The organism is Stenotrophomonas sp. 169, from assembly GCF_014621775.1.
In the GTDB taxonomy this organism is placed as follows: domain Bacteria; phylum Pseudomonadota; class Gammaproteobacteria; order Xanthomonadales; family Xanthomonadaceae; genus Stenotrophomonas.
In genome coordinates, this window is sequence record NZ_CP061204.1 from 2,975,757 (window position 1) to 3,033,427 (window position 57,671).

Genomic DNA, 57,671 nt, shown 5'->3' on the forward strand with positions numbered 1-57,671 from the left:
AGGCAAATACATCGAACCAGGCATTGTCGCGGCCGGCGACAGCGAACTCGCTCAGGTCCAGCGCGGGCTGGTTGAACGGAATGAAACTGGTGTCCTTGCCGCTGCCTGCCACCAGGACGTGGCTGGCATCCAGGGTGTAATCCAGCAGCGCATTGCCGTTGCCGTCGGTGCTGCCGCGCAGAACGACCTCGCCCTTGCCATCGAGCACGCGCACGTCGACCTTCTTCAGCGGCGAACCGTCCTTCAACGAGGCGGTATGGACGAACAGCTTGTCCTTGTAGGCCCGCGTATGCAGGCCGATGTCACTGACGCTGAAGAACGCCGTGTCGAACTCGCCATCGAAGGCACCGGTGCGCTTGAGCACGGCGAAATACAGCCCTGGCTCCTGCAGCTCTTTGATGTCCTGCGTCGGCAGGTAGGTCAGCACGCGTTCGTTCTGCTTGCCACCCAGGATGAAACGGTTGACGTACACCGGCTCGGCCAGACGGCTGATCGGGGTGCGCTCGCTGTAATCACTGTCCAGCTCCCAGCTGCCACGGCGGCCGCCGCGCTGGTACTGACTGAAGAACGTGGGCAGCTCCTTTTCGCGGACCCGCAGGAACTCAACGTCCACTTCCGGCACGTTGACCGACACCACGGGCAAGCCGCGGCTGTCACGGGCCGGCAGAACACTGCCCTGCGAAGCGAAGCCGGCGACCGCCTTCAGCTCACCGCTGAAGACCTTCTGCCGCAGCTCCTTGCCAAGCCGGCTGCCATCGGCGGCCAGCAGGTCCTCGGATACCACCAGCGAATATTCCTTCGCCGCTTCGACGAACGGATAGCGCAGCGTCCTGCCGTCGTCGGACAGGGTCCAGCTGCTGTCTTCGGTGCCGACCTTTTCTTCGAAGCGCACCAGCGCGTCGAAATCCTGCGTACCGACCAGCGGCCGCGAAAACTCCAGTGCCAGCGACAGACCGTCGTTCTTCTGGTCGGGGTAAGCGCGCAGCAGGACGAACTCGGTCACCTGCTCGGCCTTGGCGGTGATCGCCTCGCCGCTGGCGGCAGGCAGCTGACCGCTTTCATTGCGGTTGCAGCCGACCAGTCCCGCCAGCAGGCTTCCTCCCAGCAGGGCCGTCGCCCACCCCCATTTCCGAAGCCGCGCAGGACCGGTCATGTCGTCACTCCTTGAACAAGGAGGGCATTATGCCCCTCCCTGCACCGGTAGTGACGGCTGCTGGCCGTCATCCGTCATCCGACAGGGTAGTGAGAGCCGCTGGCCGGCACTACCGCTTCAAAGCGTGTCGGCCGGCACCCGCACCGTGCCTTCCATCAACACCCGTGCGGTGCGGCTCATGATGGCCTTGGTCACTACCCACTGGCCGTCGACCTGCGACGCCTGGGCCCCCACCCGCAACGTGCCGGACGGATGGCCGAAGGTGATGGCCTCGCGCGTGCCGCCGCCTGCCGCCAGGTTGACCAGCGTGCCAGGAATGGCCGCGGCCGTGCCGATCGCCACTGCGGCCGTTCCCATCATCGCGTGGTGCAGCTTGCCCATCGACAGCGCGCGCGCATGCAGGTCGATGGCGGTGGCCGCAATGGTCTTGCCGCTGGACGAAACGAAGTCCTGCGCCGGGGCCACGAACGCCACCTTGGGCGTGTGCTGTCGCGTTGCGGCCTGTGACACGTCTCCGATCAGGCCCATGCGCACGGCACCCTGGGCGCGGATCGCCTCGAATTTCTCCAGCGCTGCGCGGTCCTCGTTGATTGCCGGCTGCAGTTCCGTCCCCGTGTAGCCAAGGTCTGCCGCGTTGAGGAAGATGGTGGGGATGCCCGCCGTGATCATCGTGACCTTGAACGTGCCGACACCGGGCACCTCCAGGTCATCCACCACATTACCGGTCGGGAACAGGGCCGCGCCTTCGTCACCATCGGACGGGTCCAGGAACTCCAGCTGGATCTCCGCCGCCGGGAAGGTCACGCCGTCCAGCTCGAAGTCGCCCATTTCCTGCACCTCGCCATTGCGCATCGGCACATGGGCGATGATCGTCCTGCCGATGTTGGCCTGCCAGATGCGCACCGTGCACACGCCGTCACGCGGCACGCGCGACGGATCGATGAAGCCATTGCTGATGGCGAAAGGACCGACGGCGGTGCTCAGGTTGCCGCAGTTGCCACTCCAATCCACGAATGCGGTGTCGATGGAGACCTGGCCGTAAAGGTAGTCGACATCATGGTCCGGCACGCTGGCGCTGGAGATGATCACGCACTTGCTGGTGCTGGACGTCGCCCCGCCCATGCCGTCGGTGTGCTTGCCATACGGATCCGGCGAGCCGATCACCCGCATCAGCAGCGCATCGCGCCCCGGGCCGGGAAGCTGCGCGGCGAACGGCAGGTCCTGCAGGCGGAAGAACACCCCCTTGCTGGTGCCGCCACGCAGGTACGTGGCGGGAATGCGGCGCTGCGGGAGATCATTCATGAGACAGGATCCTGGAGGAATGAAGGCATCAGGCGACCTGGGTCGCCTCGAGGAAATCCTGCGCAAAGCGCTGCAGCACCCCACCGGCCTCGTAGATGGACACCTCTTCGGCGGTATCCAGGCGGCAGGTCACCGGCACCATCACCTGGCCCCCGTCGCGGCGATGGATCACCAGCGTCAGCTCGGCCCGTGGCACGCGCTCGCCGACCACATCGAACGTCTCGGTGCCATCGATGCCCAAGGTCAGGCGGGTAACACCCGGCTTGAACTCGAGCGGCAGCACGCCCATGCCGATCAGGTTGGTGCGGTGGATGCGCTCGAAGCCCTCTGCCGCGATCGCCTCCACGCCGGCGAGTCGTACGCCCTTTGCCGCCCAGTCACGCGAACTGCCCTGCCCATAATCGGCACCCGCGATGATGATCAGCGGCTGCTTGCGCTGCATGTAGGTCTCGATCGCTTCCCACATGCGCAGTACCTGGCCTTCCGGCTCCACGCGCGCCAGCGAGCCCTGCTTCACCACGCCGTCCACCACCGCCATCTCGTTGATCAGCTTCGGGTTGGCAAAGGTGGCACGTTGGGCGGTCAGGTGATCGCCGCGATGGGTCGCATAGGAATTGAAGTCCTCCTCGGGCAGGCCCATCTTCGCCAGGTACTCACCGGCTGCGCTGCTGGCCAGGATCGCATTGGACGGCGAAAGATGATCGGTGGTGATGTTGTCACCGAGCACCGCCAGCGGCCGCATGCCCGTCAGGCTGCGCTCGCCCGCCAGCGCACCTTCCCAGTACGGCGGTCGGCGGATGTAGGTGCTCTGCGGCCGCCAGTCGTACAACGGACTGATCGGCGCACCGTGCTCCACCTTGAAGGTGAACATCGGCTCGTACACCTTGCGGAACTGTTCCGGCTTGACGCTGGCCTTGACCACCGCATCGATCTCTTCGTCGCTCGGCCAAAGGTCCTTCAAGGTGATCGGGTTGCCCAACGCATCCGTGCCCAGTGCATCTTTCTCGATGTCAAAGCGCACCGTACCGGCGATGGCGTAGGCCACGACCAGCGCCGGCGACGCAAGGAAGGCCTGCTTGGCGTAAGGATGGATGCGGCCATCGAAGTTCCGGTTGCCCGACAGCACCGCCGTGGCATACAGGTCGCGGTCGATGATTTCCTGCTGGATCACCGGATCCAGCGCGCCGCTCATGCCGTTGCAGGTGGTGCAGGCGAATCCCACGATGCCAAAACCCAGCTGCTCCAGCTCGACCAGCAGATCGGCCTCTTCCAGGTACAGTTGCACGGCCTTGGAACCGGGGGCCAGCGAGCTCTTCACCCAGGGCTTGCGCGTCAGGCCGGCACGGTTCGCGTTGCGCGCAAGCAGCGCCGCGCCGATCACATTGCGCGGATTGCTGGTATTGGTGCAGCTGGTGATCGCGGCGATGATGACCGCGCCGTCAGGCATCAGGCCGTCGGCCTGCTCGACCCTGCCGGACGCCAGCTTGGCCTCGTCGGAAATACCGCGTGCGGCCAGCTCGCTGGTGGCGACGCGCTTGTGCGGGTTGGACGGTCCCGCCATGTTGCGCACCACGCTGGACAGGTCGAACTGCAGCACACGCTCGTACCGCACCTGCCCCAGGTCGTCGGACCAGAGGCCGGTCGCCTTCGCATAGGTCTCCACCAGTTCGATCTGGGCCTCTTCGCGTCCGGTCAGGCGCAGGTAGTCCAGCGTCTGCTGGTCGATGGAGAACATCGCAGCGGTCGCGCCGAACTCCGGCGTCATGTTGGATATCGTCGCGCGGTCGCCGATGCTGAGCGCGCTCGCACCCGCGCCGAAGAACTCGATCCATGCACCCACCACGCGCGACGCGCGCAGGAACTCGGTCAGCGCCAGCACGATGTCGGTGCAGGTGATGCCCGGCTGCGGTCGACCCGTCAATTCCACCCCGATGATATCCGGCAGGCGCATCCACGAAGCACGACCGAGCATCACACTCTCTGCTTCCAGGCCACCGACACCGATGGCGATCACCCCCAGTGCGTCCACGTGCGGGGTGTGGCTGTCGGTGCCGACGCAGGTATCCGGGAACGCGACGCCATCGCGTATCTGGATCACCGGCGACATCTTTTCCAGGTTGATCTGATGCATGATCCCGTTGCCCGGCGGAATCACGTCAACGTTCTCGAAGGCCTTCTTGGTCCAGTTGATGAAGTGGAACCGGTCTTCGTTGCGGCGGTCCTCGACGGCGCGATTACGCGCGAACGCGGCCTTGTCGAAGCCGGGATACTCCACGGCCAGCGAGTGGTCGACGATCAGCTGGGTGGGCACCACCGGATTGATCCGGGCCGGGTCACCGCCCGCATCGGCGATGGCATCACGCAGCCCGGCCAGGTCCACCAGGGCGGTCTGGCCGAGGATGTCATGGCACACCACGCGCGCGGGGAACCACGGGAAGTCGAGGTCCTGGCGGCGCTCGATCAGCTGCCGCAGGGACGGCTCCAACATGGCCGGGTCACAACGGCGCACCAGGTTTTCAGCCAGCACGCGCGACGTATAAGGCAGCGCGGCATAGGCACCGGGCTGGATCGCGTCGATCGCAGCACGGGTATCGAAATAGTCCAGCGTCGTGCCGGCGAGGGGCTTGCGGTATTCGGTGTTCAAAACGGGGCTGTTCATGGCTGGCTCTTGATCGTTGGCGGGCCGGGTGTCGCATCGCCGGCAAACAGGGCGCTGCGACGCCAGAACGAAGCCGGGACGGCCAGGCCGTCCCGCTCCGCAGTGCACCCTTTACGCGGGTGCACATCATGCATCAGGCGCGCTTGTCGATCGGCACGAACGCCTGGTCTTCCGGACCGGTGTAGTTGGCACTCGGACGGATGATCTTTCCATCGATGCGTTGCTCGATGACATGCGCACTCCAACCGGAGGTGCGTGCGATGACGAACAACGGGGTGAACATCGCCGTCGGCACGCCCATCATGTGGTAACTGACCGCACTGAACCAGTCCAGGTTGGGGAACATCTTCTTGATGTCCCACATCACCGTCTCGAGACGTTCGGCGATGTCGTACATCTTCGTGCTGGACTGTTCTTCGGACAGCTCGCGGGCCACGTCCTTGATCACCTTGTTGCGTGGATCGGACACCGTGTACACCGGATGGCCGAAACCGATCACCACTTCCTTGCGCTCCACGCGTGCCTTGATGTCGGCCTCCGCCTCATCGGCCGTGTCGTAACGCTTCTGCACTTCGAACGCCACTTCATTGGCGCCGCCGTGCTTCGGGCCGCGCAAAGCGCCGATGCCGCCCGCGATGGCGCTGAACATGTCGCTGCCCGTACCGGCGATCACGCGGCACGCGAACGTGGACGCATTGAACTCGTGCTCGGCGTAAAGAATGAGCGACGTATGCATTGCCTTCACCCACGAATCCTGCGGCTTCTCGCCGTGCAGCAGGTGCAGGAAATGGCCACCGATGGAGTCATCGTCGGTTTCCACATCGATGGCGCGACCGTTGTGGCTCCAGTGGTACCAGTACAGCAGCATCGAACCGAGGCAGGCCATCAGCTTGTCGGCGATGTCACGCGCGCCCGGATGATTATGGTCGTCCTTCTCCGGCGATACGCAGCCGAGCACGGACACGCCCGTGCGCATCACGTCCATCGGGTGGGCCGACGGCGGCAGCTCTTCCAGCGCGGCCTTGACCGACGCCGGGATGCCGCGCAGTGCCTTCAGCTTGGCCTTGTAAGCGACCAGCTCGGCCCGGGTGGGCAGCTTGCCGTGCACCAGCAGGTGGGCGATTTCCTCGAACTCGCTGGTCGTGGCCAGGTCCAGGATGTCGTAGCCCCGGTAGTGCAGATCATTGCCACTGCGGCCTACAGTGCACAGGGCGGTGTTGCCGGCGGCGGTGCCGGACAGCGCGACGGACTTCTTCGGCTTGAAGGTCGGGGTAGCGGTGGTTTCGTTCATGGTTTTCCTCCCGGAAATCGTGAGAGCAGGTTACTTCCTGGCGGCGAACAGCGCATCAAGCTGCTGCTCGAACGCGTGGTAGCCAATGCGGTCATAGAGTTCATTGCGCGTCTGCATGGCGTCGACCACGCTGCGCTGGTGGCCGTCGCGGCGCACCGCTTCGTACACGTTCTCGGCGGCCTTGTTGGCGGCGCGGAAGGCGGACAGCGGGAACAGCTGGATGGCCACACCCGCAGATGCCAGCTCATCGCGACTGAACAACGGCGTAGCGCCGAACTCGGTGATGTTGGCAAGCACCGGCACCTTCACCGCATCGACGAAACGACGATAGGTCTCCAGATCATAGGCCGCCTCGGCGAAGATGCCGTCGGCACCCGCTTCGACACAGGCGATGGCGCGCTCGATCGCGGCGTCGACGCCATCCACCTGGATCGCATCGGTGCGCGCGATCAGGAAGAACGCCGGATCCGTCTTGGCATCGGCTGCGGCTTTCACGCGGTCCACCATTTCCTCCTGCGACACGATCTCCTTGCCGGGACGATGACCGCAGCGCTTTGCGCCGACCTGATCCTCGATATGGCAGGCGGCGGCGCCGGCCTTGATCAGCGACTTGACCGTGCGCGCGATGTTGAACGCGCTTGGCCCGAAGCCCGTATCGATGTCCACCATCAACGGCAGGTCACAGACATCGGTGATGCGGCGGACATCGATCAGCACGTCTTCAAGCGTATTGATGCCCAGGTCCGGCAGGCCCAACGATCCGGCCGCGACGCCGCCACCGGACAGGTAGATGGCACGGTAGCCGGCGCGCTTGGCCAGCAGCGCGTGGTTGGCGTTGATAGCGCCAATCACCTGCAGCGGAGATTCGGCCGCGAGCGCGTCGCGGAATCGGGTGCCAGCGGATACGGGAGAGGCAGTCATGAAGCGATCCTTTCAGTGGTCAGGGTAACAAGCGCAAACTCCGTGCCAACTGCCAAGCCATTGATTTGAATGACAACATACCTGCTAGGCAATGGAACATATGAAACACTGAAACACCTGTATCATGAAACGCCTCTCTCGATGAGCCGGTCGTGATGCATCTGCCACGCCTCCCCTTCGTTGCCGCCGAGGCCGATCCCTCCCGACCGGTCATCTGGACCGTGAGCGTGTCTCGCCTGACGGGATTGCTCGGCGATGTGATCCCGGAGTTCGACCGCCGCGCGCGCATCGAACAGATCAACCTCGGCTTCGAAGAAGCCGTGGCCGTGATCAACCAGCGCCTGCGCCAGGAGCACTGCGATGTAGTGATCGCCGGCGGCTCCAACGCCGCTTGGCTGCGCAGCCGGCTGGATGTGCCGCTGGTGCCGATCCAGGCCAACGGCTTCGACCTGATGGAGGCGCTCGCACGGGCACGACGCATCGCACCTCGCATCGGGCTGGTCACCCACGCCAGTGACGTGCCCACGTTCGGCAGCTTCCAGGACAGCTTCGGCCTGCAGATCGAACACCGCCGCTTCGTGACCCGGGAAGATGCGCGCGATTGCATCGCGGACCTGCGCGCCAACGGGATCGAGGTCATCGTCGGCACCGGCATGGCAATCGATCACGCCGAAGCCGCCGGTCTGCAGGGCGTACTGCTGTATTCGGCTGATTCGGTGCGACAAGCGTTCGAGCATGCCCTGGAACTGACGCATACCCTGGCGCGCTCCGTGACCCGCACCGCGCGCATTCCCCGGCGCAGCAGCCCGCCGGGCCACGGGCAGGTGCTGCTCGGCGACAGCCGGGTGATGCAGGACGTTCGCAAGCAGATTGCCCTGTATGCCCCACACGACAGCACGGTACTGGTCAGCGGCGAGACCGGCACCGGCAAGGAGCTGGTAGCCCGTCAGTTGCATGCGGACAGCGTTCGTCGCGGACGTTTCGTCGCACTCAACTGCGGTGCCATCAGCGAGTCGCTGCTGGAATCCGAACTGTTCGGCTACAGCGACGGTGCCTTCACCGGCGCCCGCCGCGGCGGACGTATCGGCCTGGTGGAAGCTGCGGATGGCGGCACCTTGTTCCTGGATGAAATCGGCGAACTGCCGCTTCCGCTGCAGACGCGGCTGTTGCGGGTCCTGGAAGAGCGCGAGGTGTTGCGGGTGGGCTCGACCGAACCGACGCCGGTCAACCTGCGGGTAGTTGCGGCGACGCTGCAATCGCTGGAGCAGCGGGTGCAGATGGGCCTGTTCCGTCGCGATCTGTATTACCGGCTGGCGACACTGCGCATCGCCCTGCCCGCCCTGCGCGTGCGGCGCGACGATATCCCCTTGCTGGCACGCGCGTTCTTCCAGCAACTGCGAGGCCTGGACGCTCCCCTGGATGAGGATGCCATGGTGGCGCTCGCCGCCGCCGACTGGCCCGGCAACGTGCGCGAACTACGCAATCTGATGGACCGCCTGCGGATTCACTGGCAGCCCAGCGACGGTCCCGTCAGCCGTGCACGGCTGCTGGAGCTCGCCCCCGAACTGGGCGACGCAGCGGCCGCCGGCGCCATCGTGCCGGGGCGTCCCTCGCCGGCCCACCTGCAGCAGTTGCTTGCCACCCATCGCCATGATCGCGAAGGCATGGCCCAAGCACTGGGCATCTCGCGCACCACCCTGTGGCGCTGGCTGCGGGCGGCAGGATTGGCGTAACCCCCCGCCTCCGATAGAGCCGACTTCAGTCGGCTGCCCGTCGCGTAACGCCTAGCCTCCGGTAGAGCCGACTTCAGTCGGCTGCCCTTCGCGTAACGCCCAGCCGACTGAAGTCGGCTCTACCCTTCTGCGCTGCCCTTCGCGTAATGCCCAGCCGACTGAAGTCGGCTCTACCCACGCGCGGATGCGGCGCAACGTGGGGCAATCAGGGATACAGCTGTCGCTTGCTCCACGTGTCATCGGCTGCGCGCTCGTAGCACCAGCGCTCGTGCAGCCGGAACTGCGCGCCGTACCAGAACTCGAACCGGTCCGGCACCACGCGCAGGCCGCTCCAGCCCGCCGGCCGTGGCACGTCCTGGCCTTCGAAGCGCGCCTCGACCTCGGCGACCCGCGCGTCGAACTCGTCCCGCGAGGCCAGGGTCTGCGATTGACTCGATGCCCATGCCCCGATCTGGCTCAACCGCGGCCGTGATGCGAAATAGGCATCGGCCTCGGCATCGTCCACCTGCTCGACGCGCCCTTCGATGCGCACCTGGATGCCCGCCTCGCGCAGGCTGCGCCACAGGAACAACAGCGCAGCCTGCGGATTGGCCTGGAGCTCCTGGCCCTTGTGGCTGTCCAGATGCGTATAGAACACGAAACCGCGCGCGTCGAACGCCTTCAGCAGCACGGTGCGTGCCGATGGACGGCCGCTGCGATCGGCGGTCGCCACCGTCATCGCGTTGGGCTCCAGTTCGCTGCTCTTGCGTGCCTCGTCAAACAACGTGGCAAACGTGGAAAGCGCTTCGGCGTGCAGATTGCTCATGACAACGGGTTCCCTACTTGGATTGGGCTATTGTGGCGGCATGAAGGCTGCCGCGTACACGCCCCCGTCGAAAGGTTTCCCCGATGCCCTGGTCGAGCAGGCGCTCGATGATGCGATGGCGAGCGCCACCCGGGTTCCGGTATTGGCCATCAGCGGCCTGCAGGGCAGTGGCAAATCGACACTGGCCGCGCAGGTCGTGGCGCGCGCGCAGGCGCGGGGCCTGCGAGCCGCCGCGCTCTCCATCGACGATGTCTACCTCACCCGTACCCAGCGCCAACGGCTGGCGCGCGATGTGCATCCGTTGTTGCTGACCCGGGGGCCACCCGGAACCCATGACCTCGCCTTGGCGCACAGCGTGCTGGATGACGCTGCGGCGGGAACGCTGCGCGCACTGCCACGATTCGACAAACTGGCCGATGAACGCCTGCCGCAGGCGGAGTGGCTTCATCTGGCGGCGCCTCTGGACCTGCTTGTGTTCGAGGGCTGGTTCCTCGGCACGCCCGCTGAAGCGGCCGACACGCTGGACGCCCCCCTCAACGCATTGGAGCGCGAGGCCGATGCGGACGGACGCTGGCGGCACTGGTGCAACGCGGCGCTGGAAACCGAGTACCCCGCACTATGGCAACGCTGCGATCGCCTGTGGTTCCTGCAGCCGCCTGATTTCTCCGTCATACCGCGCTGGCGTTGGCAGCAGGAGCAGCATCTGCAGGCCGCGCAGCCCGGACGCAGCGGGATGACGCGACCGCAGCTGGAACGTTTCGTGCAGTACTACGAGCGGGTGAGTCGCCATGCCCTGCGTACGCTGCCCGGCATCGCCGACCGCACGATCGCACTGGATGCCGAGCGCGCCATCGTCAGCGTACGCTGACGGGCTGACGACCATTGCGGCGGCACCGTGACGCACCCGGCGCCCCCCGTCCCCCCTCTCCATGGGGACGTGCGATTCGCACGCGCATTACCTGCTTGCAGAAACCCTGCCTGCACGCCCTCATGCCGCGAGGGCATCTGCATATGCACAGAAATGCGCGCACACCGGCAGGGTCGGTTGGCTAGGGTTTTGGCTTACCGCATCCCAACCTGACCGGACCCCCACCGTGCTCCTTGCTGCTGGTAGTGCCGCCACGCTGCAGACCTTCAACGCTGTTGCGAAGGGCGCGCGCATCCTGACGCGCAGCCTGCTTTCCTGCGTGCGCAACGCCCCCTCGTGGTCGACGCCTTCCCTGCGGAGGCCCACGCCTTTCCCGGACGCCGATGCCGTATGTCCGGACACGATCGGCGGGATGATCCGCGACTTGGGTGCGGCGCTCGAACGCGCCGACGCACATCGCGCGACGTCGCTGGCGCTCATCGCCCACCGTGCACGCGCGCCCGTGCTGGACGCCGCTGCGCTGGTGGCATTACGCAAGGCGTGCAAGGTTGAAATCGAAGCGCAGAACGGCGGGCGAATGCCAGAGATCCAGCGCATGCGCCTGCAGGCACTGCATGACCACGCACGACTTGGTCTGCAGCCGGTGCGGATAGCGCAGTCGCACCGGCGCTGGTGTGTGCGCCTCAAGCCCATGAGCGCGCCAGGGGCACAACGCACCACTTCCTTCGGGTGTTCGGCCCGCGCCGGCGTAGGCCTGACCATGGCCGGTACAGGGGCCACCGCCGGACTCTCGGTAGGCGCACAGTCCGGCAGCAAGAGCAGTTGTTTCGAGACGCTGGAGTACGCGCGCGGTCGGCACCACGTCATCAGTGCCGAGGTATCGGCCGATGCGCAGTTGGCACCCGGTACCGCGGCCGGCGCCGGTCTGACGGCAAGCGTGGAGTACACCCGTTACGACGGCGCGGCATCGATCCACGACTATGCCGCTTTCCGGGCGCGGCGCTCCGTCGCCACGCCACGGCGCAGCCGAGCGGCCCAGCGGCTGCTCAGCGTCGTCTCGCTGGGCCGCGCCACGCCCCACGACCGCGTGGCCCACGCCGCACGTGCCGCGCTGCGCTGGGCTCCCTTGATGCCCACCCTGGTGTCCTGCGGCGGCGACAACAGCCCGCCCTTTGCAGCGCTGACGCAGGATGCACTGGTGCCCTCCCCTGCCCCCTTGCTCGACGTCGGCATCCGCACACGCACGATCTCGATGCAGGCCGCCGCCGACGCGGCCGTCGCCAACGCGGGCATCTCCGCTGCGCGCAGCCGGCTGCGCGTGGATATCGATGTGCCCCTGTGGTTGTGCGACCTGGATCTGGACCCTGTGCAGCGCGGAGCGCTGGCCTGGCAGCTTCGGGAGCGGATCACTGCCGGTCTCGGCTCACACGCCAAACGCTTCAGCGCCTTGCAGGTCGATGATGCGCACGCGGGCGCGGCTCGGGAAGAGGCGCTGCAACGCGTACAGACGGAGTTCCAGTGCCTGCAGTCCCTGCTGCTGGAGCAGCAGCGTGGCATCGACAAACGACAGCTCAAGCACGTGTTGGCACGAACCTGCGCGGACTGGAACTGCCGCACGCCGCAGCAGGCACTGGCGCGCATGCTGGAGCTGGTGAACTGGCTCTGGCTGGTGATGCCCGCCGATCAGCGCAGCGCCGCGCAGGCACTGGCCGCCACAGTGCGTGATTCGCCTGTCCTGCGACAGGACGCCGCCTCGCTGTGCCCCCTTTACGCGCACCAGGCCCTGCAACAGTTCATCCGCACAGACACCATGGCGGTCCATGGCGGCGCGTCACGGCCCATGGCGGGCGCGGGCACGACGGACGTCACCATCAGCGTCAGCCGGAGCCATCAGCGCAACTACAATGCCCTGCGCGATGGCCGCTATGTCGAGGCCAGGATCACGCTGACCGGGGCGACCAGCACCGACACCATCCTGACGTTGCTGCAGCAGCGGCTGCCCGATGCCAGTCTGGCGGCGGACGCCCGCCATGAACTCAAGCGCGTACTGGGTGATGCAGGCGCGCTGAGCCTGGCAGGCACGACCGCGGTGACCGTGGGCGTCAGGTTCTTCAGGCCATCGTTCCAGGACGATGTGCGCTTTCCCGCTGCCGCCCGTGGCCTGCACCTGCAGCAGATCACCGTGCGCGGGGCATCCACCTTCAGCGTGGACGGCCGACTCCCCATTACCGGTGTCCCGCTGGCCTCGCTCGGGCTGGGGGCGCGCCTTCAGCATGCACGCCACACAGCGCTGCATGCGGACGTGTTCTGCAGCGCCACCTTGACCGCCTCGCTGTTGCGCTATCAGTGCCTGATCGGCCAGCGGATGGCACCGGCGCAGGCATGGAAGAAGATGCTCGATGCCCATGGCAGCAGTCTGACCCGCCTTGCCCGCAGGATGGCGGACAAGACGTCCAGTGCCAGGGCGGAGGCGCATCACTGGCTGCCGCTTCCTCCTCTGGCCGCGGGCCACGACGCCGATGGCCTGATCACCACGGCCGGCACGCTGGAGCCCGGGCTGACCGGACTGCATGCCTTGTTCGATGCCCTGCTGCCGCCTCTGGCCGAAGCACAGCGCTTGTCTCCGCTGTGCCACCCCATCGCGCTGGGCGGCACGCAGCTGCGCAGCACCCGGCTGTAGAGGGTGAAGTGGTAGGATTCACGGCGATGAATCCTGCTCCGAACCTGATCCTGATCGGCCCGATGGGAGCCGGCAAAACCTGCATCGGCCGCCGCCTCGCCGAGCGTTTCACGCTGGAATTCGTTGACCTGGACCAGGTCATCGTGGAGGCGGCAGGTGCCAGCATCCCGACCCTGTTCGATCTGGTCGGCGAAGCCGGTTTCCGCCGGCATGAGCAGCAGGCACTGCAGCGCGTGCTCGGCGGGCACGGGCAGTTGGTGTCTACCGGCGGAGGTGCCGTGCTGCATGCCGACAACCGTGCCGCCATCGCCGGCCATGGTTTCGTGGTCTACCTGCGGGTCAGCGTCGCGGCGCAACTGGAACGACTGGCGCGGGACAAGGCGCGGCCGCTGCTGCAGCGCCCGGACCGTGAGCAGGTGCTGCAGGACCTGGCCTATCACCGCGACCCGCTGTACCAGCAGCTGGCCGATCTCACCCTGGATACCGACCTTTACACCGCTGCCGAAGCCACGTCCCAGCTTGTGGTCAAGCTGGCCGCGCACTGGCAGCGACAGGACCCGATCGCATGACCGCACCCTCCCCCCTGCACGTCGCCGTCGCTGGCGACCATCCTTATTCGATCACCATCGGCCCGGGCCAGCTGTCCGATGGCCACGCGCTGGCGCAGCATGTCCGCGGCCGGCACGTGCTGCTGGTCAGCGATAGCGATGTGGCCCCGCTTTATCTCGCCGGCGTGCGTGCCGCGCTGATGCAGGCACGCCCGGACCTGTTGGTGGCCGAGCACGTGTTGCCGGCCGGTGAAGCGTCCAAGACGCTGGCCGGGTTCGGCCGGGCCATCGACGCTTTGGCCGCGCTGGGCGCCACGCGGGATGCCTGCATCTTTGCGCTGGGCGGCGGTGTGGTGGGCGACCTGTCCGGTTTCGCCGCGGCCTGCTGGATGCGCGGGGTGGACTGCGTTCAACTGCCGACCACGCTGTTGGCCATGGTCGATTCGTCGGTCGGTGGCAAGACGGCGGTGGACATCCCGGCCGGCAAGAATCTGGTGGGCGCCTTCCATCCGCCGCGGGCGGTGATCGCCGACACCCACGTGCTGGCGACCCTGCCGGTGCGCGAGCTGCGCGCAGGGCTGGCGGAGGTGGTGAAGTACGGTGCACTGGGCGATCCGGACTTCTTCGACTGGCTGCAGCAGCATGCCGATGGCCTTTCTGCCGGCGATGCCACGCTGCTCGCTGAAGCCATCGCGCGCAGTTGCAGGCACAAGGCGGCCATTGTCGAACGCGACCCCTTGGAGAAGGGCGAGCGGGCCCTGCTCAACCTGGGCCATACCTTCGGCCATGCCATCGAAACCGAACAGGGCTATTCGGCGCCAGGACGCGATGCCCTGAACCATGGCGAAGCCGTAGCGGTCGGCATGGTGCTGGCCGCCCGTCTGTCGACCGCGATGGGCAGGGCACCGGCGGCGGACGAGCAGCGTCTTTCTGCGTTGCTGACATCGCTGAACTTGCCGACCGCCATTCCCACGGGACTACAGCCTGCCGCGCTGCTGGCACGCATGCGGCTGGACAAGAAGAACGTGGCCGGGCGGCTGCGCCTGGTGCTGTGGCGCGGCATCGGCCAGGCCGATGTGGTGGCCGATGTGGAAGAAGCCGCCGTGCTTGCGGTGCTGGCTGGCTGATCCTGTCGCGGGTCCGCCCTGCACGGGGTGGTTTCTCCGCCTAGGACCGCTCGACGCTGCAGGCACCGTGCGTCTCCGCCGTTCATGGGGCAGCGCTACAATTGCCCCATGCATGCCCACCTGCAACAACCGGCCATCGGTACCGAGACGCCGCGCTTCCTGCGCCTGACCCTGGCCGCCGACCTGTTCGGCGGTTGGGAACTGCTGCGCGAATCCGGCCGCGCCGGGGGCCGCTCGCAGCTCCGGCGCGAACTGTACCTGAAGGAAGCCGACGCCCGCGCCGCCTTTGCCAAGGCACGCGATGCCGAGCTTCACCGCGGCTTCAAGCTGGCCTCGCACGGCGAGTGAGCATGCCCCCCCCTTCTTCCCACACGGCGTTGCATGCAGCGCCCGCACAAGGATCGCCTTCCGTGACCAGCCCTCTTCGCAACGATCGTCTGCTGCGCGCCCTGCGCCGCGAGCCGGTGGATTACACCCCCATCTGGCTGATGCGCCAGGCCGGTCGTTACCTGCCGGAGTACCGTGCGACCCGCGCGAAAGCAGGCAGTTTCCTGGCGATGGCGAAGAACCCGGATCTCGCCTGCGAAGTCACCCTGCAGCCGCTGCGCCGCTTCCCGCTGGATGCGGCTATCCTGTTTTCGGACATCCTGACCATCCCCGATGCGATGGGCCTGGAGCTGTATTTCGTCGAAGGTGAAGGTCCCAAGTTCCGGCACCCGATACGCGATACCGCCGCCATCGCCAAGCTGGCGGTGCCGGACATGGAACAGGAACTGCGCTATGTGATGGATGCCGTGCGGGTGATCCGCCGCGAGCTGGATGGACAGGTGCCGCTGATCGGCTTTTCCGGCAGCCCGTGGACGCTGGCCTGCTACATGGTGGAAGGCGGCGGCAGCAAGGATTTCGCCCGCATCAAGGCGATGGCGCTGAACCACCCGCAGGAACTGCACCGCCTGCTGGAGGTCGTGACCGATGCGGTGGTCGCCTACCTCGGTGCGCAGCGCGCGGCCGGCGCGCAGGCACTGCAGGTGTTCGATACCTGGGGCGGCGTGCTGTCGCCGGCGATGTACCGCGAATTCTCGCTGCGCTACCTGCAGCGCATCTCCGCCGAGCTGGAGCGCGGTGAAGGCAGCGCCCGCACGCCGCTGATCCTGTTCGGCAAGGGCACGGGCCTGCATCTGGAGGCGCTGTCCCATACCGGTGCCGATGCGCTGGGACTGGACTGGACCCTGGACCTGGACGACGCGGTGCGCCGCACAGGGGGGCGCGTCGCGCTGCAGGGCAACCTGGATCCCACCACCCTGTACGCCAGTCCCGAGGCGATCAGCGCGGCGGCGGGCCGGGTGCTCGATACGTATGCGGCCGGCAACGGCGGCTCGCGCGAGGGCCATGTGTTCAACCTGGGCCACGGCATGTCGCCTGACATGGATCCGGCCAGTGTGCAGGTTCTGGTCGAGGCGGTGCACCGGCTCAGCGCACGCTGATGCTTTACCCGGCATGGCGGTACGGCGCTTCCTGATCGCGCCGTTACCGCGGTTGGTCCATCATGTCGCCTCCCGGTCGCGCGGATCCAAGCCCGATGACGTCAAGCTACGCCTCCATCCGCCCCTTGTTGTGGCTGGTATCGCTGGCGATCTTCATGCAGATGCTGGACTCCACCATCGTCAATACGGCGTTGCCGGCGATGGCGCGAAGTCTGGGCGAAAGTCCGCTGCAGATGCAGTCTGTCGTTTTCAGCTACGCACTGGCCGTAGCCACCTTCATCCCGGCGTCGGGCTGGATCGCCGACCGCTTCGGCACGCGGCGTACCTTCCTGGTCGCCATCATCCTGTTCACCCTTGGCTCGCTGGCCTGCGCGTTGGCGCAGACCCTGCATCAGCTGGTCGCAGCGCGCGTGCTGCAGGGCATCGGTGGCGCGATGCTGCTGCCCGTCGGTCGCTTGGCCGTGATGCGTTCGGTACCGCGCGAGGACTTCCTGCGCGCGATGAGCTTCATCGCCATCCCGGCATTGATCGGCCCGCTGATCGGCCCGACGCTGGGTGGCTGGCTGGTCGAAGTCGCGTCGTGGCACTGGGTGTTCCTGATCAATCTGCCGATCGGCGTGATCGGTTATCTGGTCGCGATGAAGGTGATGCCCGACCACTATGCCGCCCATCGAAGCCGCTTCGATCTGCGCGGTTACGCGATGCTGGCCTTCGGCATGGTGGTGCTGTCGCTGGCATTGGACGGCATCTCGGGAATGGGCACGCCGCACGCGCTGGTGATGCTGATGACCGTCGCCGGGCTGGCCGCGCTGGCGGGCTACTGGCTGCACGCCGCCAATTCGACCGCGCCGCTGTTTTCGCTCGCGTTGTTCCGGGTGCCGAGCTACCGCATCGGCATCCTCGGCAACCTGTTCTCACGCATCGGCAGCAGCGCCATGCCGCTGCTGATCCCCCTTCTGCTGCAGGTGGGCATGGGCATGAGCCCGATGAATGCCGGCCTGATGATGATTCCCGTCGCTGCCGCCGGCATGGTGTCCAAGCGGCTGGCAGTGAAACTGGTGGAGCGCTTCGGCTACCGCCGCGTGCTGATGGTCAACACCGTGCTGGTGGGCATCGCCATGGCCAGCTTCGCGCTGATGGGGCCGGGCCAGCACCTGGGCTGGCGGCTGCTGCAACTGGCGTTGTTCGGCGCGGTGAACTCGCTGCAGTTCACGGTAATGAACACGGTGACGCTGCGCGACCTGGATCGGGAGTTCGCCAGTTCCGGCAACAGCCTGTTGTCGATGGTGATGATGCTGGCGGCAGGGTTCGGCGCCGCAGCGGCGGGCAGCCTGCTGGCGGCCTTCGCACCGCTGGAATCGCACGGCGCCACGGCCGCCCTGCACGCGACCTTCCTGTGTGTCGGCGCGATCACGCTGACGTCCACGCTGATCTTCTGGCAGCTGCCGGATACAGGCCCGGACCCGAAGCAGATCGAGGAAGTCGCGGAGTGATGATGCGGGGCTTGGGCGGCGGGTTGGGCTAACGGGTTGGGCCTCTTGGTAGAGCCGACTTCAGTCGGCTGCTCCACCAATGCAGCCGACTGAAGTCGGCTCTACCAGAAGGCAAGTGCAGCCGACTGAAGTCGGCTCTACCGGGAGGCAGGAGCGGTCGGCGGCGCTAGCGGGCGGTCAGCGCGCGGGCGATGGCTTCGGCCAGCAGCTCGCCGGTCACCGGCTTGCGCAGGAACCCCTGCATGTCCGCCGCCGCCACCTGCTCGGCGAGATCCGGATCGGTGCGCGCGGTGACCGCCAGCAGGGGCAGGTCGTGGGCTTGGTTGCGCAGGTGCAACGCCAGGTCGAAGCCACTCAGGCCGGGCAGATCGAGATCCAGCAGACCGATGTCGAAGCGGTCGCCGGCCATTTCGCGCAAGGCCGCGAGCGCATGCTCGGCATGCACCACCTGGTGCCCGCGGGCCGCCAGCAGGCCGGCGATGACCTCGGCCACGGTGGGATCGTCTTCCACCAGCAGGATGCGCAGCGGCGCCGCCGGTACGACCACCGCGTGCGGCCCCTCACCATCGGCGTGCCCGCTGCCATCCTGAAGCGGCAGGGGCAGCACCACGCTGAAGCACGTCCCGTTGCCCAGCTGGCTGCGTACGGCAATGTCACCGCCCATCGCTACCGCAAGCTCGCGACTGATCGCCAGCCCCAGGCCGCTGCCGCCGTACTGCGCTGCGGTGCGTGCACCGTCGGCCTGCTCGTAGCGGCGGAACAACCGTTTCTGCAGTTCGCTGCTGATGCCCGGCCCGGTATCGCTCACGTCGAAACGCAGGCCCTGCGCGTCGGTGTCGCTGCGTGCGCGCAGGGTGATGCTGCCGCGCTGGGTGAACTTGACCGCGTTGCCGAGCAGATTGAGCAGGATCTGCCGCACCCGCAGCGGATCGCCCTGCGCGCACAGCCCGATGGCAAGCTCATTCTGCAGCGTGAACTGCACGCCCTTCTGCCGAGCCAGCGGCGCGGTGAGCGCCTGGACATCGGCAAGCAGCAGGTTCAGATCGAATACCTGCGACTGCAGCTCCAACCGCCCCGACTCGATCCGCGCCAGGTCCAGCGCATCGTTCACCAGCAACAGCAGGTGCTCGCCCGCACTGCGGATGGACTCGGCATGATTGCGCTGGCGCGTGTCCAGCGGCGAAGACAGCAGCAGTTCGGTCATGCCAAGCACACCCGTCATCGGCGTGCGGACTTCATGGCCCAGGTTCGCCAGGAAGCGCGTCTTGGCCGCCGAGGCCTGCTCGGCAACCTCCTGCTTGTGCACCGCCATCTGGTAGGCATGCCGGCGTTGCAGACGTCGCCGGTACAGCCAGGCGAATCCGCTCAGCAACAGCAGGCCCAGTGCCATCAGCATCAACACACCGGTCACGCTGCGCCACCACGGCGGCAAGACGTCGAACTCCAGCGTCTGCACCTTGGACCATACGTGGTCGGCCGAGCGCGCCTGCACCTCGAGCGCGTAATGACCGGGGGGCAGGCGTGAAAAAACACGCTCGCCACCCGCACCGGCATCCACCCAGTCCGGATCGTAGCCGCCCAACCGATACCGGTACACGTTGGACGCCGCATCGCTGAACGACAGCAGGCGCGCGACGATGTGCAGGTCGCGGTCACCATCTTCGATGACCATCGGCGTGGCGTGGGTCAGCTCGACCTTCCGGTCGCCACGGCTGACTTCGACACGCTCGATCACCAGCGGTGCCTGCCGGGTCGGCGGCCCCACTTTGAGTGGATCGAACAGCACCACGCCTGCCGGCGTGCCTGCCAGCAACTGGCCACTGCGGCTGGCCACCAGGGTGTTCTCGCGGAACTCCTGGCTGGGCAATCCATCATGCACGCCATACAGGCGCACGCTGGGCACGCGCGGATCCACCCGCAGCATGCCGCGTGGGCTGCTCGCCCAGACGATGCCCGTTTCGTCCACGGCCAACCCGTTGGCGGCGAGCGCCGGATACCCCTGCACTGCGCCGATCACCCGGTGCCGCTGCAGCGCGCTGCCGGTCCATCGGTGCTGGACCAGGCGCCCATCCTGCGAAAGCCAGACCTGGTCCCCACTGGCAAAGGCCATCGCATGGACCGCCCCGGCAGGACCACCGTCGACCAGGGCGAACACATGCAGGTGCGGATCCCATTCCTGCAGCCCTTGGCTGCCGGCCAGCCAGGGTTGCCCGCGCGGCCCACACTCCAGGCTGATGTTCAGCTGCCCCGCGCGCAGGCCACCCTCACCCAGCGGCACGCCCACCTGCACGCGCCCCTGCAGATCACGTGCCTGCACACCGGTCGGCGACATCGTCCACACCAGCCCGCCACATACCGCGATATCTTGGACATTGCCTTCCATCACCGCGTCGGCTCCGTCATCGCGGCCCCAGCGGCGCACGCGCCGGCTGCCAGGTTCATAGCGCGCCAGTGCGTCCATGGAGCCTGTCCACACGTTGCCCTGATCATCCTCGGCGACAGACATCAGCCAGTGGTTGCCATTCACCCAGGTCAGGTGCTGTTCCACCTTGCCCGTGGCCGGGTCCAGCTTGTCCAGTGCACCGTGGCCACCCACCGTCCAGACACCGCCGTCCGCCGCAGCGGCGGTGCCGAGCACGAAGGCGTTGCGCAACGAGGCCGGATCATCTTCAAGGCGGGACAGCACCGAGAACTGCCACCAGCGCGGCAGCAGGTGCCACAAGCCGGCGTTGAGGCTGGCCAGCCAGATGCCGCCTTCGCGGTCCTGGAAGGCGCCGCTCCAGTTCGGACGCACCCGTCCCCGTGCCAGCGCGCTGTACAACGGAACCTGCTGGAAGCGCCCTGCCACCCCCCGTCCGAGACCCGACCGGGTATCCAGCCAATAGCCGCCCTGCTCATCGTGCAGCATCATGCCCAGCACCTGGTCGCCAGCGGGCACCGGCCACGGCGCCGGCTCGAAGCGGCCATCGGCGTGACGCACGATCACGCTGCCCAGCGTGTTGATCCACAGACTGCCATCGGCATCAGCGGTCATGCCGTTGATCATCGCATCGCCCAGCACGCTGTCCGGCGCGCGTTCGAAATCGTGTCCCGTCCATCTCGCCAGGCCGCGCTTGGTGCCCACCCACAGACTGCCGTCGGGCAGTGTCGCCAGGAAGGGCACGCTGTTGGACGGCAGGCTGCGGTCGTTGCCCTCTTCCGGCAGGAAACGCTGCAGGGTGTCGTCGGCATCGATGCGGTACAGGCCGCCTTCGTAGGTGCCGAACCAGATCGCCCCGTCCGGCGTGGCCGCCACGCTCCACACGGTGTTGCTGGCCAGCAGCGGCTGGCTGTCACGGTCATAGAAACGCATGACCCGCCGATCAGCGGACAGCCGCACCAGACCTGCGTTTTCAGTCCCTATCCAGAGCTGGTTGCGTGCATCGGCAAGCACCGTCCAGATGCGGTTGTCGCGCAGCCCGTCTTCGGCCCGCCAGATCCGGTAGCTGCGGCCATCGAAGCGGGCGAGCCCGTCATTCGTGGCGATCCACAGATAGCCCAGACGGTCTTCCGCCATCCGGTTGACGGTGTTGGACGGCAGGCCATCGAACACGGTCAGCTGCCGCGGCGTCGGCGGAACCGGCTGCGCGCTCGCCGGCAACAGGGCCAGCCATGCCGACAGCAATAGTGCCAACGTCCTACGCAAACGCATTGCCCCTGCCTGCTCCCCGTTGCCACTGCCCCCTGCGCAGCAGGGATGGACACCTCATGCCTGCGGTGCCCGCGACGGCTGATGGCTTGGATGGCATGGTAAACCGAAGGTGACGGTCTTCACGACGTGAAACCGCCGAAGCGTGAACTACGTGCCACCTGCGTCATGGGAGGGCGCGACGCAGGCGCGCGCGGGCAATCGCCCCGACCAGCAGGTCGCCCGTCACCGGCTTGCGCAGGAAGCCATCGAATCCGGCGTCCAGCACCTCCGCTTCGGCGTAACTGTCCGAACGGGCGGTCACCGCGATCAACGGGAACCGATGACCCATCGCCCGCAGCTGACGTGCCAGCCCCAGCCCGTCAAGGGCCGGCAGGTCCAGGTCGAGCAACCCGACTTCGAAGGACGAGGTCGCCGCCGCCGACAGCGCCGCCAGTCCGTGCAGCGCGTGTTCGACCTCATGCCCACGTGCCCTCAGCAGACCTTGGATCACACTAGCGACCGTCGGGTCGTCTTCGACCAGCAGGATCCGCAGGGACGGCAGCACGTCGGGCGAGGGCTGCGCCTCGGCCACGGGCGCCACGTCTTCGGCATGCCAAGGCAGCGGCAGCAGCACGCTGAAACGCGCCCCGTGTCCCGGCAGGCTGTCCACGTCGATGGTGCCGCCCATCGCCACGGCAAGCTCCTGGCTGATCGCCAGACCCAGGCCGGATCCCCCGTAGCGCGACGCCGTCCGCGGACCGTCGGCCTGTTCGAATCGCTGGAACAAGCGCGCCTGCTGCTCGACGGCAATGCCCGGGCCGGAGTCCTCCACCTCGAACCGAAGGCCCACGCCGTCGCCGCCGGGACGGACGGATACCCCGACGTGGCCGCGCTCGGTGAACTTGATCGCATTGCCGAGCAGGTTCATCAGCACCTGCCGCACCCGCATCTCATCGCCGCTGACCGATATCGGACCGGTAAACGCCATCTCGCGGCGGAAGGCCAGCCCACGCTGGCGCGCGATGGGCTCCATCAAGGCCTGCACCTGGTCGAACAAGGCATCCAGCGCGAACGGGCGGATGTCCAGTTCCAGCCGACCGGCCTCGATCCGCGCCATGTCCAGCGCATCGTTGACCAGCCGCAGCAGATGGGTGCCGGCCTGGTGGATGGCGCCGGCGTAGCTGCGCTGCTGGTCATCCAGCCCGGTGTCCAGCAACAGCTCGCTCATGCCCAGCACGCCGGTCATCGGCGTGCGGACCTCGTGCCCCAGCGTTGCCAGGAAATGGCTCTTCGCCTGCGAGGCCTGCTCGGCCAGATGTTGCTTGTGCAGGCTCAGCTGCCATTGCTGTCGCCGGCGCAGGCGCAGGCGGACGTACCACGCCACGCCAGCGACCAGCAGGGTCCCACCCACGCCGTAGGCCAGCAGGGCGACACCGCTGCGCCACCAGGGCGGCAGCACCTGCACCTGCAGTGCCTGCACCGGCGTCCAGTCGCCGCCCGCGTGTCGCGCCTGGATCTCGATCTGGAACGCGCCGGACGGCAGCCGCGAGAGCGTGCGCTCGCCATCGGCGGCGGTGACCCAGTTGAGGTCATAGCCCTGCACGCGGAATCGATAGGCATTGCTGCGCGGATTGGCGAAGGACAGCAGCCGCGCATTGATCTGCAGATCACGGTCGTCCGGCCCCAGCGTAATGGGCGAGCGGGCGGTGACCTCCTGCCAGCCCTCGCCATCGTCGCGGCGCACGCGCACCGAGGCGATGACCAGCTGCGAAGAGGGCAGCGGCGCGTCGGCCGTATCCGGATCAAACCCGACCAGACCGGTCTGCGACACCGCCAGCACGCGGCCGGCAGCGTCCTGTGCCGGCGGGCGGCCGGTGAACTCCGCGTCCGGCAGGCCATCGCGCTCACTGTAGATGCGCAGCTGGCGCTTGCCGGTATCCCAGCGCATCAGTCCGCGCGGGCTGGTCGCCCACAGCTGCCCCGCCGCACCGATCACCAGGCCGCCGATGGACACCGGCAGCACGCCTTCTGCTGCGCCGACCTGCTCACGCAACGTCAGGCTCTTTCCATCCCACTCGTAGCGTTCAAACGCCCCCTGGCGCGCCAGCCACAGGCTACGCGGGCCGGCCCAGGCCAAGTCGAAGATGGTGCCGCGCGAGACGCCCGGGATGGCGATGAAGCGGTCGTTCTGGAAGCGCAGCACGCCCATGTCGCCCACCACCCACAGCTGACCCTGCGGGTCGAAACGCAACTGCTCCACCGGCGCCTGACTGCGGCCGGGCAACGTCGCGCGAGGGAAATCGCGCAGCACGCGTCCCTGCGCGTCGCGCTGCTGCAGGCCGTGATTCATCACCGACAACCACACCGTGCCATCCGGTGCCTGCCGCATCAGGTCAATCCGCTGGCGCAGATCGGCACCGCCCTGGATCAGCCAATCGCGATGCGTCCGGCGCTTGGGATCGAACACGGTGATCCGGCCAGCCCGCCCCAGCCACAACGATCCGTCCGGTCGCGGCAGCAGTGACCATATCGCGCCACTGCCGATCTGCTCATCGCTCACCAGCAACGACAGCGTGCCCCCGGCATCGAGCCGATACACCCCGTGCGCGGCGCCCACGAAGAAGTCGGTGCCGTCGCTGGCCACACTGAGCAGGTACTGGCTGTCCAGCGGCTTGCCGTCCAGCTGGAACCAGGTCGAGAAGCGCTTCCAGTCCGGCGGAAGATAGGCCAGGCCCTGCGTCAGCAATCCCACCCAGATGCCGCCTTCATGATCCTGCAGCATGTCCAGCACGCCGCTGTGCGCGGTCAGGAAGCCGCTGCCACTGTCGTGCTCGAGCCGCCGCAGCTGCCGGTCATCACCGCGCAGCAGCCCTTCGGAGCTGCCGACCCAGTAACCGCCCTGGCGATCGTGCAGCATCAGCGCCGCGCGCAGCGTGGCGGCCTGTGACCAGCCGGGTCGCTGCGCCCGGTCGTCGGCGCCGATCACGAACGCACCATCGCCCTGGGTACCCACCAGGACGCTGCCGGCTTCACCGCGGCTGAGCCGCACCACCGACACATCGCCCAGCACATCCGCGCCGACACGATCAAACCCGCTGCCATTCCAACGCGCTACGCCCTGCTCGGTCCCCAACCACAGACGTCCGCGCTCGTCGACCACGCTGGAAAAGATCGTGTCGCTCGGCAGACTGTGCGGGTCGGCCGGATCATGCCGGAACCGGCGCAGCTGCCCCGTTTCGTCGCGGCGGCACAGGCCGAAGGCACTGGTACCCACCCACAGCGCATTCTCGGCATCGGCCAGCGTCCAGAACTGACCTTCGCAGGCCGCACTGATGTCGTTGATGACCTCGAAGGCTTGCCGCTCAGGCCCCATGCGGACCAGGCCCACCCCGTTGATCCCCAGCCACAGGCGATCACGGCCGTCGACCAGCATCGTCTCGATCTCATTGCCGGGCAACGACCCTTCCTGCAGCGGGTCGTTCCGCCAGGTCTGCAAGGAAACCCCGTCATAGCGGGCCAGCCCACCGTCGGTCGCGGCCCACAGATAACCCTGCGCATCCTCGGCCAGCGCCGTCACCATCCGCGACGGGAGCCCTTCGGCCGTACCGATGCGACGCAGGCGGGGCGTCTCCGCGCCGGCGGGCGCCGCCTGCGCTGCTGGCAGCAGCAGGCTGGTGAGCAGCACCAGCAGCAACAGCACCACCCTCTGTCCTTGACGCATGCCCTTCGCCATTCCACTTCCCTGGATACAACGATTGTCACACAGCCTTGACGAAGCGGCGTGCGGCAGGCTGCTCCGCAGGCCAGCGACGACACGCGCTGGCAGGCACGGTGCCATCCGCACCATGAACTGTTGCAGCCATGTGGCTGCTCGCGAAGCCAGCGGGGTGGGTATGATCGCTGCGTCCCCTGCAGGAGCTGCACGCGTGCTGCTACGTCTTACCCTCAGCCTGTTGTTGTCCGCCCTGCCCGGCCTGGCTGTGGCAGCCGATACGCTCTATCGCCTCGATCCGGTCCACACCCGGGTGCTGTTCGCCATCAAGCACGCAGGCTTTTCGAATGCCTTGGGTACCGTGTCCGGCAGCGAGGGCGAACTGTATTTCAGCCCGGACGACTGGGCCGCCGCGCGGTTGGACGTGCGCGTTCCCATCGCGCACCTGGACCTGGGCGACAGCAAGTGGAACCAGGCCGCCCTGGCGCGCAACCTGCTTGATGGCGAGCGTTTCCCGGAAGCCCGCTTCGTGTCGACCTCCGTACAGCCCATCGACGAAACGCACGCCCGCGTGTTGGGGGATCTGACCCTGCGCGGCGTGACGCGTCCCGTTACGCTGGACGTCACCCTCAATGCGCTCAAGCGCCACCCGCTGCCGCCCTTCCGCCGCACTGCCGGCTTTTCCGCCACCGCCACGCTGAGCCGCCGTGACTTCGGCATCACCGCGTGGTCGAGCGTGATCGGCGATGACGTGCAGCTCCGCCTGGAAGTGGAAGCCGTGCGCGACCGCAAGGGAGACGATGACGCCCCCGACACGGCACCGCCGTCCGGGTCCAAACCCCCGATCGACGCCACGCCGGCGCCCAGGAACCTGCCATGAGCCGTCCCAATACCCAGCGCTGGGGTGGCGTCAGCCAGACCCTGCACTGGCTGATCGCACTGCTGATCCTCACCCTGGGCATCGTCGGCCTGACCATGGGCGAACTGCCGAAGACGCCGAAGTACTTCTGGGTGTACACCGCCCACAAGTCACTGGGCATCACCGTGCTGACGATGGTCGTGCTGCGCTTGGGCTGGCGTCTGTATGCCGGTGCGCCGCCCGCGGTGCCTGGCACGCCGACCTGGCAGGAGCGCATCGCGAGCGTGACCCACGCCTTGCTCTACGTGCTGATGTTCGGCATCCCGCTGTCCGGCTGGATCTACGACTCGGCCAGTGGCCTGCGGCCGTTCCGCTGGTTTGGTCTGGTCGACGTACCCAAGCTGGTCGCGCCGGATCCGCAGACCGTGGCCATTTCCCATGCGATCCACGAATACGGCTTCTGGCTGCTGGTGGCCGTCGTCGCCGCGCATGCCGGTGCCGCGCTCTACCACCATGTTTTCCAGCGTGATGCCACCTTGGTGCGGATGCTTCCGCGCGGCTGGATCTCCTCTCCCCAGAAGGATTGAACGATGACCATCAAACTGACCTCCCCGACAGCCGTTGCTGCCGCCCTGGCGGGCCTGCTTGCCGCCTCCCCGGCCATCGCCGCCGACTACGTGCAGGCACCCGGTTCCACCCTTGCCTTCGCGACCAAGTACGACGGCGAAGTCTTCGCCGGCACCTTCCCGGGCTTCACCACGCAGCTCAGCTTCGACCCGGCCAATCTGGCTGCCGGCAAGCTGGATGTGACGATCCCGCTGGCAGGCGCGAAGAGCGGCAACGCCGACCGCGACTCCACGCTGCAGGGAGCGGATTTCTTCGATGTGGGCAAGTTCGCCACCGCGCATTACCGCGCCAGCGGCTTCCGTGCACTGGGCAACGACAAATACGCTGCGGACGGCACGCTGGAACTGCGCGGCGTCAGCAAGCCGGTCACCCTGACGTTCACCTGGACGCCGGGCACACAGCCGGTCCTGAAGGGTCAGGCGAGCGTCAAGCGACTGGAATTCGGCGTCGGCGGCGGTGACTGGGCCGATACCAAGACAATCCCGGATGAGACCGCGATCAGCACCGTGGTCAACTTCAAGGCCAAGTGACACCCTGCCATCAGGCTGCGGGCGTCCGGACATCCGGCGTCCGCCGCGCATGGCGCGGCACTAGCTACCCGGCCCGCAGCCATCCAGCGAGTGTGGCCGCATCGAACGGCCAGTCCAGCTCGCGTCTGCCGGCGCTGTCCCGCAGCACAGGCACCCGCGCACCATAGCGTGTTTCAAGTTCGGGATCTGCCTCGACGAATACCGACTCGAGCCGGGGCACCCGTGCCTGCGCCAGCACGGCCAGCGCCAGATCACACAGATGGCAGTCGTCGCGCTGGTAGAGGATGAACACCGGGCCCGCTCCGTATGGGTTTGCTGCGCCGCAGCCAAGGAACCGCCGCGTCAACCGCTAGAATAGCGGCTTTCCCGGTACCTGCAGCACGGCATCCATGGCAGTCAGCACGTTCGACGTATTCAAGATCGGCATTGGCCCGAGCTCTTCGCACACCGTAGGGCCCATGAAGGCGGCCGAACGGTTCGTGCATCGCTGGCTGCTGGATCCGGGCAGACTGCAGGATGTGGTGCGCATCCGTGCGGACGTCTACGGATCACTCGCGCTGACCGGGCGCGGCCACGGCACGGACAAAGCCGTGCTGCTGGGACTGGAAGGACAGCGCCCCAACCTGATCGATCCGGACATCATCCCGGCGACGCTGGAGCGTATCCGCACCAGCAAGCGGCTCAACCTGATGGGTCAGCACGAGATCGTGTTCGATGAGAAACGCGATCTGGGACTGAACAAGCGGCAGAAGCTGCCCTATCACACCAACGGCATGCGCTTCACCGCCTTCGATGCGAACGACGAGGTGATCGCCACGCGCGATTATTATTCCGTCGGCGGCGGCTTCGTGGTCAACCAGGACGATGCCGCCGATGATCGCATCGTGCCCGATGAGACCCCGCTGCCCTACCCCTTCAAGAGCGGCGACGAACTGTTGGCGCAGACCGCGCGCAGTGGGCTGAGCATCGCCCAGTTGATGTTCGAGAATGAGAAATCCTGGCGCAGCGAGGACGAGATCCGCGAACTGTTGCGCGAGATCTGGTCGGCCATGCAGGCATGCGTGGCACGCGGCATCCGCCAGGAGGGCGTGCTGCCGGGGGGACTGAAGGTAGGCCGACGCGCACCGGCGCTGTATCGCGAGCTGTCATCGAAACCCGAAGCGGCGATGCGTGACCCGCTGACCACGCTGGACTGGGTGAATCTGTACGCCTTGGCGGTGAACGAAGAGAACGCTGCGGGCGGTCGCGTGGTCACGGCACCGACCAATGGCGCGGCGGGTGTCCTGCCGTCCGTGCTGCATTACTTCGATCGCTTCTGCCCAGGCGCCAATGAACAGCGCATCTTCGATTTCCTGCTGACGTCGGCGGCGATCGGCATCCTGTACAAGGAAAACGCCTCGATCTCCGGCGCCGAAGTGGGTTGCCAGGGGGAAGTCGGGGTGGCGTGCTCGATGGCGGCCGGCGGGCTGGTCGCGGCGTTGGGCGGCAGTCCCAGCCAGATCGAAAATGCCGCGGAAATCGGCATGGAGCACAACCTCGGGTTGACCTGTGACCCGATTGGCGGACTGGTTCAGATCCCCTGCATCGAACGCAATGCGATGGGGGCAGTGAAGGCGATCAACGCCTCACGCATGGCGATGCGCGGCGACGGCAAGCACAAGGTGTCGTTGGACAAGGTCATCAAGACCATGCGCGATACCGGCCGCGACATGCAGGACAAGTACAAGGAAACCAGCCGCGGCGGCTTGGCGGTCAACGTCATCGAGTGCTGACGGCGGGTGGTGCCGAGCGCGGCTCGGCGCTACCGGATGGATGCGATGGTTCGACAGGGTGATGTTTGGCGCTGCGGTATGCTCGGTCTCCCCTTCCATGGAGACCGCCATGCGCCTGCTGGCCGCCGCCCTGATCGCTTGCTGTCCTGTCGCTGTTACTGCCGCGGATGTCTACGGCCCCCGCCTGGAGGGGTTTGATTACCCCTACCCGGTAAAGACGTTCGCACTGGAATCGCAGCGCCAGCCGCTGGAGATGGCTTATCTGGACGTCGCTCCAGCGCGGTCACCGATTGGCACCGTGGTGCTGCTGCATGGGAAAAACTTCTGTGCCGCCACGTGGCAGGAGACCATCAAGCCGTTGCTTGATGCCGGATACCGGGTCATCGCACCGGACCAGATCGGCTTCTGCCGGTCCAGCAAGCCTGCCGGCTACCAGTACTCGTTCGGCCAATTGGCCGCCAACACCCACGCCCTGCTTGAGCAGCTGGGCGTGCAGCGGGCGCATATCGTCGGCCATTCGATGGGCGGCATGCTGGCCGCGCGCTATGCGTTGCTGTATCCGCAGGCCACCCAGTCGCTGTCACTGGTCAATCCGATCGGACTGGAAGACTGGAAAGCCCTCGGCGTGCCGTGGCGCAGTGTCGATGCGTGGTATTCCAACGAGTTGAAGACAACCTTCGATTCCATCAAGAAGTACCAGCTGGACGTTTACTACAGCGGCGACTGGCAACCCTCGTTCGAGCACTGGGCGCGCATGCAGGCCGGCATGTACGCCGGCGCAGGCAAAGAGGCGGTGGCCTGGAGCCAGGCGCTGACCTCGGACATGGTGTTCAACCAGCCGGTGGTGTACGAACTGAAGAACATCCGCGTGCCGACCACGCTGTACATCGGCCAGAAGGATCGCACCGCGATCGGTCGCGACCAGGCGCCCCCTGCGCTCAAGGCCAAGCTGGGCAATTACCCGCTATTGGGCAAGGCCGCCGCAGCGGCCATACCCGGTGCACAGCTGGTGGAATTCGCCGACCTGGGGCATTCGCCACAGGTGCAGGATCCGGCGCGGTTCAATGCTGCGCTGTTGCGGTCGCTGGAAGCGAACCGGTAATCCCAGCAGCGGGCACGCGCTCGGCGTGCCCGCACGCATCGGGAACGCTCAGCGCGCAATCGCCGTCACGCCAACCCCGGTGAAGTCCACCTCTCCGACCACCTTCAGGTACCACGTGCCAGCGCGCGGTGCGCTGACGATGATCACCTCCGCATTGCCTGCCCGGCGCGAGCGGTATTGGGCGTCATCGACGGTGGGTTCCACGCCGGCCGAGGCATACAGACTGACATCCCCTCGCCCCCCAGCGTGCGCAGGTTGATGCTGCGGGTACCTGCGGGCACATCGAAGCGGTAGCTGACCGAATCGCCGGCAGCACCGTTAATCGCAACGCTGGTCACGCCATTCTGCAGACTGGGCAGGGGCAATGGGTTGCCCAGTGCCAGCTGTACGGCGCGCCCCGCGTCGGCCAGGCCTGCGCCGATCGGGCGGGCCGCTGGTGGCGCGACCGGGAACACGCGGGCCGAATCAACCAGCATCTGCCGCACCTGCGCCGGCGTCAGCGCGGGCCTGCCGGCGCCCACCGCCGCGGACTGCATCAACGCTACGATCCCCGCCACATGAGGTGACGCCATCGACGTACCCATCATTCCGACCAAGGCGTCATCGCCGGGAACGGTGGTGCCTGCGTTGCTGGTCGACCAGACGGCACCTTTCGCTATCCCACCGCTGTTGTCGGTGTCACCGCCCGGTGCGGCGAGCGTGACCGTGGCGCCAAAATTGCTGTAGCTTGCAATCCGCCCACCGACGCCGGTCGCCCCCACCGAAATGACGTTACGGCAACTGGCCGGGCTGAACCCGGCGGCATCGGCACCTTGATTGCCGGCCGCGACCACCACCGTGGTCCCTTGCGCGACAGCGAAGTCGATAGCCTCCTGCGTAGCCGGGTCCTCCGTGCAGGCGCCGCTGCCTCCCAGGCTCATGTTGATGACGTCGGCCGGCGTCGGGTTGGCGGGGACACCCTCGATCGTGCCGCCCGCAGCCCACACGATCGCGTCGGCGATATCGGAGGTGAATCCGCCACAGTGACCGAGCACCCGGACGGGTTGCACCTTCGCGCCCCAGGCGGTCCCGGCGACGTCACGCCCGTTGTTGGTCATCGCCGCTACCGTGCCGGCCACATGGGTGCCGTGCCAGGTGCTGTCCTCGGTGCTGCCACACCAAGGCATCGACGCGTCGGTCCAGTCACCCGGGTCCGATGCATCCGGGTCGCGCCCATCGCCGTCACCGGCGATATCAGGATCGTCCTCGGACTGACCATACGATGACACGAAGTCGTAGCCCGGCAGCAGGTTGTCCTTCAAGTCAGCATGGGGCCTGTAACCGGTGTCCAGCACCGCTACCACCACACCTTCGCCGGTGCTTTCACCCCACGCCTCCGGCCCGTGGATGCCCCCGACCGTATTAAGCAGATCCCACTGGTAGATCGGCAGCTGCGGATCGTTCGGCATGACATCCGCCGCATACTTCCGGGTGTCCAGCTGCGCATAAGCGACATCCGGATCCTGGCGCAGCTGCTTCAACAGCGCCTGCGCTTCGTTGCTGGCCAACCGGCGTGAGGTGCTGACGATGTCCGCCCCGGTCGCAGTGCGGCGTACGCTGCGCAGCGCGAACACGGTGGTGGTGGGGGCAACCGCCATCCCGCGCGCCACTGCCGAGTTCAGGCTGGCCGTCACCCGGCCCCGGTCGCGGGCTGGCGCGCTGCCAGGCTTGTATTTGACGATCAAGCGAGTGTGGGCGTCAGCTGCGTGGGCAGCAGGCAGTGACCGCAGCGGCATGACGCGGTGCTCGGTGGCCGCCACCGGCGCGGCCAAGGTGATGAGCGCAATACTGGCGGCCACGGCACACGCGCAGTGGGAAACGTACGATATTTTCATGGTGTTCCTTCAAGAAAAATGCAGAGGGTGCGGAAGCGCCTCATCAGAGGTCGATACCGAAGCCGATGCCGGCTGAACGGTCACTGCCGCTGAACGCGCCGCCCAGGCTGATGCTGGCCCGCTCGCCTACCTGCTTGCCGTAGCCGACGGACAGCGCCTGCTCACCGTTCTGCCAACCGGCGCCCACCGCCACGCGACCGCGGGGACTACGGCTGCCCGATGCGTTGATCGCCATGTTCATCATGGCGCTGCTCATTGCGCCCTGCCGATCGATGCGACGGTCCTGTTGGTTCAGTCGCTGATCCACGCCCTGCGACAGATCCACGAAACGGTCGTCCAGCTCCTTGTAGCGGGAATCCGTGTAGCTGCGCGCCGAGGCCAGCGTCTGCGCGTCGCCCGTATTGACCTGCCCGACGTTGGCTGCATCGGTATCTGCCGTGCCCGCGCCTACGTGAGTGACGCGACGTGGCTGAGCGTCGGTGCCTACCGACACCGTTCCGGTCTCATCGGCGACGGAACCCTTACCGATGGCTACCGAATCTGGCGCATTGCCAGCAGCGACCAGACCGTTGTCCGGATCAGCACCGCCACCACCGCCACCAACGGGAGGAGGCGTAACGCCGGTTTCAAGCGCGCCGACACGTGTGTCCAGCTTGCCCAATGCGTTGTCCAGCGCTCCAAAGGCCCCACCGACATTGTCGTAGCCGGCCCCGCCTATCGTATAAACCGGCCTCAGCAGCATGCCGTCGGCGCCAAGTTGCGCGCCACCGCCCAACGCATGCGCAACACCTTGCAACTGCGAGACATTGACGGCGTCCCGGTCAGCGATACCTGCCTTGAGGTTGCTGATGGTGGTGCCCTGCTCGCCGCCCAAGCCGATGCGCGCCTTGTCTTCATCGTCATAGCGCACTGCCATGGCGGTGACCTCGCCGACATCGGCCATGGCTGAATCGAGCTGACGCTTGTTGACCGCATCGGTCGCCTCGGTCCCATCGGCGACGTTGGTGATCTGACGTTCGGCCCCGACGCTGCCCACCGACACGGCGTTCGGGCGATCAGCTACTGAGCCGGTTCCCAATGCGACGGCATTTTCCGCCGTGGCGCTGCTGAGTCTGCCAAGCGCGATCGAGCCCTCACCTGATGCCAGCGTGCTGTCTCCGATGGCCAGGGCGAAGTTTCCCGGCGCTCGTGACACCTCACCAATGGCGAGTGAGTCCATGCCCATCGCTGATGCCCACGTGCCGAGCGCAATTGCGCCAGGCGCACCAGCCGTGGAAAACGCACCAATCGCCACAGACCGGTTGCCTTCGGCATTCGTCCAGCGGCCCACCGCTATCGAGCTCTCGCCCATAGCACTGGACAAGTACCCCATGGCGGTGGAACCGATCGCGTCGGCTGTCGACAGTGCCCCCACGGCGGTCCCGTTCTCTGCGTTGGCGCGGCTGACGTAGCCAATGGACACGCTGTTGTCAGCCAGTGCGCCCGCAGAGCGCCCCAAGGCAGTGGAATTGGCTCCGGTCGCCTGACTGCGCTGCCCCACCGCGACTGCACTCGGCACCGTGGCCTGGGCATCACCGCCCACCGCCACCGCCCCGTCGCCACGCGCCGTGGCGCCTCCGCCGAATGCCGCCGCCAGCGTGCCATCGGCGCTCGCACCGGCCCCCACGGCGGCTGCCGACACTCCCAGCGCCGTGCTGGCCGCACCTACCGCAACGGTGCGCTCGCCATAGGCAAGCGACTGCGCACCCGCTGCGATTGCGCCCTCCCCCAACGCATTGCTCTGGTACCCCGCAGCGGTCGCCCCGGCACCATCGGCGACAGCCTGCGGCCCGACCGCCATAGCACCGTCACCGCTGGCCAGCGGATCCTCACTGCCATCAACTGCCGAATCCACCGCCAGGAATCGCGTGGTTCCCGCCTTTGCTTCGACCGCCTTCAGCTGGGCCACGTTCACTGCATCGTAATCTTCCGTACCGGCCGCTACATCGGTGATCTGCCGCTGCATCACCCCGTGGGCGTCGCCCAGGATGTCGAACCACTCCTGCGATGCGCCCACCGATACCGCATTGGGGCGCGTTGCCAGCGATCCGTAGCCGAGGGCCACGCCGCCGGTGGCCTGCTCCTGGGTCCAGGCGTTGCCGATGGCGACACTGCGATCTGCATACGCAATCGCCATGGTGCCTATTCCGGTCGCGTATTCCCCATGCGTGTAAGACAGCTTGCCCACGGCCACACTGCCCAGGCCATCGGACACGCTGGAGCCGCCCAATGCCATTGCCGCGCTGCCGGTGGCCTTGGCGCCGGCACCCAGCGCGACGGCCTGGAACGCTCCGGCCTGGCTGCTGTCACCCAGGGCCACGCCAAACGCCCCGCTCGCCACCGCGCCAGTACCGACCGCCAGCGCGCTCCATTCCGACGCCTGTGCCCTCGAGCCCAGCGCCATCGATGACAGGCCGGTGGCCTGTGCCTGGGACCCCAGCGCCGTGGCATTGGCATAATCGGCCAGGCTGTCGGCACCGATGGCGATGTTGTTGCTCAACGTCGCGGGATTTTCCGTACCCATCGCACGCGCGTTGCTGCCCAGCGCGATGCTGTTGGCCCCCGTGGTGACGGCCTGCTGGCCGATAGCCGTGCTGTTGTTGCCCTGGGCCCTGCTGTCCGCACCAATGCCCACCGCACGGTCGCCGAAGGCGGCGCTCAGCGCCCCCAGGGCAACCGCATCGCTGCCCAGCGCGCGCGCAGACTGGCCTACGGCCATGCTGTTGCTGCCGCTCGCTTGGGTGTTTTCCGCCACGCACAGATCACACACGTACTGACCGCCGATGGCGATCGCGCCATCGCCGCTGGCGGTGGCCAGGTACCCCGTGGCGACGCCACGGAAACCCGATGCACTGGCGCTGGTACCCAGCGCGACTGCCCCGTCGCCGGCGGCGTGGCTGTCCATGCCGATGGCGGTGGAGAAGTCCCCCTCTGCCGCGGACTGCAATCCCACGGCAATGCCGGCGGCGCCCTTCGCGTGCGACTGCGTACCCAGCGCCACCGAACTGTTGCCCTCGGCGTTGGCCAGCCCACCGGTGGCCACGCTGGCATACCCACTGGACGACGACTGCGAGCCCACCGCGACCGCACCGGCACCGGATGCCGTGCTGCCGTCGCCGATCGCGATGGCAGACTGCGCAGAGGCGGCTGCCCCTGTACCCAGCGCGATTGCATTGGTCGCCTGTGCCTGGGCCATCACACCCACTGCCAAAGCACCCTCACCGCTTGCGCTCGCATCGTCGCTCCCATCGTCCTTGCCATCGACATCCACGTAACCCGAGGCAGTGGACGTGGTGGGGAGTGTTGAGGCGTCCGATGCCATCGACGCCCACGCCGGCACCAACAACGCACCGGCCACCAGGCAACGCACCACGCGTCGTCTCTGGCCTGTCCCGCGGCCCGGCGAAGCCAGCTCCGAGGCCACGACCAGCTGCTGTAGCGAGCGGCTCCACACACGACTGAAAATCCTGTTCATTCATCACCTGATGAGTTGAAGGGCAAGGCACTCCCGTCCCGCAGGCAGGCAGCGCAAGGCGCTGCACTGGATCGCAGGTCCAGAAGCAGAAGGTGTGCACGTCCCAGCAACTTGAATGCGCGAAAACTGAAAGCGCGCTGCGACGGCGCGGATGAACGTACGGTTCAGCCGCAATCGTTGTCACGCACGAAACCTCACCAAATACTCGCCATTTCTCACCGTGCCCCCCGACGACGCATGTCATGACGAGTCAGTACGCATCGCGCTCATTTTCCCCAGCCGAGACAACGCAGCGTCCATGGGCGACGCTACCCAGCGCATGCTCCGGCAGGCTGGTCGTGCAGCTGCTGCTGTTGCTGCACGCAGGCGTGCAGCTGCTGGATGGGGGATCGATGCTGTCCGTACGCCCGTTGCCCCCGCACTGGATGCCGGACCTGTTGATGACCTTGTTGGCAACGACCACCGCCGTGCTGTGCGCGACGTGGGTTGCGGCGGGACGCGTGCGGTCGGGTGTGGGCACGCTGGTGGCCGTCAGCCTTGTCAGCAGCCTGTCCGCCGCGCATTGGATGGGCCTTGCGACCGCTGCACTGCATCCCTTCACCTTGCTTCTTCTGCCGCTGCTGGCGGGCCTTGCGGCAGGTAGGGCCGCGCTCTGGTCCGTCTGGTTCGCCCTGGTCTGCCTGCTGGCACTGAACAGAGAAACCACGCCGCTGCCGTGGGCGGCGGGATACACCCTGCTGACGCTGGGCATCGATGGCGTGCTACGGATGCACACCGTAGAGCGGACACGCCAGCATCACGACGCCGCGCGGCTGCGACAGGAAGTGGCACGTTGTACGCAGCTGCGGGCACGTCTGCATCGCGCCGAAAAGCTGGCGGTAATGGGCCGCTTGAACCGGGGCATCGCCCACGATTTCAATCACGTCCTGGCGCTTTTGCAGGGCTTCTGCGACCAGGCGCAGCGCCGTTCGATGCAGCTGCCGCCGGACGAGGAACTGGACAATGCCCTGCAGGGAATGAACCAGGCGGTACAGCTCGGCGAACATCTGAGTGGTGCGCTGCTGCGCGTCAGTCGCCTGGATGACATGCGCCCTGAGCGGTTTGACGCAGGCTGCGCGCTGCTGCAGCTGCGGCCGCTGCTGGAGCCGCTTTTCATCAACCGCAGCCAACTGCGTCCGCTGCACATCAGCAGTACGGCAAGCCTGCACATGGACCGCAGCGAGTTCGCGCTGATGATCCTGAATCTGGTAATCAATGCACGCGATGCGCTGCGACCCGCGTCGGCCGACCATGTGCGCATCGAGCTGGACCGGCACGGCGATCAGGTAGAAATATCGGTGCGCGACAGCGGCCGCGGCATGCACGCGCTGCAACGACAACGGCTGTTCGATCCCCTTTATGGCGGCCGGACGTCGGGTCGCGGCAACGGGCTTGGGCTGATGCTGGTGCAGGAGCGGGCGACCGCATACGGGGGCACGATCAGCGTGCACAGCGCGTTGGGCGAAGGCACCGACGTGCGGCTGCGGCTGCCTGCCGCCTAGGGCGCGAACACGTAGCCCTGCCCGTGCACGGCAAGCAAGGGAAATCGATGGCCGCTGGCGGCCGATATCTTGCGCCGCAGACGATGGATCAGCGAGTCGAGCCGATGCGGGTCAAACGTATGCACATCACCTGTCAGCAGGGCGATCAGTGCATCGCGGCCCACGACTTCACCGCTGCGAGCAATCAGGCAGTGCAACAGCGGGCGCTCACTGCGGGTGAGCGCCATCGTGCGTCCGCAGGGTGCCAGCAGTCGCCAGCCGTCCGCGTCCAGCTGCCATCTTCCGGTCAGCGCGTGCTCCTGCGCGGTACCTACGTGGCTATCGGCCAAGCGCCGGCCGACGCTGTGCAGCGTGGCAGCCAGCAACTCGATCTTCACCGGCTTGACCAGATAGGCATCGGCGCCGTCGACCAGGCCACGCACCTGGTCGGCCAAGGCGCGGCGGCCGGTCAGCATGACGATTCCGACACCGGGCAGCTGTAACCGCAGCGATGGCGCCAGCTCGAAGCCGTCAGCGTCTGGCAGACCCGGATCCAGCACGATGAGGTCCGGAACCGCCACCCGCAGTGCCTCCTGCAGCGCCGCCGCCGTGCCGACACCGTGGGCCTGGAAGCCGTGCTCGCGCAGTCCCGGCAGCAGGATGCGCTCACGCAGAAGACCGTCATCTTCGACAACGATCAGCCGCAACGCGGAAGAATCAGATGAGTGCACGTGCTGCCCTTCAACAGATCAACGCACTGCATCCTAGCCGAGCGCTCTGCCTCACCTGCCACCGCCAATCGACGTCCGCGCGATGCGCAGCACGTCGTCCAGCAATGCCGCGGCGGTCACCTCTGCGCCCGCACCAGGCCCCTGGATCAGAAGGGGTTGTTCGCGATAGCGGTCGCTGTGGATCGCGACACGGTTATCGGTTCCCGCGCCGAGCGCCAGCGGATGGTCAACAGACAACGCCTGCAGGCCCACCTGCGCCGTGCCACGCTCGATGCAGCCGATGAAACGCAGTCGCCGGCCTGCGTCTTCGGCCTGCCGCCAGCGCGCGTGGATGCCTGCATCCAGCAGCTGCAACTGCGCCAGTGCCTCGGCCGAAGACAGGGCAGCCAGGCCGGCGGGCACCAGCGACGTCACCTGGACCTGGCTGGCGTCCATGGCCAGGCCGCAGGCGCGCGCCAGGATCAGCAGCTTGCGGCGAACGTCTTCACCGGAAAGATCTTCACGGGGATCCGGCTCGGTGTAGCCCGCTGCCACCGCCTCACGCACGGCGACGGAAAACGGCTGACGGCCATCATAACGATTGAACAACCACGCCAGCGATCCGGACAGGACACCTTCGATGCGATGGATGCGGTCGCCTCCTTCCACCAATGCACGCAGGCTGCTCAGCAACGGCAGTCCGGCACCGACAGTGGCACTGTCGCCGTAGACCGCACCGGTGTCGGTGCAGCCCCGATGGATCTGCTGCGCGCGTTCCAGCTGCGCGCCCTGCCCCAGCTTATTGGCGGTGACCACGTGCACCCCCCGCGCTACCCACGGGGCGTGCTCGGCGGCCACAAGGTCGCTCGCTGTGGCATCGACCACCACGTCACCGGCACGCAGCGTCTCGGCATGCGACCACGGCAATGCGCCGACGGTCCGCTGCGGCGCACTGCGCACCTGCTCCAGCGATTCCGCCGGATCGGCAGTGCAGGCCAGCGTGGTACGCGAATTGGCCAGCCACTGCAGCGCAGGCAGGTGGGCGCCACCGGCCCGTAGCGCCTGATAGCGGGTGACGAAGGCAGTACCGACCGTGCCCGTACCCAACAGGGCCAGGCGCGCGGTCTGCGGCGGGGTGGATCTGGCGAGCAGCGCATTCATGCGTCGACAGCCTGTTTGCGGCCTGCGCCCGCATTGACCACCGTCGCCGCACGCTCCAGCGCCAAGGTCAGGTCGGCCAGCAGGTCACGCTCGGATTCGATGCCGACCGACAGGCGCAGCAGTCCCTCGCTGATGCCGGCAGCCTGGCGCGCCTCGACGCTCATTGCCGCGTGCGTCATGGTGGCCGGATGCGCCACCAGGCTCTCGACACCCCCCAGCGACTCGGCCAGCGTGAAGTAACGCAGGCCGTCGACGAAGGCGCGCACCGCCGCGTGCGGGTCGTCGCCTTCGCACTGGACCAGCTCGAACGACAGCATCGCGCCGAATCCACTCTGCTGCCGCGCCGCGATGGCATGGCCGGGGTGGTCCGCCAGGCCGGGGTAGTACACCTGCGCCACGACCGGATGGTCCGCCAGCAGCGACACGATGGCCGCCGTGTTCTCCTGGTGCACGCGCAGACGCGCGTCCAGCGTGCGCAGCCCGCGCAGGGTCAGGAAGGCGTCGAACGGCGAGCCGGTCAAGCCGAGCGCGTTGGCCCACCAGGTCAACTGCTGTGCCAGTTCGGGATCACGCGCCACGACCGCTCCACCGACGACATCACTGTGACCATTGATGTACTTGGTGGTCGAGTGCAGCACCAGGTCAGCGCCAAACGCCAGTGGCTGCTGCAGCGCCGGCGACAGGAACGTGTTGTCGACCACGACCCGCGCGCCGGCTTTATGCGCGGCATCGATCACGAAGCGCAGGTCGGTGATGCGCAGCAGCGGGTTGGACGGCGTTTCCACCAGCACCAGTTTCGGCGAGGTCGCCAGGGCCTGTGCCAGCGAGCGCGGGTCGGTCAGGTCGGCAGTGACCAGCTTGAACTGGCCTTTGCCGGCCAACGCGTTGAACAGGCGCCAGCTGCCGCCGTACGCGTCATGCGGCACCACCAGCGTGTCGTCCGGTCCCAGCAGTGCCTGCAGGACCAGGTTGATCGCGCCCATGCCGGTCGCCGTCACCACCCCACCCGCACCGCCTTCGAGTTCGGCCAGTGCCTCGCCCAGCAGGTCGCGGGTCGGGTTGCCACTGCGCGTGTAGTCGTATTGCCGCTTGTTGTTGAAGCCATCGAAGCTGAAGTTCGAGGACAGCACGATCGGCGGCGTCACCGCACCGTGTGCCGTATCGCGGTCAATGCCGGCGCGGACGGCGGCCGTGGTGCGACTACAGGGCAGTGCAGCGTTATCGGAGCGGCTCATGCGGTTTCTCCCGGGATGCGGATGGCGTTGGCGAGGATCGCGTCGATGCGATCGGTTTCTTTGAGGAAGGCATCGTGGCCGTAAGGCGAGCGCAGCACGCGCAGACTGCCGCGCGGACCCAGGCCTTCAACCAGGCTGACAAGATCGGCCAGCGGCACCAGCCGATCACCTTCCACGGCGACGACCACGGTCGGCAGCAACAGCTGAGCCGGATCGATGCGATGCAGGTCGATGGATTCGGACAGGCGCAGCCACGCGATGACCGGTGTGCGCGCGACGTACTGCGCGGCAGCCGCATCCAGATAGTCTTCGGCAGCGACACGCACGCGCCCATTGATGACTTCCGGGGCCGCATCGAAGCGTTCACTGAACTCTTCCGGCGTGCGGTAGCTCAGCATGGCGAACTGGCGGGCAAGTGCGAGGCCGTTCTCGTCGCTGCACTGCAGCTGGCCCAGCGCGACGGCACGGCGCTGTAGAGCGCGCCAGGCGGCAGCGTAGGGATGTGCCCGATGCGCGCCGCTGACCACGACCAGACGCTGCACGCGTTGGCGGTGGCGCACGCCGAACTGCTGCGCCACCAATGCGCCGTAGGAATAGCCGACAAAGGCCTGCAGCTGCGCGATGGCCAGGTGATCCAGCAGGATCGCCAGCGCGTCGGCCTGGTCGGCGGTATCGATCGGTACGTCCTGCGCGCCGTCGGCGCCGATGAAGTCGAACGCCAGAATGCGCAGCACCTGCGGATCCAGGGTGCGGCCAGAGCCGACCAGTCCCTCGGCCCAGCCTTTTTCGCTGAACTGCGCATTGGCCGCGACATGGCGGTTGGCGGAGATGCCGCCGGCCAGCACCACGACGGGCGCATCGGCGGGGCCGACACATTCATAGCGCAGGCGGATGGCGCGTGGTCCCGCGTGGCGCATGTCCAACACCGCGGCGAATTCGCCGCGCACGGCATGCACGCGGTCTTCGACCGGCACGCTGACGGGGACAAAGGATTCGGAACGGGGGGCAGTGGCGGGGGCGAAGCTCATGGCGGTATCCAATAAGGGAAACATTCCCGAGGAGTGGCCATCGAGCCTTCGCAGGGCTCGCGTCCAAGCGGCACCCACGGGTGCACGCTCGAACCATCTTCCGGTAGACACGACAGTCCCCGCAGGATTTGGCACCTACGCCGACGCTTGCGCGCCTGCGGGCTGCCCCGGCTTCAAAGGGCCTGTCCCTCTGCCGGTCTCGATGGTGGAGCCACGATGCCAGCAGATTTTCGGCCTGTCAATCCTTTCATGCGGATGAAGAGATGGGCTAAAAGCGACGTGACCCTGGGCCCGTACGGCAAGGTGCGGCCTGCTAGAGTCCGACGTCCCCCTTTCCCGGCCGCTTCATGCGTCGCCTGCTGCTCTGCCCCGTCCTCCTGCCATTGTTGGCCCTGTCCAGCCCTGCCTCTGACTGGCGCAGTGGCTGGGGACTGACGGCTGGCGGGCACGACGCACCCGTCGCCTACCAGCTTCCGTTCGATGAACGACGCTTCAGTGTCGGTCAGGCGCCCGAGGGCCGATTCAGCCACCGCGATGCGGAGAACCGCTTCGCCGTGGATTTCACCCTGCCCGAAGGCACGCCGGTGCTTGCTGCCCGCGCCGGACGCGTCACCCGCGTGCAGTCAGGCTTCAGCGGCAACGGACTGGCACCGCGCGACCGCGAACGGGCGAACTATGTCCGCATCACCCATGACGACGGCAGCATGGCCGTGTACGCCCACCTGCTGCAGGACGGTGTCACGGTGCGCGAGGGTCAGTACGTGGACGCCGGCCAGCGCATCGCCCTGTCCGGCAACACCGGCTACAGCACCGCTCCGCACCTTCACTTTGCCGTCCAAGTACAGCAGGGCACCCAGCTGCACTCCATCCCGGTGCGCATCGTCACCCCCCGCGGCGAACTCCACTTCGCAAAAGGGGACGGAGGGGATTAAGACGCATCTGGCCTCCGACATGGCCAGATGCGTCTTAATCCCCTCCGTCCCCTTTTTCGGCGATAATCATCGGCTTACTTCATTGATCTGCGCCCCGGGCGGGCGCCCCCTGCCATGTCCGATGTCGCCACTGAAGCCGCGCGCCGCCGCACCTTCGCCATCATTTCCCACCCCGATGCGGGCAAGACCACGCTGACCGAAAAGCTGCTGCTGTTCGGCGGCGCGATCCAGATGGCCGGCTCGGTCAAGGGCCGCAAGGCCGCGCGCCATGCGACGTCCGACTGGATGGCGCTGGAAAAGGAGCGCGGTATCTCGGTCACCTCGTCGGTGATGCAGTTCCCCTACGAAGGCAAGATCGTCAACCTGCTCGACACGCCGGGCCACGCCGACTTCGGCGAGGACACCTATCGCGTGCTGACCGCGGTCGATTCGGCGCTGATGGTGATCGACGTCGCCAAGGGCGTGGAAGAGCGCACCATCAAGCTGATGGAGGTCTGCCGGCTTCGCGACACGCCGATCATGACCTTCATCAACAAGCTGGACCGCGAAGGCAAGGAACCGATCGACCTCCTGGACGAGGTCGAAAGCGTGCTGGGCATCCAGTGTGCGCCGGTGACCTGGCCGATCGGCATGGGCCAGCGCCTGAAGGGCGTCGTGCACCTGATCAGCGGCGAAGTGCATCTGTACGAGCAGGGGCGCAACTTCACCCGCCAGGACTCGACCATCTTCCCCTCCATCGACGCACCGGGACTGGCCGAGAAGATCGGCGCGCAGATGCTGGCCGAACTGCGCGATGAACTGGAACTCGTACAGGGCGCCAGCCATCCGTTCGACCTGGATGCTTACCGCGCCGGCAAGCAGACGCCGGTGTTCTTCGGCTCGGGCGTGAACAACTTCGGCGTCCAGCCGCTGCTGGATTTCTTCGTCGAACACGCGCCGTCGCCGCAGGCACGCGCCAGCACCGGCCGGGACGTCGCGCCGCAGGAAAACAAGCTCACCGGCTTCGTGTTCAAGATCCAGGCCAACATGGACCCGCAGCACCGCGACCGCGTGGCCTTCATGCGCGTGTGTTCGGGACGTTTCGCCGCTGGCATGAAGACCCTGCATGTGCGCACGGGCAAGGACATGAAGCTGGCCAACGCGCTGACCTTCATGGCCAGCGACCGCGAGATCGCCGCCGAGGCGTGGCCGGGCGATGTGATCGGCATCCACAACCACGGCACCATCTCCATCGGCGACACGTTCACCGAGGGCGAGGCAATCACCTTCACCGGCATCCCCAACTTCGCTCCGGAATTATTCCGTCGGGCCCGCTTGCGCGATCCGCTGAAGCTCAAGCAGCTGCAGAAGGGCCTGGCGCAGCTGTCCGAAGAAGGCGCCACCCAGTTCTTCCGTCCGCTGATGAGCAACGATTTGATCCTGGGTGCGGTGGGCGTGCTGCAGTTCGACGTGGCGGCCTACCGCCTCAAGGACGAATACGGCGTGGAAGCGGCCTTCGAACCAGTCGGTGTGGTCACCGCGCGCTGGGTCACCTGCAGCAACGAAAAGAAGCTGGAAGAGTTCCGCGAGAAGAACGCGCTGAATCTGGCGGTGGATGCGGCCGGTCAGCTGGTGTATCTGGCTCCGACCCGCGTCAACCTGCAGCTGGCGCAGGAACGTGCGCCGGACGTGCGCTTCTCTGCTACCCGCGAAGCGGCGTATACCGCTACGTCCTGAACCCGCGTCTGGCCGGGCGTGCACGCACCGGCCATCGCGGCGATGATAGGGGGGATGCAGGACCCCCTCCCTGCGACCCCTCTCACTGTCCATGACCTCTGTTGAATCAATCCGCGAGGAAATCGCGAGCGCACTGACCCACGGACTGGGCGCGGTAGCTGCGTTGGCTGGCAGCGCCGTGTTGATCACCCTGGCTGCCATCCATGGCGACGGCTGGCAGTTGTTCAGCTCGATCGTGTTCGGGGTGGCGCTGTTGCTGCTATACACGGCCTCGACGCTGTATCACGCGATCCAGCACCCCGTGGCGAAAGGACGGTTGAAAGTATTCGACCACTGCGCGATCTACCTGCTGATTGCCGGCACCTATACGCCCTTCATGCTGATCGGTCTGCGCGGTCCGTGGGGCTGGGGCATGTTCACGGCGATCTGGATCCTCGCGTTCGCCGGGGTGGTGTTCAAGCTGTTCTTCACCGGTCGGTTCAAGGCCTTGTCCACCGGCATCTACATTGCGATGGGCTGGCTGATCGTCGTGGCGATCAAGCCGATGCTGGCGGCGATCGACATGTGGACGCTGGGCTGGCTGCTGGCGGGCGGCCTGTCGTACACCTTGGGTACGTACTTCTATCATCGTGAATCGATCCGCTACTCGCATGCGATCTGGCATCTGTTCGTGATCGGCGGCAGCGTCTGCCACTTCGTCGCCGTCACCGCGCAGGTGCTGTGATTTTCTGCGCTGCGCTTGGCTTTTAAGCGAAAGCAACAGCAACAGCAACGGCAACGGCAACAGCAACAGCAACGTCTGCAGGGCCGTGTGCTGGTGGGGCGGTGTGGGTTGGCGGGGGACGGCAAAAACTGCGTCCATGCGTGCCTTGTTTCGCGCCATCCATGGCGCTCAACACCCCCGCCAACCCACCCCGCCCCACCTTCGACATATCCACGGTGGCCATGGTGTCGGTAGCGCCGACCCATGGTCGGCGGTTTCTTTGGGGAATGGGGTCGGATGGTTTCCGCCGAGCGTGGCTCGGCGGAATGTCCCCGCCAAGGGCCCGCTGCACTCGCCGACCATGGGTCGGCGCTACCGCTTTTCTTCTTTTTTCATACGCGGCGGGCGGCCACGGAACCTGTCGGGGGCCGGGCGGTGGGGCGGGGCGGGGGCGTTGAGTGCCATGGATGGCACGAAACGAGGCCTGCATGGATGCGGCTCTTGCCGTCCCCCGTCCCGCCCCACCGCCCGGCCCCACGCTCGTAGCCTGTTGTCAGAGCACACCGCGAGGGGGGTCTCACCCGTTCGACAACCCTCACCTGCACGTAATCCGAATGCCCCATTCGCGCTATGTGCACGATGAACGGGCAACCATGCGGCTGTGAATGCCACCCTGCCCCCTGAAACCAGCCGCCCGGTTCGCCGGCGTTTCCGTCGTCCCGGCAAGCGCGGCCAGCGCTGGCTGGCGGTGCTGGTGTTCCTGATCGCCGCCGTCTTGCTGCTGATCGCGCTGTGGGACTGGAACTGGTTCAAGGGCCCGGTGGAGCGTGCCGTGCAGGCAAAAACGGGGCGCGCGCTGCATATCGGCAACCTGGATGTCGACCTTGGCCGCGTGACCACCATCCGCGGTGATTCCGTCACCTTTGCCAATGCAGAGTGGGCCAAGCGCCCGCAGATGGTCAGCGCCGACCGCGTGGAAATCGACGTGCGCGTCTGGCCGCTGCTGCGCGGCAGCGTACAACTGCCGGAAGTACGCCTTACCCGTCCGGACGCGTTGTTGCAGACCGCGCCGCGCGCGGACCAGGCGGGCAACTGGGATTTCATGGGCGAAAGCAGTGGCGGCGAGCCGTTGCAACTGCAGCGGCTGTACATCGATGACGGCCGATTGCAGTTTCTGGATGAGCGGGGCCGTACCGACATCCAGGTGTCGGTGCGCAGTGGCAAGCCGAAGCAGGCCGATGCCGCACCGCCGTTGCTGGTCGGCGGCAAGGGCTCATGGCAGGGCAATGCCTTCACCCTCAACGGCAATACAGAATCACCGCTCGAGCTGACCAACAGCGGCCATCCCTTCCGCATCCATCTGGACGGGCGAGCCGGTGGCACGCATGCGGTGGCCAGCGGCACGCTGATCAATCCGTTCCAGTTCCAGACCTTCAGCCTGCAGTTCCGCCTCAGCGGCCAGGATCTGGAAGACCTGTATCCGCTGGTCGGCATCGCCTTACCCTCTACCCCGCCCTATCGGCTGGACGGGCAGCTGACGCGCGACCACCAGGTCTGGCAGTACCAGAAGTTCAACGGCCGGGTCGGCGACAGTGATCTCGGCGGTGATGTAAAGGTGGAGGTTGGCGGCGAGCGCCCGCGACTGACCGCCAACCTGGTCTCCAAACGCCTGGATTTCGATGACCTCGCCGGCTTCATCGGTGCGCCGCCGAAGACCGGTGGCGACGAAACCGCGAATGCCGAGCAGAAAGCGGAGGCCGCGCGCTTGGCCGCAAAGCCGACGATCCTGCCCGACACGCCGTATGACCTCGGCAAACTGCGCGCGATGGATGCCGACGTTCGGTTGAAGGCGCAGCGCATCAATGCCCCCAGCCTGCCGCTGGATGACATGGATGCCCACCTGAAGCTCGACGATGGCCTGTTGCGCCTGGAGCCGCTCAACTTCGGCGTGGCAGGCGGCGACATCCGCAGCACGATCCGCATGGATGCGCGTCGGCCCCAGATCGCCACGTCGTTGAAAGCCAGCGTGCGTCGGGTGCAGCTCGGCCAGTTGTTCCCGGATGCGAAGCTGGCCGAGCAGGCCTCGGGCGGCATCGGCGGTGAGATCGACCTGAGCGGCAACGGCAATTCAATCGCCGCCATGCTGGGCAGCAGCGACGGCACCGTTGCCATCGGCATGGGCAAGGGCCACGTGGGCAACCTGATCATGGAACTGGCCGGCCTGGACGTCGCCGAATCGTTGAAATTCCTGTTCACCGGCGACCGACAGATCCCGTTGCGCTGTGCCTTCGCCGACTTCGGCGTGAAGGATGGGCGCATGGACAGCCGTGCCCTGGCGGTAGACACCACCGATACGCTGATCGTCGGCGAAGGCAGCATCAACCTGAAGAACGAGCAGATGGACCTGCTGCTGAAACCGCGTCCGAAGGACATCAGCATCCTGGCGCTGCGTTCGCCACTACGCATCGACGGCACGTTCAAGGACCCGTCGTTCCGTCCCGATTTCAAGGCACTGGGCCTTCGCGGCGCGATCGCCCTGGCGCTGGGCAGCATCGCGCCGCCGGCCGCGTTGTTGGCCACGTTCGAGCCCGGTCCGGGCAAGGACAGTGACTGCGGCGGGAAATACGCCCGCTGAGGGAGACGGGTGGCGGCGGCCGCTGGCCGCCCCCCGTCGTCGGTCAGCCGGCGACGATGTACTGCTGCAACTGCTCCAGCTCCCGCGCCTGCGCGTCAATCACCGCCTTGACCAGATCGCCGATGGAGATCACGCCCAGCACGCGGCCTTCCTCCACCACCGGTAGATGGCGGATGCGATGGTCCGTCACCAGTTGCAGGCAGTGCGCGACCTGCGAATCGGGCGATACCGTCACCACCTGCGAGGTCATGATGTCCGCCACGCGTGTGTCCCGCGAGGAGCGGTCACGCAGCACGATCTTGCGCGCGTAATCGCGCTCGGAGAGGATGCCCGCCAGCTGCGGCCCCTCCATCACCAGGACCGCGCCGACGCCCTTTTCCGCCATCAACTGGATCGCATCGAATACCGCCGCCTGTGGCGCGACGGCGTGCACTTCAGGAGACTTGCCGTCCAACACCTGCCGAACCGTGGTCATCTGCCTGCCCTCCGAGGGTGGGTTGCAGGTTCGAGTCTGCCACGGACGGGCCTATGCAGGTGTCAAGCAGGTACAGCGGCCGCTGCTTGGACTCTTCGTACAGCCGCCCCAGGTATTCCCCGATCAGTCCGAGCGCGATCAGCTGGACCCCGCCAAGGAACAGGATGACCGCCATCATCGTCGGCCAGCCGGCGACACGGTCGCCGTACAACGACGCTTTCACCACCACGCCCACGGCGAACAGGAAGGCACCGGCCGCGGTCAGCATCCCCAGATACGTCGCCGCCCGCAGTGGCACCGTGGTGAAACTGGTGATGCCTTCCAGCGCGAAGTTCCACAGGCGCCAGAGGCTGAACTTGCTGGTGCCGGCCACCCGCGCATGCCGTTGATAGGGCACCGCGATACGGTTGTAGCCGACCCAGCTGAAAAGGCCTTTCATGAAGCGATGGCGCTCGCGCAGTTCCCGCAGCGCCTGCAGCGCGCGAGGCGACAACAAGCGGAAATCCCCGGTATCGGCGGGAATCGGCGTCGGCGACATGCGGCCGATGATGCGATAGAACATGCCGGCGGTGGCTCGCTTGGTCCAGCTCTCGCCCTCGCGCGCCAGGCGTGTCCCGTACACGTTGTCATAGCCTTCGCGCCAACGTGCCACGAAGGCAGGAATCAATTCGGGCGGGTCCTGGCAGTCCGCATCCAGGATCATGGCGGCGCCGACAGACACCTGGTCCAGCCCGGCGGTCAGCGCGGCCTCTTTGCCGAAGTTGCGCGACAGACGCAATGCCGACACGCGGGGGTCCTGGCGGGCCAGCGTTTCAATGCACGCCCAGGTCGCATCGCTGCTGCCGTCGTCGACATACAGAATGCGGCCGGTCACATCCGGCATGTCGGCGAAGACCGCCGATACGCGCGCGTGCAGCTGCGGCAGCGCGGCCTCTTCATTGAAGGCAGCGACGACGACGGTCAACGGTTCTGGGTTCATCGTCGGATTGTACTCAGTCATCCTGCAGGTACGCGCCGCCGCCCAGCTGCCGCGCCTGCCGTTGGATCCACGCCGCGCGCCGCTGCACATAAGGGCCCGGCTGCGCAGCGTCGTAACGCCGGGGTGCCGGCAGCACGGCGGCCAACCGAGCGCTTTCCGCAGGGGTCAGACGCGACGCATCCTTGTTCCAGAACTGCCGTGACGCGGCCTGGGCACCATAGATGCCGTCACCGAACTCGGCGATGTTGGCGTACACCTCCAGAATGCGGTGCTTGGACCAGAAGGTCTCTATCAGCAGCGTGTACCAGACCTCCAGCCCTTTCCGCAGCCAGCTGCGGCCCTGCCACAGGAACAGGTTCTTGGCCACCTGCTGGCTGATCGTGCTGGCCCCGCGCACGCGTCCACCCCGCGCATTGTGATCGCGGGCTTTCTCGATCGCCTGCAGATCAAACCCATTGTGCTGCGGAAAGCGCTGATCTTCCGCAGCCACCAGCGAGATCGGCAGGCTCGTTGCCATCTTCTGCAGATCGCGCCATTCATAGTGCAGGCGGTAAGCGCCATCACCCTGCCCCAGCGCTTCGCCATAGCGCCACAGCATCACCGTAGACACAGGCGGGTCCACGAAGCGCAGCACCAGCACCTGCAGCACACTGAACGCGGCCAGCACGACCGGCAGCCACAGCAGACGCCGCCAGCGCCAGCGGGAGGTGCCGGCGGCCTGCACTGCCTTGAGGTTGTCGTCCCCTGACCCCATTGATGGCTCACTCATTTCTTCATCGGTTGTCGGCGCATTATCCGGCAACCTCACCTTCTTATATACGTGCGGCCCCAACCATGACCGATCAGAACGACTCCCTGTTCCGCTTCCTGCTTCCCGATGCCGGCGTGCGCGGTGTACACGTACGCCTGCACGAGACGTGGAAACAGATCCTGTCGCATGCGGACTACCCCGCCCGTGCGGCCGGCATGCTGGGCGACGCTACCGTGGCGGCCGCCCTGTTCACCGGCCACACCAAGGTGGACGGCCGCCTGTCGATCCAGTTGCGCAGCAGCAGCTCTCTGCGCACCCTCTTCGCCGAATGCACCGCCGCCGGTACGCTGCGCGGCATCGCCAAGCTGGAAGAAGGCCAGGACGCGCCGGCCAGCCTGGATGGACTGGGCGATGACGCGGTGCTGGCCATCACCATCGAGAACCCGGGCCTGGATCCGCGCGAACCGCAGCGCTATCAGAGCCTGGTCGCGCTCAGCGCGCCGAACCTGGACGAGGCATTCGAGGACTACTTCCGCCAGTCCGAGCAGTTGCCGACGCGCCTGCTGCTGGCGACCGACGGCGAACGTGCCGCCGGCCTGCTTATCCAGAAGCTGCCTGGCGAAGAGGGCGACCTGGACAGCTGGACCCGCATCAGCGCCCTGTTCGAGACGCTGGGCAAGGCCGAACTGCTGGCCACCTCGGCGGAGGACCTGGTCTACCGGCTGTTCCATGAAGAGCAGCCGGAGCACATGGGCGACAAGCCGCTGCGCTTCGAATGCACCTGCTCGCGCGAACGCGTGGCGGGCATGCTGCAGTCGCTGGGTGAGGAAGAAGCCCGGGCCGCCGCCGAGCCCACCGGTGCGGTGGAGGTCCGTTGCGAATTCTGCGGGAAGGAGTATCACTTTCCTTTGACGGAATTCGGGATACTGTTCCACGGTGGCGGTACTTCCATCCCGGCACCTGAGCGACTTCAGTAAAGCAGGCCAGCCGCTGGCGAGCTCGTGTTCTGGGGAGGACAACGACTTGTTAAAGAATCATAAACAGCCTACGCTCCAAATCCCGCTCCGGCGGGAACTTGCCATGCATCTGACTGTCTGACTGGACTCATGACTACATTCCTGCGCCAATCGCTTGCACTGCTGATCGCCCTCGGGGCGGCCTCCGGCGTGCACGCGCAGGCCAAGGACACCCGCACCGTCATTCCGGTATGGAACAAGGGCAGCGGCAAAGTAGAGGCCCTGCTCTATCTGGAGCCGACCGGTGAGCAGGTAGCCGGTGCACGCTGGCATTTTGGTCGCAGCTCGCTGGATGCGGCCTTCGGTCTGTCCTCCGGTGATTCCCTCGGCCTGCTGTGCAACAGCAGCCGTGGCACGAACATCAGCGGATTGGCCAGCCATTGCATGCTGGCCAGCCTTGGCGACGACGAAGACACTTTGTCACGGCGCTTCAGTGGCACCGCCGCATTCAACCGACCGGGCGGGCGCGTTGGCCTTACCGTCGGCAGTGGACGTGAAACCCTTCCCGGTTGGTTGTCAGGCCCGAACAAGGCGACGTCGCTGCGCGCCGAGCAGAACGACCTGACCGTCTTCGGCCAGAAGAACATCGGCCGCGAAGGCTTCGTCTCGATCGGCGGTACCTATGCGAAGGCCCGTCTGGTTCCGTTGGCGGATGTCGCGCCTTCGATCGTCGACCGCTGGGACAGCAAGAGCCTGAGCATCGGCGCCGGCTACGGTAATTTCAGCGGAAACATCATCGGACGTGTGGTCGACGTGCCCGGCCAGCCCGGCAAATGGGAAGGCCTGGGCGTTGGACTGACCTGGCGGACCCCGTGGTCCGGCCAGCTGACGGTTGGCGCGGAAAACGTGGTCAGCCGGGGCAAGAATCCGTTCTCACCGCGCAATGAGAGCAACGATGACGGCACGGTTCCGTACGTACGGTACGAGCAGGACCTTTAACCCCCTGTTATTAAAGCATTTTTTTTGAAAACGCCCCGACTTTCGGGGCGTTTTCGTTTGTGCGCGACCTGAACGGGTTTGCCGAATTTCACCAAAATCACGCGAATCATTAACAAAGCTTTAATTTTGCAAAAGACGGAAGTAGTATCGGGACCAGCCCAGCGAAACTTGGAAGCGCCTTTCGCCTCCTTCGCGGGCCACACCACGTAGTTACCAAGACCACTTGGAGAGAGAGTCCAATGAACCGCAACAGCAACACACTGCGTGACGCCGTCGTCCTGGCGCTGATCACCAGCGCTGCCGGCACGGGTACTGCCATCGCGCAGGAAGCCTCGGGCACCACCAACCTGGACCGTATCTCGGTCACCGGTTCGCGCATCAAGAGCACCGACGTTGAGACCTCCCAGCCGGTTCTGAGCCTCACCCGCGCAGACATCGAAAAGCAGGGCGTGACCTCGGTTGCCGACATCCTGCAGCGCGTCGCCGCCAACGGCGCCGCACTGAACCGTACCTTCAACAACGGCGGTGACGGTTCGTCCGGCATCAGCCTGCGCAACCTGGGCAGCTCGCGCACCCTGGTGCTGGTCAACGGCCGCCGCTGGACCACCGGCCTGGACGGCAGCGTCGACCTGAACACCATCCCGGTGGCCATGGTCGAGCGTATCGACGTGCTGAAGGACGGCGCTTCGACGATCTACGGCTCCGACGCCATCGCCGGCGTGGTGAACATCATCACCAAGCGTGACTTCGACGGCGCGGAAGCCAACTTCTACAAGGGCCAGTACAGCGACGGCGACGGCGAGCGCGAAGCCTATGACTTCACGCTGGGCACCACCACCGATCGCGCATCGGTGATGATCGGCGCCTCGTACGTCAATGAAAAGGAAGTCATGGCGGGTGATCGTGCGATCTCCGCTGGTGGCCCGCCGTTCTTCAGCGGCCAGAGCGGCACCGGCATCCCGGGTTCGTACGTCCGTAACGGCACCCGTCGCATCATCATCGATGGCACGGAAGTTCCGTTCGTCAGCAACGTGCACGGCTACAACACCTCGCCGGACAACTACCTGCTGACCCCGAACGAGCGCACCTCGCTGTTCGCTGCCGGTTCGTACAACATCACCGACAACGTCACCTTCCGTACGGAAGCGATGTACAACGAGCGCAAGTCCGAGCAGCTGCTGGCCGCCATGCCGGTGACCGGCATGACCCTCAGCGCCGACAGCGTCTACAACCCGTACGGCGTCGACCTGACCGGCGTGAACCGCCGCTTCAACGAGACCGGCGGCCGTTCGTTCAACCAGAACGTCAAGAACTGGCACTTCTACGGTGGCTTCGAAGGCTTCTTCGAGTTTGCTGACCGTACCTTCGATTGGGACGTCGGCTACCGCTACGACAAGACCGACCAGAACGACCTGACCTACGGCCTGCTCAACGTGGCGCGTCTGGACGAAGCCTATGGCCCGTCCGAGATCCGTGGCGGCGTGCCGGTCTGCGTCACCGCCCCGGGCGGCGACGTGATCACCGGTTGTGCCCCGATCAATCCGCTGGGCGGCCTGGGCTCGATCAGCCCGGAAGCGCTGGAGTACACCACGTTCACCGCGCATGACTCGGCGACCCAGGAGTCGAAGGGCTACTACGCCAACATCTCCGGTGAAATCGTGCAGCTGCCGGCCGGTGCGCTGGGCTTCGCGGCCGGTTATGAATACCGCAAGGAAAGCGGCCAGTTCGACCCGGATGCGTTCATCGCATCGGGCCTGAGCACCGGCAACGGCGCCAGCCCGACCAAGGGTTCGTACGATCTGGACGAAATGTACCTGGAGCTGTCGATCCCGGTGCTGGCCGACCTGCCGGGCGCCCAGCTGCTGGACTTCAGCGTGGCGACCCGCTACTCCAAGTACAGCAACTTCGGTAACACCACGAACAACAAGTTCGGTTTCCGCTGGAAGCCGATCGACGACCTGATGGTCCGTGGTAACTACTCCGAAGGCTTCCGCGCAGCAAGCATCAACGATCTGTTCCGCGGCAACACCGATTCGTTCGAAACCTACGCCGATCCGTGCGCCGCCGCCAACCTGCCCACCGGTGCCGTTCTGGCCCAGTGCCAGGCGCAGGGCGTGCCGGCTGGCCTGGTCCAGCCGGGTACCGATGGCGACGCAGGTCCGCTGCAGACCGTCGAGCCGTTCACCTGGACCTCGAACCCGAACCTCAAGCCGGAAACCTCGACCAGCAAGACGCTGGGCCTGGTCTTCAGCCCGAGCTTCGTGCAGGGCCTGAACGTGACCCTGGACTGGTGGCAGATCAAGATCGAAGACGCGATCACCCGCCCGTCGATCGACGACATCATGGACCGCTGCTACGGCGGCACCGCGCAGGAACAGGCAGCGTACTGCGGCCTGATCACGCGTGACCCGAACTACGGCACCACCGCCGAGAACGGCGCCATCGTCAATGTCGACATGCCGCTGCAGAACCTGTCCTCCTACAAGGTGGAAGGCTGGGATCTGGGCATGCTGTACCGCCTGCCCGAGTTCTCCTTCGGCCAGTTCACCATCAGCTGGGACAGCACGTACCTGAGCAAGTGGGAAACGCAGGCAACGGCCGACTCGGCAGTTGAAGGTCGTCAGGGCAAGTACCTGAACCAGGATCCGTACTGGCGCATCCGTTCCAATCTGTACCTGGATTGGAGCTACCAGGACTTCGGCATCAACTACGGTTTCCGCTACAAGTCGGGCATGACCGAAGCCTGCCTGCTGGGCGCCGCAACCCGCGCATACTGCTCGGATGCTGTGAACCGCGAGAACCACATCAGCTCGACCGTTTATCACGACGTCCAGTTCCGCTACAACACCCCGTGGAACGGCACCGTCATGGTGGGTCTGAACAACGTGTGGGACAAGGATCCGCCGCAGTCCTACGCCGTGTCGTACAACATGTTCGACCCGCAGTACGACCTGCCGGGCCGCTACATGTACATGCAGTACAAGCAGAAGTTCTGATCGATCCACTGATCGGAAATGTCTGATGCAACGGCCCCGAAAGGGGCCGTTGTTGTTTGTGCGGTCTGCGCCGGCAAGGCGGGGATCGCAGCCACAAAAAAGCCGCGCTGGTGCGCGGCTTCGGGTAACGCGAATCTGGCGCCGGATCAGCCCGGGATCAGCCCGGGATCAGCGTATCGATCACATGCTCCACGTACGCCTCGAACTCTTCACGCGCCTGCTTCGGCTGCTGCAACTGCAACGACAGCTGCAGGAAGCCGACATAGGCCGCATAGGCCAGGCGCGCGCGATGCCGCGCATCGGTCGAGCTCAACCCGGCCTGGCGGAATGAGGCAATCAGATAATCCATGCGACGCTGCGACACGCGGTCGATCACCGGGCGCACCATCGGGTGGTCCAGCGCCTTCAGCAACTCGCTGTAGATGATATGTGGCTGTACTTCATGGGCCACGACCTGGAACAGCTGGCGCAGGCGCACCCGCGGATCCGGCACCTCTTCCAGGCTGCCGAACACCTGCTCCTGTTCGAACAGTTCCCAGCGCTCCAGCGCCGCCTGCAGCAGCGCATCGCGGGACGGGAAATGCCAGTAGAAACTGCCCTTGGTCACCCCAAGGCGGCGGGCTAGAGGCTCCACCGCCACCGCGCTGACGCCCTGCTCGGCAATGAGATCAAGGGCGGCCTGGGCCCAGTCTTCCGCACTGAGGCGGCTGTTGCGTCCAGCGCGCACGTCGCTGGCAGGAGTTTCGGATTCGCTCATCCGCTGATTTAACCATACGCAGGGGTTGGTTGCAGTATGAAGGCAGGCGCATTGATGCCGCCCGGTAGCGCCGAGCCACGCTCGGAGGTTGGTTGCAGTTGGCTTTTCCAAGCCCGCTGCGATGCACCATACGTCGGAGTATTGACTTCCCTCGCAGGCACTCCATACTAATAGGTATGGTTACCCCTACCCCCTCCGTCACCCTCAACGATCTGCGCTTGGACGCTGCCCACGGCGCGACGTTGGCCGTATCGGCCGAGACGACCGGACGCCGCGGGCCCGTGCTGTTCGCGCACGGGTTCGGGCAGACCCGTCACGCATGGACGCCGGCGGCGCACGCGCTCGCCGCCCATGGATTCCAGACCCTCGCCTATGACGCACGCGGCCACGGTGATTCGGACTGGAACGCACCGGATGTGCCTTATCACGGTGACCAGTTCGCCGATGACCTGATCGTGCTGGCGGGCGAGCAGACCCGGCCGCCCGTGCTGGTGGCTGCGTCGATGGGCGGCCTGTTCGGCCTGCTGGCCGAATCGCGTTGGCCCGGCCTGTTCTCCGCGATGGTGCTGGTGGACATCACACCGCGCTGGGACACCGCCGGTGTCGAACGCATTCTTGCCTTCATGACCGCGCATCCGCAGGGATTCGCGTCACTCGCAGAGGCGGCGGATGTCATCGCGGCCTATCTGCCGCATCGGCCACGCAAAGCGGACGATTCCCTTCGCGCCCTGCTGCGCGAAGACGGCCACGGCCGTTGGCGCTGGCACTGGGATCCGCGCCTGGTGGCTGAGCTGGTGCGTGACAGTGAACAGCACCAGGATGCACTCGCAGCGGCGGCGAGCAAGGTGAAGTGCCCGCTGCTGCTGGTCAGTGGCGGACGCAGTGATCTGGTGACACCGCAGACCATTGCCGATTTCCTTGCATTGGCACCGCATGCCACACACGTACAGCTTCCGCAGGCCACCCACATGGTGGCCGGCGACGACAACGACGCTTTTACCGCTACTGTGTTGAACTATCTGGACGTGTTGCCGCCGGCCTTGGCCGCAGCATCGTCCGCCGAACCCGAGCACGTCACCGGAGTACGCTCATGAGCATCGTTCTTCCCTTCCTTGCCCTTCTGCTGGCAAGTGCATTTGCGGCCTATCACCGCATGCGCCTCATTACGTGGACGATCATCAGCGTGGCCGTGTTGGCCGTGTGCTGGTTCGTCCCGTATATCAACCAGACGGCAACGATCGTCGCCGCTGCCATCGTGGCGGTCATCGCGATTCCGCTGCTGCTGCCCTTCGTCCGCAAGCCGCTGCTGACCGCGCCGATGATGAAGGTGTTCCGCAAGGTGCTGCCGCCGCTGTCGCAGACCGAGCGGATTGCCTTGGAAACCGGCTCGGTCGGTTTCGAAGGTGAGCTGTTCACCGGCGACCCGGATTGGAACATCCTGCTGAACTATCCCAAGCCGCAGCTCACCGCCGAAGAACAGGCCTTCATGGACGGCCCGGTGGAAGAACTGTGCAAGATGGTCAACGACTGGGAAATCACCCATGTCCATGCCGACCTGCCGCCGGAGATGTGGGCCTTCATCAAGAAGAACCGTTTCTTCGGCATGATCATTCCGAAAGAATATGGCGGCCTTGGCTTCAGCGCGCTGGCCCACCACAAGGTGATCCAGAAGCTGGCCTCGGTGTCGTCGGTGGTCAGTTCCACCGTCGGTGTGCCGAACTCGCTCGGTCCGGGTGAACTGCTCAACCACTACGGCACCCAGGAACAGAAAGACCAGTACCTGCCGCGCCTGGCCGATGGCCGCGAAGTGCCCTGCTTCGGCCTGACCGGCCCGTTCGCCGGCTCCGATGCGACGTCCATCCCCGACTACGGCATCGTCTGCCACGGTGAGTGGAACGGCGAGCGCGTGCTGGGCGTCAAGCTGACCTTCGACAAGCGCTACATCACGCTGGCCCCGGTCGCGACCCTGATCGGCCTGGCCTTCCGCATGTACGACCCGGACAAGCTGATTGGTGACACGCGCGACATCGGCATCACCCTGGGCCTGCTGCCGCGCGAAACGCCCGGCGTTGAAGTCGGCCGTCGCCATTTCCCGCTGAACTCGCCGTTCCAGAACGGCCCGATCAAGGGCAAGGATGTCTTCATCCCGCTGACCCAGCTGATCGGCGGCGCCGCCATGGCCGGCAAGGGCTGGAACATGCTCAACGAATGCCTCGCCGTGGGCCGCTCGATCACCCTGCCCTCCACGGGCAGCGGCGGTGCGAAGGCCGGCGCGGTCATCACCGGTGCGTACGCACGCATCCGCAAGCAGTTCGGCCTCTCGGTCGGTCGCTTCGAAGGCGTGGAAGAAGCCTTGGCGCGTATCGGTGGCAAGGCCTACAAGATCAGCGCGCT

At 66.4% G+C, this 57,671-nt stretch carries 41 protein-coding genes, 2 pseudogenes and 1 riboswitch (2 of these 44 cut by a window edge); of the genes and pseudogenes, 24 read left to right on the plus strand and 19 right to left on the minus strand.

The features are described 5' to 3' along the window. The 5 genes from ICJ04_RS12985 to prpB form a co-directional block, all read right to left on the minus strand. Positions 1 to 1,153: the start of an alpha-2-macroglobulin gene (locus ICJ04_RS12985; RefSeq protein ID WP_188324643.1), read on the minus strand. Its footprint begins 3,791 nt before the window's first position; only the first 1,153 of its 4,944 coding nucleotides appear in the window; it begins with the start codon at positions 1,151 to 1,153; its stop codon lies off the left edge, out of view. A gap of 117 nt (positions 1,154 to 1,270) precedes the next feature. Next, positions 1,271 to 2,455 carry a 2-methylaconitate cis-trans isomerase PrpF gene (gene prpF, locus ICJ04_RS12990; protein WP_188324644.1) on the minus strand — a complete coding sequence of 395 codons (1,185 nt, stop codon included), beginning with the start codon at positions 2,453 to 2,455 and terminating at the stop codon, positions 1,271 to 1,273. 28 nt (positions 2,456 to 2,483) lie between these two features. Next, positions 2,484 to 5,099 (minus strand): Fe/S-dependent 2-methylisocitrate dehydratase AcnD, encoded by a 2,616-nt coding sequence (gene acnD / locus ICJ04_RS12995; RefSeq protein ID WP_188327331.1) that lies wholly within the window; start codon positions 5,097 to 5,099, stop codon positions 2,484 to 2,486. A gap of 148 nt (positions 5,100 to 5,247) precedes the next feature. After that, positions 5,248 to 6,405, minus strand: a complete 1,158-nt coding sequence (gene prpC, locus ICJ04_RS13000) for a 2-methylcitrate synthase (protein WP_188324645.1) — start codon at positions 6,403 to 6,405, stop codon at positions 5,248 to 5,250. 30 nt (positions 6,406 to 6,435) lie between these two features. After that, the gene (gene prpB, locus ICJ04_RS13005) at positions 6,436 to 7,326 is read right to left on the minus strand and encodes a methylisocitrate lyase (RefSeq protein ID WP_188324646.1); all 891 of its coding nucleotides are present in this window, start codon (positions 7,324 to 7,326) and stop codon (positions 6,436 to 6,438) included. Positions 7,327 to 7,481: 155 nt separating this feature from the next. Between prpB and prpR the strand changes: the two genes are divergently transcribed. Then, entirely contained in the window at positions 7,482 to 9,059 is a 1,578-nt protein-coding gene (gene prpR / locus ICJ04_RS13010) for a propionate catabolism operon regulatory protein PrpR (RefSeq protein ID WP_188327332.1), read from the plus strand. Between the two features lie 205 nt (positions 9,060 to 9,264). On the opposite strand, the gene pdxH is transcribed toward prpR, so the two are convergent. Further along, a complete protein-coding gene (gene pdxH, locus ICJ04_RS13015; protein WP_188324647.1) occupies positions 9,265 to 9,864 on the minus strand; it encodes a pyridoxamine 5'-phosphate oxidase in 600 nt (199 codons plus the stop codon). Positions 9,865 to 9,904: 40 nt separating this feature from the next. Between pdxH and ICJ04_RS13020 the strand changes: the two genes are divergently transcribed. The 7 genes from ICJ04_RS13020 (at position 9,905) to mdtD (ending at position 18,064) form a co-directional block, all read left to right on the plus strand. Continuing rightward, positions 9,905 to 10,732 carry a kinase gene (locus ICJ04_RS13020; protein WP_188324648.1) on the plus strand — a complete coding sequence of 276 codons (828 nt, stop codon included), beginning with the start codon at positions 9,905 to 9,907 and terminating at the stop codon, positions 10,730 to 10,732. Between the two features lie 226 nt (positions 10,733 to 10,958). Next, positions 10,959 to 13,412 carry a hypothetical protein gene (locus ICJ04_RS13025; RefSeq protein ID WP_188324649.1) on the plus strand — a complete coding sequence of 818 codons (2,454 nt, stop codon included), beginning with the start codon at positions 10,959 to 10,961 and terminating at the stop codon, positions 13,410 to 13,412. Between the two features lie 26 nt (positions 13,413 to 13,438). Next, the gene (locus ICJ04_RS13030) at positions 13,439 to 13,981 is read left to right on the plus strand and encodes a shikimate kinase (protein WP_188324650.1); all 543 of its coding nucleotides are present in this window, start codon (positions 13,439 to 13,441) and stop codon (positions 13,979 to 13,981) included. Continuing rightward, positions 13,978 to 15,087: a 3-dehydroquinate synthase gene (gene aroB, locus ICJ04_RS13035; RefSeq protein ID WP_188324651.1), complete on the plus strand. Its 1,110-nt coding sequence runs from the start codon at positions 13,978 to 13,980 to the stop codon at positions 15,085 to 15,087. Before ICJ04_RS13030 ends, aroB begins: the two co-directional genes overlap by 4 nt. A gap of 108 nt (positions 15,088 to 15,195) precedes the next feature. Further along, positions 15,196 to 15,435, plus strand: coding sequence for a WGR domain-containing protein (locus tag ICJ04_RS13040; protein WP_188324652.1), 240 nt, complete (start codon positions 15,196 to 15,198; stop codon positions 15,433 to 15,435). 62 nt (positions 15,436 to 15,497) lie between these two features. Next, positions 15,498 to 16,571 carry a uroporphyrinogen decarboxylase gene (gene hemE, locus ICJ04_RS13045; protein ID WP_188324653.1) on the plus strand — a complete coding sequence of 358 codons (1,074 nt, stop codon included), beginning with the start codon at positions 15,498 to 15,500 and terminating at the stop codon, positions 16,569 to 16,571. 95 nt (positions 16,572 to 16,666) lie between these two features. Further along, a complete protein-coding gene (gene mdtD, locus ICJ04_RS13050) occupies positions 16,667 to 18,064 on the plus strand; it encodes a multidrug transporter subunit MdtD (protein ID WP_188324654.1) in 1,398 nt (465 codons plus the stop codon). Positions 18,065 to 18,230: 166 nt separating this feature from the next. Here mdtD and ICJ04_RS13055 read toward each other — a convergent pair whose 3' ends face one another. Further along, entirely contained in the window at positions 18,231 to 21,755 is a 3,525-nt protein-coding gene (locus ICJ04_RS13055) for an ATP-binding protein (protein WP_188324655.1), read from the minus strand. A gap of 163 nt (positions 21,756 to 21,918) precedes the next feature. Then, positions 21,919 to 25,455 (minus strand): ATP-binding protein, encoded by a 3,537-nt coding sequence (locus tag ICJ04_RS13060; protein ID WP_223202885.1) that lies wholly within the window; start codon positions 25,453 to 25,455, stop codon positions 21,919 to 21,921. Positions 25,456 to 25,732: 277 nt separating this feature from the next. Between ICJ04_RS13060 and ICJ04_RS13065 the strand changes: the two are divergent. From ICJ04_RS13065 to ICJ04_RS13075, 3 genes and pseudogenes are all read left to right on the plus strand, one after another. After that, positions 25,733 to 26,326, plus strand: a pseudogene (locus tag ICJ04_RS13065) (YceI family protein); the annotation flags it as partial. Then, positions 26,323 to 26,892, plus strand: coding sequence for a cytochrome b (locus ICJ04_RS13070; RefSeq protein WP_188324658.1), 570 nt, complete (start codon positions 26,323 to 26,325; stop codon positions 26,890 to 26,892). The pseudogene ICJ04_RS13065 and the gene ICJ04_RS13070, both read left to right, overlap by 4 nt. A gap of 3 nt (positions 26,893 to 26,895) precedes the next feature. Further along, complete coding sequence (locus ICJ04_RS13075) at positions 26,896 to 27,462, plus strand: YceI family protein (RefSeq protein ID WP_188324659.1); 567 nt, start codon at positions 26,896 to 26,898, stop codon at positions 27,460 to 27,462. Positions 27,463 to 27,526: 64 nt separating this feature from the next. On the opposite strand, the gene ICJ04_RS13080 is transcribed toward ICJ04_RS13075, so the two are convergent. Continuing rightward, positions 27,527 to 27,754: a glutaredoxin family protein gene (locus ICJ04_RS13080; RefSeq protein ID WP_188324660.1), complete on the minus strand. Its 228-nt coding sequence runs from the start codon at positions 27,752 to 27,754 to the stop codon at positions 27,527 to 27,529. A 97-nt stretch (positions 27,755 to 27,851) separates the two neighbouring features. On the opposite strand from ICJ04_RS13080, the gene ICJ04_RS13085 reads away from it, so the two are divergent. Together ICJ04_RS13085 and ICJ04_RS13090 are read left to right on the plus strand one after the other, a co-directional pair. After that, entirely contained in the window at positions 27,852 to 29,234 is a 1,383-nt protein-coding gene (locus ICJ04_RS13085) for an L-serine ammonia-lyase (RefSeq protein ID WP_188324661.1), read from the plus strand. A 109-nt stretch (positions 29,235 to 29,343) separates the two neighbouring features. After that, the gene (locus ICJ04_RS13090) at positions 29,344 to 30,336 is read left to right on the plus strand and encodes an alpha/beta hydrolase (RefSeq protein ID WP_188324662.1); all 993 of its coding nucleotides are present in this window, start codon (positions 29,344 to 29,346) and stop codon (positions 30,334 to 30,336) included. A 143-nt stretch (positions 30,337 to 30,479) separates the two neighbouring features. Here ICJ04_RS13090 and ICJ04_RS13100 read toward each other — a convergent pair whose 3' ends face one another. Next, complete coding sequence (locus tag ICJ04_RS13100) at positions 30,480 to 31,856, minus strand: S8 family peptidase (RefSeq protein ID WP_223202886.1); 1,377 nt, start codon at positions 31,854 to 31,856, stop codon at positions 30,480 to 30,482. Between the two features lie 46 nt (positions 31,857 to 31,902). Between ICJ04_RS13100 and ICJ04_RS18375 the strand changes: the two genes are divergently transcribed. After that, positions 31,903 to 32,286: a hypothetical protein gene (locus ICJ04_RS18375; protein ID WP_223202887.1), complete on the plus strand. Its 384-nt coding sequence runs from the start codon at positions 31,903 to 31,905 to the stop codon at positions 32,284 to 32,286. On the opposite strand, the gene ICJ04_RS13105 is transcribed toward ICJ04_RS18375, so the two are convergent. Next, a complete protein-coding gene (locus ICJ04_RS13105; RefSeq protein WP_188324665.1) occupies positions 32,254 to 35,724 on the minus strand; it encodes an ESPR-type extended signal peptide-containing protein in 3,471 nt (1,156 codons plus the stop codon). The genes ICJ04_RS18375 and ICJ04_RS13105 overlap by 33 nt on opposite strands. A gap of 338 nt (positions 35,725 to 36,062) precedes the next feature. Between ICJ04_RS13105 and ICJ04_RS13110 the strand changes: the two genes are divergently transcribed. Then, positions 36,063 to 37,265, plus strand: a complete 1,203-nt coding sequence (locus ICJ04_RS13110) for a HAMP domain-containing sensor histidine kinase (RefSeq protein WP_188324666.1) — start codon at positions 36,063 to 36,065, stop codon at positions 37,263 to 37,265. On the opposite strand, the gene ICJ04_RS13115 is transcribed toward ICJ04_RS13110, so the two are convergent. Genes ICJ04_RS13115 through ICJ04_RS13130 form a run of 4 tightly spaced genes read right to left on the minus strand, consistent with a single transcriptional unit; the run spans position 37,262 to position 41,402 of the window. Beyond that, positions 37,262 to 37,975: a response regulator transcription factor gene (locus ICJ04_RS13115; RefSeq protein WP_223202888.1), complete on the minus strand. Its 714-nt coding sequence runs from the start codon at positions 37,973 to 37,975 to the stop codon at positions 37,262 to 37,264. The genes ICJ04_RS13110 and ICJ04_RS13115 overlap by 4 nt on opposite strands. 51 nt (positions 37,976 to 38,026) lie before the next feature. Beyond that, a complete protein-coding gene (locus ICJ04_RS13120) occupies positions 38,027 to 39,115 on the minus strand; it encodes a homoserine dehydrogenase (protein WP_188324667.1) in 1,089 nt (362 codons plus the stop codon). Further along, positions 39,112 to 40,350, minus strand: coding sequence for an O-succinylhomoserine (thiol)-lyase (locus ICJ04_RS13125; RefSeq protein ID WP_188324668.1), 1,239 nt, complete (start codon positions 40,348 to 40,350; stop codon positions 39,112 to 39,114). The genes ICJ04_RS13120 and ICJ04_RS13125 overlap by 4 nt, the downstream gene beginning before the upstream one ends. After that, entirely contained in the window at positions 40,347 to 41,402 is a 1,056-nt protein-coding gene (locus ICJ04_RS13130) for a homoserine O-succinyltransferase (RefSeq protein ID WP_342589178.1), read from the minus strand. Before ICJ04_RS13130 ends, ICJ04_RS13125 begins: the two co-directional genes overlap by 4 nt. 66 nt (positions 41,403 to 41,468) lie before the next feature. Then, a riboswitch (SAM riboswitch) is annotated at positions 41,469 to 41,587 on the minus strand. Positions 41,588 to 41,836: 249 nt separating this feature from the next. On the opposite strand from ICJ04_RS13130, the pseudogene ICJ04_RS13135 reads away from it, so the two are divergent. The 4 genes and pseudogenes from ICJ04_RS13135 to ICJ04_RS13150 all read left to right on the plus strand — a co-directional run. Next, positions 41,837 to 42,310: pseudogene (locus tag ICJ04_RS13135) on the plus strand (M23 family metallopeptidase); the annotation flags it as partial. 114 nt (positions 42,311 to 42,424) lie between these two features. After that, positions 42,425 to 44,026 carry a peptide chain release factor 3 gene (locus ICJ04_RS13140; RefSeq protein ID WP_188324671.1) on the plus strand — a complete coding sequence of 534 codons (1,602 nt, stop codon included), beginning with the start codon at positions 42,425 to 42,427 and terminating at the stop codon, positions 44,024 to 44,026. An 85-nt stretch (positions 44,027 to 44,111) separates the two neighbouring features. Next, positions 44,112 to 44,750 carry a hemolysin III family protein gene (locus ICJ04_RS13145; RefSeq protein WP_188327334.1) on the plus strand — a complete coding sequence of 213 codons (639 nt, stop codon included), beginning with the start codon at positions 44,112 to 44,114 and terminating at the stop codon, positions 44,748 to 44,750. A gap of 721 nt (positions 44,751 to 45,471) precedes the next feature. After that, positions 45,472 to 47,364, plus strand: a complete 1,893-nt coding sequence (locus ICJ04_RS13150; protein ID WP_223203074.1) for an AsmA family protein — start codon at positions 45,472 to 45,474, stop codon at positions 47,362 to 47,364. A 43-nt stretch (positions 47,365 to 47,407) separates the two neighbouring features. Here the strand turns inward: ICJ04_RS13150 and ICJ04_RS13155 are convergent, their stop codons facing one another. From ICJ04_RS13155 to mtgA, 3 genes are read right to left on the minus strand one after another with little or no spacing between them, the layout of a single operon-like run. After that, positions 47,408 to 47,839: a CBS domain-containing protein gene (locus ICJ04_RS13155; RefSeq protein WP_188324672.1), complete on the minus strand. Its 432-nt coding sequence runs from the start codon at positions 47,837 to 47,839 to the stop codon at positions 47,408 to 47,410. Next, positions 47,799 to 48,818, minus strand: a complete 1,020-nt coding sequence (locus tag ICJ04_RS13160; protein WP_188324673.1) for a glycosyltransferase family 2 protein — start codon at positions 48,816 to 48,818, stop codon at positions 47,799 to 47,801. The genes ICJ04_RS13155 and ICJ04_RS13160 overlap by 41 nt, the downstream gene beginning before the upstream one ends. 13 nt (positions 48,819 to 48,831) lie before the next feature. Further along, positions 48,832 to 49,572, minus strand: coding sequence for a monofunctional biosynthetic peptidoglycan transglycosylase (gene mtgA, locus ICJ04_RS13165; protein WP_188327336.1), 741 nt, complete (start codon positions 49,570 to 49,572; stop codon positions 48,832 to 48,834). An 80-nt stretch (positions 49,573 to 49,652) separates the two neighbouring features. On the opposite strand from mtgA, the gene ICJ04_RS13170 reads away from it, so the two are divergent. The 3 genes from ICJ04_RS13170 to ICJ04_RS13180 all read left to right on the plus strand — a co-directional run bounded on the left by ICJ04_RS13170 (position 49,653) and on the right by ICJ04_RS13180 (position 54,520). Further along, positions 49,653 to 50,546, plus strand: coding sequence for an Hsp33 family molecular chaperone HslO (locus tag ICJ04_RS13170; RefSeq protein ID WP_188324674.1), 894 nt, complete (start codon positions 49,653 to 49,655; stop codon positions 50,544 to 50,546). Between the two features lie 129 nt (positions 50,547 to 50,675). Further along, positions 50,676 to 51,524 carry a hypothetical protein gene (locus ICJ04_RS13175; RefSeq protein WP_188324675.1) on the plus strand — a complete coding sequence of 283 codons (849 nt, stop codon included), beginning with the start codon at positions 50,676 to 50,678 and terminating at the stop codon, positions 51,522 to 51,524. 239 nt (positions 51,525 to 51,763) lie between these two features. Then, positions 51,764 to 54,520, plus strand: a complete 2,757-nt coding sequence (locus ICJ04_RS13180) for a TonB-dependent receptor (protein ID WP_188324676.1) — start codon at positions 51,764 to 51,766, stop codon at positions 54,518 to 54,520. 157 nt (positions 54,521 to 54,677) lie between these two features. Here ICJ04_RS13180 and ICJ04_RS13185 read toward each other — a convergent pair whose 3' ends face one another. Continuing rightward, the gene (locus ICJ04_RS13185) at positions 54,678 to 55,277 is read right to left on the minus strand and encodes a TetR/AcrR family transcriptional regulator (protein ID WP_188324677.1); all 600 of its coding nucleotides are present in this window, start codon (positions 55,275 to 55,277) and stop codon (positions 54,678 to 54,680) included. Positions 55,278 to 55,453: 176 nt separating this feature from the next. Between ICJ04_RS13185 and ICJ04_RS13190 the strand changes: the two genes are divergently transcribed. Both ICJ04_RS13190 and ICJ04_RS13195 read left to right on the plus strand, forming a co-directional pair. Next, the gene (locus tag ICJ04_RS13190; RefSeq protein WP_188324678.1) at positions 55,454 to 56,371 is read left to right on the plus strand and encodes an alpha/beta hydrolase; all 918 of its coding nucleotides are present in this window, start codon (positions 55,454 to 55,456) and stop codon (positions 56,369 to 56,371) included. After that, positions 56,368 to 57,671: the 5' portion of an acyl-CoA dehydrogenase gene (locus ICJ04_RS13195; protein WP_188324679.1), read on the plus strand. The gene runs 1,177 nt beyond the window's last position; 1,304 of the gene's 2,481 nt are visible here — the first part of the coding sequence; it begins with the start codon at positions 56,368 to 56,370; the stop codon falls past the right edge of the window. The genes ICJ04_RS13190 and ICJ04_RS13195 overlap by 4 nt, the downstream gene beginning before the upstream one ends.

Excerpts from the sequence above, each read along its gene's own strand:
- ICJ04_RS13155 (WP_188324672.1), bottom strand. The coding sequence starts at position 47,839 with ATGACCACGGTTCGGCAGGTGTTGGACGGCAAGTCTCCTGAAGTGCAC.
- ICJ04_RS13090 (WP_188324662.1), top strand. The coding sequence starts at position 29,344 with ATGCGCCTGCTGGCCGCCGCCCTGATCGCTTGCTGTCCTGTCGCTGTT.
- mdtD (WP_188324654.1), top strand. The coding sequence starts at position 16,667 with ATGACGTCAAGCTACGCCTCCATCCGCCCCTTGTTGTGGCTGGTATCG.
- ICJ04_RS13075 (WP_188324659.1), top strand. The coding sequence starts at position 26,896 with ATGACCATCAAACTGACCTCCCCGACAGCCGTTGCTGCCGCCCTGGCG.
- ICJ04_RS13070 (WP_188324658.1), top strand. The coding sequence starts at position 26,323 with ATGAGCCGTCCCAATACCCAGCGCTGGGGTGGCGTCAGCCAGACCCTG.
- ICJ04_RS13120 (WP_188324667.1), bottom strand. The coding sequence starts at position 39,115 with ATGAATGCGCTGCTCGCCAGATCCACCCCGCCGCAGACCGCGCGCCTG.
- prpB (WP_188324646.1), bottom strand. The coding sequence starts at position 7,326 with ATGACTGCCTCTCCCGTATCCGCTGGCACCCGATTCCGCGACGCGCTC.
- prpR (WP_188327332.1), top strand. The coding sequence starts at position 7,482 with ATGCATCTGCCACGCCTCCCCTTCGTTGCCGCCGAGGCCGATCCCTCC.
- aroB (WP_188324651.1), top strand. The coding sequence starts at position 13,978 with ATGACCGCACCCTCCCCCCTGCACGTCGCCGTCGCTGGCGACCATCCT.
- ICJ04_RS13190 (WP_188324678.1), top strand. The coding sequence starts at position 55,454 with ATGGTTACCCCTACCCCCTCCGTCACCCTCAACGATCTGCGCTTGGAC.
- ICJ04_RS13175 (WP_188324675.1), top strand. The coding sequence starts at position 50,676 with ATGACTACATTCCTGCGCCAATCGCTTGCACTGCTGATCGCCCTCGGG.
- ICJ04_RS13130 (WP_342589178.1), bottom strand. The coding sequence starts at position 41,402 with ATGTTTCCCTTATTGGATACCGCCATGAGCTTCGCCCCCGCCACTGCC.
- mtgA (WP_188327336.1), bottom strand. The coding sequence starts at position 49,572 with ATGGGGTCAGGGGACGACAACCTCAAGGCAGTGCAGGCCGCCGGCACC.
- ICJ04_RS13170 (WP_188324674.1), top strand. The coding sequence starts at position 49,653 with ATGACCGATCAGAACGACTCCCTGTTCCGCTTCCTGCTTCCCGATGCC.
- ICJ04_RS13020 (WP_188324648.1), top strand. The coding sequence starts at position 9,905 with ATGAAGGCTGCCGCGTACACGCCCCCGTCGAAAGGTTTCCCCGATGCC.
- ICJ04_RS13055 (WP_188324655.1), bottom strand. The coding sequence starts at position 21,755 with ATGCGTTTGCGTAGGACGTTGGCACTATTGCTGTCGGCATGGCTGGCC.
- ICJ04_RS13160 (WP_188324673.1), bottom strand. The coding sequence starts at position 48,818 with ATGAACCCAGAACCGTTGACCGTCGTCGTCGCTGCCTTCAATGAAGAG.
- ICJ04_RS13140 (WP_188324671.1), top strand. The coding sequence starts at position 42,425 with ATGTCCGATGTCGCCACTGAAGCCGCGCGCCGCCGCACCTTCGCCATC.
- ICJ04_RS13125 (WP_188324668.1), bottom strand. The coding sequence starts at position 40,350 with ATGAGCCGCTCCGATAACGCTGCACTGCCCTGTAGTCGCACCACGGCC.
- ICJ04_RS13185 (WP_188324677.1), bottom strand. The coding sequence starts at position 55,277 with ATGAGCGAATCCGAAACTCCTGCCAGCGACGTGCGCGCTGGACGCAAC.
- ICJ04_RS13030 (WP_188324650.1), top strand. The coding sequence starts at position 13,439 with ATGAATCCTGCTCCGAACCTGATCCTGATCGGCCCGATGGGAGCCGGC.
- pdxH (WP_188324647.1), bottom strand. The coding sequence starts at position 9,864 with ATGAGCAATCTGCACGCCGAAGCGCTTTCCACGTTTGCCACGTTGTTT.
- ICJ04_RS13040 (WP_188324652.1), top strand. The coding sequence starts at position 15,196 with ATGCATGCCCACCTGCAACAACCGGCCATCGGTACCGAGACGCCGCGC.
- ICJ04_RS13060 (WP_223202885.1), bottom strand. The coding sequence starts at position 25,455 with ATGCGTCAAGGACAGAGGGTGGTGCTGTTGCTGCTGGTGCTGCTCACC.
- prpF (WP_188324644.1), bottom strand. The coding sequence starts at position 2,455 with ATGAATGATCTCCCGCAGCGCCGCATTCCCGCCACGTACCTGCGTGGC.
- ICJ04_RS18375 (WP_223202887.1), top strand. The coding sequence starts at position 31,903 with ATGTCCGCCCCGGTCGCAGTGCGGCGTACGCTGCGCAGCGCGAACACG.
- prpC (WP_188324645.1), bottom strand. The coding sequence starts at position 6,405 with ATGAACGAAACCACCGCTACCCCGACCTTCAAGCCGAAGAAGTCCGTC.
- ICJ04_RS13105 (WP_188324665.1), bottom strand. The coding sequence starts at position 35,724 with ATGAACAGGATTTTCAGTCGTGTGTGGAGCCGCTCGCTACAGCAGCTG.
- ICJ04_RS13085 (WP_188324661.1), top strand. The coding sequence starts at position 27,852 with ATGGCAGTCAGCACGTTCGACGTATTCAAGATCGGCATTGGCCCGAGC.
- ICJ04_RS13180 (WP_188324676.1), top strand. The coding sequence starts at position 51,764 with ATGAACCGCAACAGCAACACACTGCGTGACGCCGTCGTCCTGGCGCTG.